54 protein-coding genes (1 of these 54 only partly in view) are annotated in these 57534 nt (G+C 70.0%); 13 read left to right on the plus strand and 41 right to left on the minus strand.

The features are described 5' to 3' along the window. The 4 genes from BHQ18_RS00005 to rimP form a co-directional block, all read right to left on the minus strand. A partial coding sequence (locus BHQ18_RS00005; RefSeq protein ID WP_205866009.1) for a translation initiation factor IF-2 N-terminal domain-containing protein occupies positions 1–332 on the minus strand: 332 nt, incomplete at its 3' end. Between the two features lie 78 nt (positions 333–410). Beyond that, entirely contained in the window at positions 411–797 is a 387-nt protein-coding gene (locus tag BHQ18_RS28890) for a YlxR family protein (RefSeq protein ID WP_084293801.1), read from the minus strand. Positions 798–885: 88 nt separating this feature from the next. Continuing rightward, positions 886–1947, minus strand: a complete 1062-nt coding sequence (nusA, locus tag BHQ18_RS00010) for a transcription termination factor NusA (protein WP_069411526.1) — start codon at positions 1945–1947, stop codon at positions 886–888. 3 nt (positions 1948–1950) lie between these two features. Next, the gene (rimP, locus tag BHQ18_RS00015; protein WP_069411527.1) at positions 1951–2484 is read right to left on the minus strand and encodes a ribosome maturation factor RimP; all 534 of its coding nucleotides are present in this window, start codon (positions 2482–2484) and stop codon (positions 1951–1953) included. A 137-nt stretch (positions 2485–2621) separates the two neighbouring features. On the opposite strand from rimP, the gene BHQ18_RS00020 reads away from it, so the two are divergent. Further along, a complete protein-coding gene (locus BHQ18_RS00020) occupies positions 2622–3131 on the plus strand; it encodes a hypothetical protein (protein ID WP_205866017.1) in 510 nt (169 codons plus the stop codon). Next, a complete protein-coding gene (locus BHQ18_RS00025) occupies positions 3128–3598 on the plus strand; it encodes a ferritin-like domain-containing protein (RefSeq protein WP_069411529.1) in 471 nt (156 codons plus the stop codon). Before BHQ18_RS00020 ends, BHQ18_RS00025 begins: the two co-directional genes overlap by 4 nt. 82 nt (positions 3599–3680) lie before the next feature. Here the strand turns inward: BHQ18_RS00025 and BHQ18_RS00030 are convergent, their stop codons facing one another. The 5 genes from BHQ18_RS00030 to BHQ18_RS00050 form a co-directional block, all read right to left on the minus strand. Then, positions 3681–5426 (minus strand): proline--tRNA ligase, encoded by a 1746-nt coding sequence (locus tag BHQ18_RS00030; protein ID WP_069411530.1) that lies wholly within the window; start codon positions 5424–5426, stop codon positions 3681–3683. A gap of 19 nt (positions 5427–5445) precedes the next feature. Next, positions 5446–6990 (minus strand): MFS transporter, encoded by a 1545-nt coding sequence (locus BHQ18_RS00035; RefSeq protein WP_205866010.1) that lies wholly within the window; start codon positions 6988–6990, stop codon positions 5446–5448. Between the two features lie 69 nt (positions 6991–7059). Beyond that, on the minus strand, positions 7060–8607 hold the full coding sequence (locus BHQ18_RS00040; protein WP_234794048.1) for an MFS transporter: 1548 nt from the start codon (positions 8605–8607) through the stop codon (positions 7060–7062). 65 nt (positions 8608–8672) lie between these two features. Then, positions 8673–9872 (minus strand): uroporphyrinogen-III C-methyltransferase, encoded by a 1200-nt coding sequence (cobA, locus tag BHQ18_RS00045; protein WP_069411962.1) that lies wholly within the window; start codon positions 9870–9872, stop codon positions 8673–8675. A gap of 26 nt (positions 9873–9898) precedes the next feature. Further along, on the minus strand, positions 9899–11251 hold the full coding sequence (locus BHQ18_RS00050) for a cobyrinic acid a,c-diamide synthase CobB (protein WP_069411533.1): 1353 nt from the start codon (positions 11249–11251) through the stop codon (positions 9899–9901). Positions 11252–11544: 293 nt separating this feature from the next. On the opposite strand from BHQ18_RS00050, the gene BHQ18_RS00055 reads away from it, so the two are divergent. Further along, positions 11545–12618, plus strand: coding sequence for an IS110 family RNA-guided transposase (locus BHQ18_RS00055; RefSeq protein WP_234794031.1), 1074 nt, complete (start codon positions 11545–11547; stop codon positions 12616–12618). 37 nt (positions 12619–12655) lie between these two features. Here the strand turns inward: BHQ18_RS00055 and cobO are convergent, their stop codons facing one another. Genes cobO through mqo form a run of 4 tightly spaced genes read right to left on the minus strand, consistent with a single transcriptional unit; the run spans position 12656 to position 17064 of the window. Next, positions 12656–13270: a cob(I)yrinic acid a,c-diamide adenosyltransferase gene (gene cobO, locus BHQ18_RS00060; RefSeq protein ID WP_069411534.1), complete on the minus strand. Its 615-nt coding sequence runs from the start codon at positions 13268–13270 to the stop codon at positions 12656–12658. A gap of 16 nt (positions 13271–13286) precedes the next feature. Then, a complete protein-coding gene (locus BHQ18_RS00065; RefSeq protein ID WP_069411535.1) occupies positions 13287–15116 on the minus strand; it encodes a magnesium chelatase subunit D family protein in 1830 nt (609 codons plus the stop codon). Continuing rightward, positions 15113–15559, minus strand: coding sequence for a GNAT family N-acetyltransferase (locus tag BHQ18_RS00070; RefSeq protein WP_069411536.1), 447 nt, complete (start codon positions 15557–15559; stop codon positions 15113–15115). The genes BHQ18_RS00065 and BHQ18_RS00070 overlap by 4 nt, the downstream gene beginning before the upstream one ends. Next, entirely contained in the window at positions 15556–17064 is a 1509-nt protein-coding gene (mqo, locus tag BHQ18_RS00075) for a malate dehydrogenase (quinone) (RefSeq protein ID WP_084293802.1), read from the minus strand. The genes BHQ18_RS00070 and mqo overlap by 4 nt, the downstream gene beginning before the upstream one ends. Before the next feature lie 221 nt (positions 17065–17285). Between mqo and BHQ18_RS00080 the strand changes: the two genes are divergently transcribed. Together BHQ18_RS00080 and mtr are read left to right on the plus strand one after the other, a co-directional pair. Next, positions 17286–18260, plus strand: coding sequence for an alpha/beta hydrolase (locus BHQ18_RS00080; protein ID WP_069411965.1), 975 nt, complete (start codon positions 17286–17288; stop codon positions 18258–18260). 4 nt (positions 18261–18264) lie between these two features. After that, positions 18265–19680, plus strand: coding sequence for a mycothione reductase (gene mtr / locus BHQ18_RS00085; RefSeq protein WP_069411537.1), 1416 nt, complete (start codon positions 18265–18267; stop codon positions 19678–19680). A gap of 6 nt (positions 19681–19686) precedes the next feature. On the opposite strand, the gene BHQ18_RS00090 is transcribed toward mtr, so the two are convergent. The 7 genes from BHQ18_RS00090 to BHQ18_RS00120 form a co-directional block, all read right to left on the minus strand. Next, positions 19687–20520 (minus strand): class I SAM-dependent methyltransferase, encoded by an 834-nt coding sequence (locus BHQ18_RS00090; RefSeq protein ID WP_109789161.1) that lies wholly within the window; start codon positions 20518–20520, stop codon positions 19687–19689. A 223-nt stretch (positions 20521–20743) separates the two neighbouring features. Continuing rightward, complete coding sequence (locus BHQ18_RS00095; RefSeq protein ID WP_069411538.1) at positions 20744–21073, minus strand: ArsR/SmtB family transcription factor; 330 nt, start codon at positions 21071–21073, stop codon at positions 20744–20746. A 52-nt stretch (positions 21074–21125) separates the two neighbouring features. Then, on the minus strand, positions 21126–21860 hold the full coding sequence (locus tag BHQ18_RS00100; protein WP_069411539.1) for a FadR/GntR family transcriptional regulator: 735 nt from the start codon (positions 21858–21860) through the stop codon (positions 21126–21128). 5 nt (positions 21861–21865) lie between these two features. Further along, positions 21866–22642, minus strand: coding sequence for a 3-oxoacyl-ACP reductase (locus BHQ18_RS00105; RefSeq protein ID WP_205866018.1), 777 nt, complete (start codon positions 22640–22642; stop codon positions 21866–21868). Further along, positions 22639–24003, minus strand: coding sequence for an aldehyde dehydrogenase family protein (locus BHQ18_RS00110; protein ID WP_069411541.1), 1365 nt, complete (start codon positions 24001–24003; stop codon positions 22639–22641). The genes BHQ18_RS00105 and BHQ18_RS00110 overlap by 4 nt, the downstream gene beginning before the upstream one ends. After that, on the minus strand, positions 24000–24791 hold the full coding sequence (locus tag BHQ18_RS00115; protein ID WP_069411542.1) for a gamma-glutamyl-gamma-aminobutyrate hydrolase family protein: 792 nt from the start codon (positions 24789–24791) through the stop codon (positions 24000–24002). The genes BHQ18_RS00110 and BHQ18_RS00115 overlap by 4 nt, the downstream gene beginning before the upstream one ends. A gap of 22 nt (positions 24792–24813) precedes the next feature. Then, on the minus strand, positions 24814–26181 hold the full coding sequence (locus BHQ18_RS00120) for a glutamine synthetase family protein (RefSeq protein ID WP_069411543.1): 1368 nt from the start codon (positions 26179–26181) through the stop codon (positions 24814–24816). A gap of 184 nt (positions 26182–26365) precedes the next feature. Between BHQ18_RS00120 and BHQ18_RS00125 the strand changes: the two genes are divergently transcribed. The 3 genes from BHQ18_RS00125 to ngg all read left to right on the plus strand — a co-directional run bounded on the left by BHQ18_RS00125 (position 26366) and on the right by ngg (position 31600). Further along, positions 26366–27910 carry an amino acid permease gene (locus BHQ18_RS00125; RefSeq protein WP_069411544.1) on the plus strand — a complete coding sequence of 515 codons (1545 nt, stop codon included), beginning with the start codon at positions 26366–26368 and terminating at the stop codon, positions 27908–27910. A 106-nt stretch (positions 27911–28016) separates the two neighbouring features. After that, a complete protein-coding gene (locus BHQ18_RS00130; RefSeq protein ID WP_069411545.1) occupies positions 28017–29822 on the plus strand; it encodes an N-acetylglutaminylglutamine amidotransferase in 1806 nt (601 codons plus the stop codon). Further along, entirely contained in the window at positions 29819–31600 is a 1782-nt protein-coding gene (gene ngg / locus BHQ18_RS00135) for an N-acetylglutaminylglutamine synthetase (RefSeq protein WP_069411967.1), read from the plus strand. The genes BHQ18_RS00130 and ngg overlap by 4 nt, the downstream gene beginning before the upstream one ends. On the opposite strand, the gene BHQ18_RS00140 is transcribed toward ngg, so the two are convergent. The 3 genes from BHQ18_RS00140 to BHQ18_RS00150 form a co-directional block, all read right to left on the minus strand. After that, positions 31601–32164 (minus strand): alpha/beta fold hydrolase, encoded by a 564-nt coding sequence (locus BHQ18_RS00140; protein WP_069411546.1) that lies wholly within the window; start codon positions 32162–32164, stop codon positions 31601–31603. Positions 32165–32226: 62 nt separating this feature from the next. Next, the gene (locus BHQ18_RS00145) at positions 32227–32886 is read right to left on the minus strand and encodes a hypothetical protein (protein ID WP_069411547.1); all 660 of its coding nucleotides are present in this window, start codon (positions 32884–32886) and stop codon (positions 32227–32229) included. Between the two features lie 30 nt (positions 32887–32916). After that, complete coding sequence (locus tag BHQ18_RS00150; protein WP_069411548.1) at positions 32917–33645, minus strand: SDR family oxidoreductase; 729 nt, start codon at positions 33643–33645, stop codon at positions 32917–32919. A gap of 38 nt (positions 33646–33683) precedes the next feature. On the opposite strand from BHQ18_RS00150, the gene BHQ18_RS00155 reads away from it, so the two are divergent. Continuing rightward, positions 33684–34748, plus strand: coding sequence for a zinc-dependent alcohol dehydrogenase (locus BHQ18_RS00155; RefSeq protein WP_069411549.1), 1065 nt, complete (start codon positions 33684–33686; stop codon positions 34746–34748). Here BHQ18_RS00155 and BHQ18_RS00160 read toward each other — a convergent pair. Genes BHQ18_RS00160 through BHQ18_RS00170 form a run of 3 tightly spaced genes read right to left on the minus strand, consistent with a single transcriptional unit; the run spans position 34741 to position 37777 of the window. Further along, the gene (locus tag BHQ18_RS00160) at positions 34741–35688 is read right to left on the minus strand and encodes a 1-phosphofructokinase family hexose kinase (RefSeq protein WP_069411550.1); all 948 of its coding nucleotides are present in this window, start codon (positions 35686–35688) and stop codon (positions 34741–34743) included. The two genes, BHQ18_RS00155 and BHQ18_RS00160, sit on opposite strands and share 8 nt — an antisense overlap. Further along, positions 35685–36455, minus strand: a complete 771-nt coding sequence (locus BHQ18_RS00165; protein WP_069411551.1) for a DeoR/GlpR family DNA-binding transcription regulator — start codon at positions 36453–36455, stop codon at positions 35685–35687. The genes BHQ18_RS00160 and BHQ18_RS00165 overlap by 4 nt, the downstream gene beginning before the upstream one ends. Continuing rightward, the gene (locus BHQ18_RS00170) at positions 36452–37777 is read right to left on the minus strand and encodes an FGGY-family carbohydrate kinase (protein WP_069411552.1); all 1326 of its coding nucleotides are present in this window, start codon (positions 37775–37777) and stop codon (positions 36452–36454) included. Before BHQ18_RS00170 ends, BHQ18_RS00165 begins: the two co-directional genes overlap by 4 nt. 78 nt (positions 37778–37855) lie before the next feature. Here BHQ18_RS00170 and BHQ18_RS00175 point away from each other — a divergent pair, with 78 nt between their 5' ends. Next, positions 37856–38698, plus strand: coding sequence for a class II fructose-bisphosphate aldolase (locus BHQ18_RS00175; protein WP_069411553.1), 843 nt, complete (start codon positions 37856–37858; stop codon positions 38696–38698). On the opposite strand, the gene BHQ18_RS00180 is transcribed toward BHQ18_RS00175, so the two are convergent. From BHQ18_RS00180 to BHQ18_RS00195, 4 genes are read right to left on the minus strand one after another with little or no spacing between them, the layout of a single operon-like run. Beyond that, on the minus strand, positions 38695–39729 hold the full coding sequence (locus BHQ18_RS00180; RefSeq protein WP_069411554.1) for an ABC transporter substrate-binding protein: 1035 nt from the start codon (positions 39727–39729) through the stop codon (positions 38695–38697). The two genes, BHQ18_RS00175 and BHQ18_RS00180, sit on opposite strands and share 4 nt — an antisense overlap. Then, the gene (locus BHQ18_RS00185) at positions 39726–40799 is read right to left on the minus strand and encodes an ABC transporter permease (RefSeq protein WP_069411555.1); all 1074 of its coding nucleotides are present in this window, start codon (positions 40797–40799) and stop codon (positions 39726–39728) included. Before BHQ18_RS00185 ends, BHQ18_RS00180 begins: the two co-directional genes overlap by 4 nt. Continuing rightward, positions 40796–41560, minus strand: a complete 765-nt coding sequence (locus tag BHQ18_RS00190; protein WP_069411556.1) for an ATP-binding cassette domain-containing protein — start codon at positions 41558–41560, stop codon at positions 40796–40798. The genes BHQ18_RS00185 and BHQ18_RS00190 overlap by 4 nt, the downstream gene beginning before the upstream one ends. Further along, entirely contained in the window at positions 41557–42591 is a 1035-nt protein-coding gene (locus tag BHQ18_RS00195) for a class I mannose-6-phosphate isomerase (RefSeq protein ID WP_069411557.1), read from the minus strand. Before BHQ18_RS00195 ends, BHQ18_RS00190 begins: the two co-directional genes overlap by 4 nt. Before the next feature lie 154 nt (positions 42592–42745). On the opposite strand from BHQ18_RS00195, the gene BHQ18_RS00200 reads away from it, so the two are divergent. Further along, positions 42746–43753, plus strand: coding sequence for a LacI family DNA-binding transcriptional regulator (locus BHQ18_RS00200; protein WP_069411558.1), 1008 nt, complete (start codon positions 42746–42748; stop codon positions 43751–43753). Here the strand turns inward: BHQ18_RS00200 and BHQ18_RS00205 are convergent. The 9 genes from BHQ18_RS00205 to dxr all read right to left on the minus strand — a co-directional run bounded on the left by BHQ18_RS00205 (position 43750) and on the right by dxr (position 53869). Continuing rightward, the gene (locus tag BHQ18_RS00205) at positions 43750–45225 is read right to left on the minus strand and encodes a cobyric acid synthase (protein WP_084293803.1); all 1476 of its coding nucleotides are present in this window, start codon (positions 45223–45225) and stop codon (positions 43750–43752) included. The genes BHQ18_RS00200 and BHQ18_RS00205 overlap by 4 nt on opposite strands. Before the next feature lie 79 nt (positions 45226–45304). Continuing rightward, a complete protein-coding gene (gene map / locus BHQ18_RS00210; RefSeq protein WP_069411559.1) occupies positions 45305–46162 on the minus strand; it encodes a type I methionyl aminopeptidase in 858 nt (285 codons plus the stop codon). A gap of 21 nt (positions 46163–46183) precedes the next feature. Beyond that, a complete protein-coding gene (locus BHQ18_RS00215; protein WP_069411560.1) occupies positions 46184–46768 on the minus strand; it encodes a DUF1707 SHOCT-like domain-containing protein in 585 nt (194 codons plus the stop codon). Between the two features lie 18 nt (positions 46769–46786). Further along, the gene (locus BHQ18_RS00220; protein WP_069411561.1) at positions 46787–48592 is read right to left on the minus strand and encodes a penicillin-binding transpeptidase domain-containing protein; all 1806 of its coding nucleotides are present in this window, start codon (positions 48590–48592) and stop codon (positions 46787–46789) included. Between the two features lie 103 nt (positions 48593–48695). Next, on the minus strand, positions 48696–49355 hold the full coding sequence (locus BHQ18_RS00225) for a GNAT family N-acetyltransferase (protein WP_069411562.1): 660 nt from the start codon (positions 49353–49355) through the stop codon (positions 48696–48698). A gap of 35 nt (positions 49356–49390) precedes the next feature. Next, positions 49391–50245 carry a GNAT family N-acetyltransferase gene (locus tag BHQ18_RS00230; protein WP_069411563.1) on the minus strand — a complete coding sequence of 285 codons (855 nt, stop codon included), beginning with the start codon at positions 50243–50245 and terminating at the stop codon, positions 49391–49393. A 45-nt stretch (positions 50246–50290) separates the two neighbouring features. Then, positions 50291–51436 (minus strand): flavodoxin-dependent (E)-4-hydroxy-3-methylbut-2-enyl-diphosphate synthase, encoded by a 1146-nt coding sequence (gene ispG, locus BHQ18_RS00235; protein WP_234794032.1) that lies wholly within the window; start codon positions 51434–51436, stop codon positions 50291–50293. 55 nt (positions 51437–51491) lie between these two features. After that, on the minus strand, positions 51492–52730 hold the full coding sequence (locus BHQ18_RS00240) for a M50 family metallopeptidase (RefSeq protein ID WP_069411565.1): 1239 nt from the start codon (positions 52728–52730) through the stop codon (positions 51492–51494). Then, on the minus strand, positions 52727–53869 hold the full coding sequence (gene dxr, locus BHQ18_RS00245; protein WP_205866019.1) for a 1-deoxy-D-xylulose-5-phosphate reductoisomerase: 1143 nt from the start codon (positions 53867–53869) through the stop codon (positions 52727–52729). Before dxr ends, BHQ18_RS00240 begins: the two co-directional genes overlap by 4 nt. Positions 53870–54050: 181 nt before the next feature. Here dxr and BHQ18_RS00250 point away from each other — a divergent pair, with 181 nt between their 5' ends. Beyond that, positions 54051–54713 (plus strand): fasciclin domain-containing protein, encoded by a 663-nt coding sequence (locus tag BHQ18_RS00250; protein WP_069411567.1) that lies wholly within the window; start codon positions 54051–54053, stop codon positions 54711–54713. Positions 54714–54790: 77 nt separating this feature from the next. Here the strand turns inward: BHQ18_RS00250 and BHQ18_RS00255 are convergent, their stop codons facing one another. After that, entirely contained in the window at positions 54791–55663 is an 873-nt protein-coding gene (locus tag BHQ18_RS00255; RefSeq protein ID WP_069411568.1) for a TIGR03619 family F420-dependent LLM class oxidoreductase, read from the minus strand. A gap of 39 nt (positions 55664–55702) precedes the next feature. On the opposite strand from BHQ18_RS00255, the gene BHQ18_RS00260 reads away from it, so the two are divergent. After that, positions 55703–56995: a cryptochrome/photolyase family protein gene (locus BHQ18_RS00260; protein WP_069411569.1), complete on the plus strand. Its 1293-nt coding sequence runs from the start codon at positions 55703–55705 to the stop codon at positions 56993–56995. Here BHQ18_RS00260 and BHQ18_RS00265 read toward each other — a convergent pair. After that, a protein-coding gene (locus BHQ18_RS00265) for a mycofactocin-coupled SDR family oxidoreductase (protein WP_069411570.1) crosses the window boundary here: on the minus strand, positions 56988–57534 show its 3' portion. The gene runs 287 nt beyond the window's last position; 547 of the gene's 834 nt are visible here — the last part of the coding sequence; its start codon lies beyond the right edge, outside the window; its stop codon occupies positions 56988–56990. The genes BHQ18_RS00260 and BHQ18_RS00265 overlap by 8 nt on opposite strands.

A 57534-nucleotide genomic window follows, 5' to 3' on the forward strand; every position in this document is an offset into this window, starting at 1 on the left:
GCAGGCTCGGGGGCCGGAGCCGCCGGCTTGGGCGCGGGAGCCGGCTCGGGCGCCGCGGGCGCCGCGGGAGCGGCCTTGGCCGCCGCGGTCGCCGGGGACGGTCCCGCCTTGGCGGGGGCCGGGGCCGATGCGCCGTTACCTGCGGACTTGGGCTTCTCGGCGGCCGGTTTACCGCCGCCGAACGATTCGCGCAGCCGACGCGCGACCGGGGCCTCCACCGTGGAGGACGCGGATTTGACGAATTCGCCCTGTTCGCTCAGACGAGCGAGAACTTCCTTACTGGTGACACCGAGTTCCTTGGCCAACTCGTGTACACGGGCCTTACCTGCCACTACATCTCCATCTCTAGAGGCGTCAGCGGTGGTAGGCGCCGCGCCTCGGTTTAGCTATGACGCATGGTCATCGGGACTTCACGGTGTGCTCATGTTCTTCGCTACCTGTTCTGTTGCCGTGGGGTCGGGCATGTCCGCACTGCGTTCAGCGCCGACGTACTCGATCACCGCGGATACGTCCGGTGAACCGGTGATCCGCAACGCTCGACCGAACGCTCGCCGCCGGACTGCTGCGTCGAGGCACTGTGGAGTGGGATGCAACCATGCGCCCCGCCCCGGCAGCTTTCTCGCTGAATCGACGGTGACGGCGCTGGAAGTGTTCCCAGCTCCATTGCCGACGGCGACTACCCGAAGCAATTCGACGGCCAGCTCTCGTTTCCGACAACCCACGCAGGTCCGCACCGGTCCGACAGGTCCGTCGGGGCTGCGTCGTTGCGCTGAAGCCGAAGTCTCGCGCTGGATCATCGCTGAGTCTACCGTCACCGTCGCTGGTATTTGAAATGGCTTCACCGCTCGGCGTGGGAACCGCCGTCGGCTGCCCGCGCGGGCGGCCTTACCGGTCGTGAACGGCGCCGCGCGCGGCGCCGTGCCCGGTCCCGCCGCGCTCGCTACCGCCGTCGGCGCCGTCGGGCGCCGCGTCGCTGCGGATGTCGATGCGCCAGCCGGTCAGCCGGGCGGCCAGCCGCGCGTTCTGGCCCTCCTTGCCGATCGCCAGGGACAGCTGGAAGTCGGGTACCACGACACGCGCGGCGCGGGCGGTCTCGTCGATGACCGCCACCGAGACCACCTTGGCCGGCGACAGCGCGTTGGCAACGAACTTGGCCGGGTCCGGGTCGTAGTCGATGATGTCGATCTTCTCGCCCGACAGTTCGCTCATCACGTTGCGCACCCGCTGGCCCATCGGGCCGATGCAGGCGCCCTTGGCGTTGAGCCCCGGCACGCGTGAGGTGACCGCGATCTTGGACCGGTGCCCGGCTTCGCGGGCGACCGCGACGATGTCGACGGAGCCCTCGGCGATCTCGGGGACCTCCAGCGAGAACAGTTTGCGCACCAGGTTCGGGTGGGTGCGCGACAGCGTGATGACCGGTTCGCGGGCGCCGCGGGTGACCCCGACGACGTAGCAGCGCAGCCGGTCACCGTGTTCGTACCGCTCGCCGGGGACCTGCTCGGCCGCCGGGATGACGCCTTCGGATCCCTTGGTCTCGCTGCCCATCCGGACGATGACGAGCCCGCGGGCGTTGGCCCGCGCGTCACGCTGGATCACGCCGGCGACGATGTCACCTTCGCGGGCCGAGAACTCGCCGAAGGTCTTCTCGTTCTCGGCGTCGCGGAACCTCTGCAGCATCACCTGGCGCGCGGTGGTGGCCGCGACGCGACCGAATCCCTCTGGGGTGTCGTCCCACTCGGTGATCACGTTGCCGTCGGCGTCGACCTCGGCGGCCATCACCTTGACCTCGCCGCTCTTGCGGTCGATCTCGATGCGCGCCTCGGCGGCGTGTCCCTCGGTGTGCCGGTAGGCGGTCAACAGCGCCGACTTGATGGTCTCGACGAGTTCCCCCACCGGGATTCCCCGGTCCACCTCGATGGCGTGCAGTGCTGCCATGTCGATGTTCACGCGTCAATCCCCCTTCCCGGATTGGCCGACCAGCTCCAGCTCTCGCGGATTGGGAGGCGAAAATTCCACTTGTACAACGGCTTTGGCGATACCGTCCAGAGGGATCTCGCGGACGGTGAAGGTCGGCTGGCGTCCTTCGCGGACCACCAAACGCACGGTGCCGCCGTCGGTTTCGCCGAGTCGACCGGTCAGCTGGGTGCCGTCGGACAACGTCAGCTCCACTTTGCGGCCGCGGGCCCGGCGATAGTGCTTTTCGGTGCTCAGCGGGCGGTCCACGCCGGGCGAGGTGACTTCGAGGACGTATGGCGCGGCGCGGTCGTCGACGCTGTCGAGCGCCGCCGACGCCGTGCGGGACAGATCGGCGATGGTGTCGAGGTCCAGACCGTCGTCGCCGTCGGCGACCACGGTGATGCGCGGCGGACGGGCGGCGGCGTCGATGACCACCTCTTCGATGTCGTAACCCGCGCGCGCGAAATCGCCGCTGAGCAGCTCGATTACCTCCGTCTGCGACGGCAACCCCGCAGAACGCTCCGTCACGGCGAGCTCCTCGTCTTGAGTTGTTCGGACACGATTCCCCGTGATCACAACCCGGAACCGACACCCCACGATACGCCAGGACAACGGCCGCAAGAGCCAAACGCGCACCCGACGTGCACATCGGCGGTAATGGCAAGATATCCCCCGTGCCGAGCCCACCGCCGACCTACAGCAGGCGGACCGTACTGGCTTCGGCGGCGGCATTGGCCCTGGTCGCGACCGCGTCGGCGGCCTGCGGCAGCGCTCCCCCGCCGCCGGAGGTCGACGAGCTGGTCGCCCAGCTGGTGCGGGCCCGCGCCGACAGCGCGCTGGCCACCGACGCCGCCGCCGAGCAACGCGGCCCCGTCGCCCAGGCGTTGACCGCCATCGCCGCCGAGCGCGCCGCGCACGCCCAGGCGCTCTCCGACGAGCTGGTCCGCATGCGCGGCGACGAGGCGCCCACCACGACGCCGACGAGCACCACCGCCGAAGCGGCCAAGGCGCCGACCGTCGCCGACGTCGTCAACGCGCTTCGGGCGTCGGCGGACAGCGCCGCCGAGCTGGCCGCCTCGCTGTCGGGGTACCGCGCCGGGCTGCTCGCGTCGATCGCCGCCGCCTGCACCGCCGCCTATCAGGTGGCACTGCCCGCACCGAGGAAACCGCGATGACCTCACCGGAGCCCGCGATGCCGGAGCGGCCGTCGGATCCCGCCGACGGCGCGCTGTTCGACGCGATCGCCACCGAACACGCCACCATCTACGGGTACGGGGTGGTCTCGGCGCGCTCGACCCCCGAGGACAACTGGCTGGTGTCGAAGGCGATGGCCGAGCACCGCGAGCGACGCGAGGCCGCGTTGGCACTGCTGGAGGAACGCTCGGTCGTCGGTCCGCTGCCCGCCGCCGGCTACCAGCTGCCGATCGAGGTCGACGGCCCGACCGACGCGGTCAAGCTGGCTGTGCGCATGGAGGAGGACGCCGCGGTCGCCTGGCGCGCCGTCGTCGAGCAGGCCACGACCGAGCAGGACCGCGCGTTCGGGGTCAAGGCGCTGACGCAGTGTGCGGTGACGGCGGCGCGGTGGACCCAGGTGCTCGGCGCTTCGCCGGTCACCGTGGCGTTCCCCGGCGGCAGCGTATAGTCCGACTCGCTTACCTGCCGAGTGTGGGCTCGTGTCACGCGCTGACCGCGATTGGCGTGCGGGTAACCCACGTTCGGCCGGGCTAGGAGCTGCGCAGCGCGTCGGCGATCGCGGCCGTCGCGCCGTCGACCGCGATCTCCCGCTTGTCGCCGGTGAACCGATTGCGCAGTTCGACGACGCCGTCGGCCCAGCCGCGACCGACCACCACCACCCACGGCACGCCGAGCAGTTCGGCGTCCTTGAACTTCACCCCGGGCGAGGCCTGCCGGTCGTCGAGCAGCACCTCGAACCCGTCGCCGTCGAGCGCCGCGGCCAACTCCTCGGCACCCGCGCGCGCGGCCGCGTCCTTGTTCGCGATCACCACGTGCACGTCGAACGGCGACACCGACGACGGCCACCGCAGCCCGAACTCGTCGTGCTGCTGTTCGGCGATGACCGCGACCAGCCGCGACACCCCGACCCCGTAGGAGCCCATGGTCAACCGCACCGGCTTGCCGTTCTCGCCGAGCACGTCGACGTCGAACGCGTCGGTGTACTTGCGGCCCAGCTGGAAGATGTGGCCGATCTCGATGCCGCGCGCGCTGACCAGCTTCCCGGCGCCGTCCGGCGACGGGTCGCCGTCGCGCACCTCGGCGGCCTCGATGGTGCCGTCGGGCACGAAGTCGCGGCCGGCGACCAGGCCGACGACGTGCCGACCCGGTTCGTCGGCCCCGGTGATCCACGACGTCCCGTCGACCACCCGCGGGTCGACCAGATAACGAACTCCGTTGGCCAGCAACCCTTTCGGGCCGATGTAACCTTTCGCCAGGAACGGGTACTTCGCGAAGTCGGCGTCGTCGAGCAGCGCGTACTCGGCCGGTTCCAGCGCCGCGCCGAGCCGTTTGTCGTCGACCTCGCGGTCACCGGGCACCCCGATGCCCAGCAGTTCCCACTCGCCGCCGGGCAGCCGGGTCTTGAGCATCACGTTCTTGAGCGTGTCGGCCGCGGTCACCGGCCGGTCCAGCACCGAGTTGGCCCAGTCGACCAGAGTCGCGATCGTCGGGGTGCCGGGGGTGTCGTACACCGTCGCCTCGGGTTGCCCCTCGATCGGCAGCGGCTCGGGCACGGCCGTCGTCACCGCCTCGACGTTGGCGGCGTAGCCGGATTCCAGGCAGCGCACGAACGTGTCCTCGCCGATCTCGCTCTCGGCCAGGAACTCCTCGGACGCGCTGCCGCCCATCGCCCCGGACACCGCCGACACGATCACGTAGCGCACGCCCAGCCGGTCGAAGATGCGTTGGTAGGCCTCGCGATGGTCGGCGTAGGCCGCGCGCAGGCCGTCGTCGTCGGTGTCGAACGAGTAGGAGTCCTTCATCACGAACTCGCGCCCGCGCAGGATGCCGGCGCGGGGCCGGGCCTCGTCGCGGTACTTGGTCTGGATCTGGAACAGCCGCAGCGGGAAGTCCTTGTAGCTGCTGTACTCCCCCTTCACCGTCAGGGTGAAGAACTCTTCGTGCGTCGGCCCGAGCATGTAATCGTTGCGGCGGCGGTCCTGCAGCCGGAACACGCTGTCGCCGTACTCGGTCCAGCGGTTGGTGGCCTCATACGGCGCGCGGGGCAGCAGCGCCGGGAACAGGATCTCCTGGCCGCCGATGGCGGTCATCTCCTCACGCACGACCCGCTCGATGCGGCGCAGCACCCGCAGGCCCAGCGGCAGCCAGCTGTAGAGCCCGGGCCCGACCGGCCGGACGTAGCCGGCGCGGACCAGCAGTTTGTGGCTGGGCACTTCGGCGTCGGCCGGGTCGTCGCGCAGGGTACGCAGGAACAGCTCCGACATGCGGGTGATCACAGCCGACCACCTTACTGACCTACAGTTCCCCGGCCTCCACCGCTTCGCGGGTGTGCTGGGCGGTCGCGATCTGGCGCGCCGAGAAGCCGATCCAGAACGCCGCGACACCGACGATCACCGCGACGCCGGCCACCCACAGCAGCGAATAGGTGTACCCGAACCCCAGCGCGTCGAGCTGGGCCGGGGTCATGTCCTTGACCGGGCCGGTGGTGCCGCCCAGGTACAGCGTGCGCGACGTCTGCACCGCCTGGATGACGACGAGCACCAGCGGGCCGCCGAGGTTCTGCACCATCAGCGTGATCGACGAGACCGGTCCGATTTCGCCGGGCCCGACCCCGGCGATCGCGCACAGCGGCAGGATCACCGCGATCGCGCCGATCCCGAAGCCGCCGACCACGATCGGGGCGAACAGGTCCGGAAAGTACGGGATGCCGCGGCTCAGCGTCGAGCCGTACAGCATCGCGCCGAGCACGAACAGCCCGCCGCCCAGGATCAGCCAGCGCGGCGCCACATGCGGTGCCAGCTTGGCGGCGACCGCGCTGCCGACGCCGAACGCCAGCGCGAACGGGATGAAGCAGATACCGGCCCGCAGCGCCGAGTACCCGAGAACGTCCTGCACCAGCAGGCCGATCATCACCGTCAACGTCAGCATCACCCCGCCGGCCATGAACAGCGCGACGAACGTCATCACCCGGTTGCGGTTGTCGAACACCGAGAACGGCACGATCGGGTGCGCGGCGGTGCGCTCGACGAGCAGGAAGCCGATGAAGAAGACGGCCGCGGCCACTGCGGCGCCGATCACCAGCGGGTCGACCCAGCCGCGCGGCGGGCCCTGGGTGAACACCAGCACCGCCGCCGAACAGCCCAGCGTCGCCAGCAGCGCGCCGGCGATGTCGAGTTTGAGTCGCTCGTGGTGGGTTTCGGCGAGGTTGTAGACCGCGACCGCGATGATCGCGATACCGATCGGCACGTTGATCAGGAACGCCAGCCGCCACGAGATCACCGTCAGCGCGCCGCCGAGCACCAGCCCGAGCACCGAGCCGATGCCCTGCATGGCCGCCGAGATCGCCAGCGCCCGGTTACGGGCCTGCCCGACCGCGTACGTCGTCGCGATCAGCGCCAGCCCGGTCGGTGCGGCGACGGCGGCACCGACGCCCTGCACCGCGCGCGCGACGATCAGCGTCATCGGGTCGGTGGCCAGCCCGCACACCAGCGAGGCGATCGTGAACACCCCGACCCCCGACAGGAACGCGCGCTTGTGCCCGATCGCGTCGCCGACGCGGCCGCCGAGCAGCAGCAGCCCGCCGAACGCCAGCACGTAGGCGGTGATCACCCAGCTCTTGCTGGCGTCGGTGAGCCCGAGGTCGGCCTGCATCCGCGGCAGCGCGACGATCACGATGGTGCCGTCGAGCGTCGACATCAGCTGCATGCCGGTGATCGCGATGATCGCCGGGCCGAGGACGGACTTCGCGAGCGGCAGCTGCGAGGCGGACGATCCGGTGGCGGCCGACGAGCGGTCCATCGAGTCCGGGGAGGACTCCGGGGAACCACCTGCCGCAGACATGGATTGCCAGCCTACAGAGTGCGGTTTGGGTGTAGTTGGATGCGCGAGGCGCCACCAACTACGCCGAAATCACAACTCGCCGGAGTCGATCGCGTCCTTGACTTCCTGCGCGTGCGCCACCTGCTGGGCCGAATAACCGATGAACAGCGCCACCACGCCCACGATCACCGCGACCGCGGCCACCCATAGCAGCCCGTAGGTGTAGCCCTGGTCGAGCGCGTGCAGCTGCGCGGCGTTCATGTCGTTGACCGGGCCGGTGGTGCCGCCCAGATACAGCGTGCGCGACGTGATCACAGCCTGCACGATCGCCAGCACGACGGGCCCGCCGAGGTTCTGCAGCATCAGCGCGATCGCCGACACCGGGCCGATCTGGTCGAAGCCCACCCCGGCGATCGCCGAAAGCGTCAGCGGCACCACGATCATGCCGATGCCCAGCCCGCCGATCGTGATGGGCAGCACCAGGTTCGGGAAGTACGGGATGTTCGCGTCCAGCGTCGAGCCGTAGATCATCGCTCCGAGCACCAGCACGCCGCCGGCGATCACCAGCAGCCGCGGCGGGAACATCTGCACCAGCTGCGACGACAATCCGAGTCCGATGCCGAGCGCGATCACGAACGGGATGAACCCGATACCGGCGCGCAGCGGGCTGTACCCCATGATGTCCTGCACGTAGAGCCCGATCAGCACGGTGAGCGTGAACATCACACCGCCGGCCAGGAACACCGCCGCGAACGTCGCGACCCGGTTGCGCTCCTTGAACAGGTCGAACGGCATCACCGGGTTGGCGGCGGTGCGCTCGACGTAGAGGAACGCCAGCAGCGCCAGACCGGCGACCAGCCCGGAGCCCAGCGTGATCGGCGACAGCCAGCCCTGTTCGGGGCCCATCGAGAACCCGAACACCGCGGCGGTACAGCCCAGCGTCGCCAGCAGCGCGCCGGTGGCGTCGAGCTTGAGCGGCTCGCGGTGCGTCTCCCGCAGGGTCCGGCGGGCCAGGTGGATCATCAGCAGCCCGATCGGGATGTTGATCAGGAACGCCCAGCGCCACGACACCTCGGTCAGCGCGCCGCCGACGATCAGACCCATCACCGAGCCGATCCCGGTCATCGCGGCGAAGATCGCGGTCGCGGCGTTTCGGGCCGGCCCCTTGGGGAACGTCGTGGCGATCAGCGCCAGCGCCGTGGGCGACGCGATCGCCGCGCCGACGCCCTGCAGCAGCCGGGCGATCACCAGCGTGGCCTCGTTCCAGGCCAGACCGCACAGCACCGAGGCGATGGTGAACAGCGCGACGCCGACGATGAACGTGCGCTTGCGTCCGATCGTGTCGCCCAGTCGGCCGCCGAGCAGCATCAGCCCGCCGAAGGTGAGCACGTAGGCGGTGATGACCCAGCTGCGGCCGGCGTCCGACAGGCTCAGCTCGTCCTGGATCTTAGGAAGCGCGACGATCGCGACGGTGCTGTCCATGGTCGCGAGCAGCTGCATGCCGCCGATCGCGATGACCGCGGCGATGAATCGGCGCGACGGCAGCCACGTCGGGTACCTGCCCGTTCGCTCGGCCGCAGACTGATGCACGTGCCCCGGCAGCGCCCGGTTTGCCTTGTTTTCGGCGTCACGGCGCATGGCTGCACGCTCTGCGTCATTGAGAGCCGTCATGCGGGTTACCTTACAGTAATCTTAAGAACCCTTTAACTGCCGAACGCCGCCACAGCACCGATCACGATGATCGCCGGCGGCCGGATTCCGTCCTCGCGGATGCGCTGCGCGACGTCGCTCAGCGTCGCCCGCAAAGTTCGTTCCGCGGCCGTCGTCCCGTGCTGCACCACCAGGACCGGAGTATCTGCAGGTCGACCACCGTCCAGCAGGGCGCGGGCGAACAGTTCGATCCGTTCGACGGCCATCAGCAACACGATCGTTCCGGACAGTCTGGCCAGCGCATCCCAATTCACTAACGATTCGGGGTGCCCCGGCGCGACATGGCCGCTGACCACCACGAATTCGTGCGTGACGTGGCGGTGTGTGACCGGGACGCCGGCCAACGCGGGCACCCCTATGGCACTGGTCACACCCGGCACAACCGTCACCTGAACCCCGGCGTCCGCGCACGCGATGATCTCCTCGTAGCCGCGGGCGAACACGAACGGGTCACCGCCTTTGAGGCGCACCACGAACTTGCCGGCCCGGGCGCGGTCGATCAGCAGGCCGTTGATCGCGTCCTGCGCCATCGCGCGGCCGTACGGGATCTTCGAAGCGTCGATCACCTCGACGTGCGGCGGCAGTTCGGCCAGCAGTTCCTGCGGGGCGAGCCGGTCGGCGACGACGACGTCGGCCTGGGCCAGCAGCCGGCGGCCGCGGACGGTGATCAGCTCCGGGTCGCCGGGGCCCCCACCGACCAACGCGACCCCGCCGGCGACGGCGCCGGGGGTCTCGGCGGTGATGACGCCCTGCTGCAGGGCCTCGCGGATGGCCGAGCGGATGGCCGCCGAGCGCCGGTGCTCACCGCCGGCGAGCACCCCGACCGAGAGCCCGTCGTACTCGAACGTCGCCGGGGTCACCGCGGTGCCGTCGCGGGCGATGTCGGCCCGGACGCAGAAGATGCGGGCCCGTTCGGCCTCGGCGACGATCGCGGCGTTGACGGCCGCATCGTCGGTGGCGGCGATCGCGTACCAGGCGCCGTCGAGGTCGCCGTCGCGGAACTCGCGCAGATGCAGGGTGATTCCGGACATCGCCTCGACGACCGGGGTGGCCTCGCGGGCGATCACGTGTACGTCGGCGCCGTTGGCCACCAGCAGCGGCAGCCGGCGCTGGGCGACGCTGCCGCCGCCGACCACCACGACCTTCCTGCCGGTCAGGCGCAGGCCGACGAGATAGGCGTCTTCGGTACTCATCTTCTGCTCGTCGTTGCCCGCGCTCGTCACCCGGCGAGCTTAGAGGTTGCCGCAGAGGCGACGAACCGGGTGATCGCCTCCGGGTGCGCGGCGGGGTGGGTGTGCAGGTATCCGGCGTGCACGCCGCCGGCGATCGCGCCGTCGCGCCGGCCGCCGGTGAACATCCATGCCGGCTCGTAGGTGTCGGCGAATGAGACTGCGGTGCGGTGGAATTCGTGTCCCATCACCCGGTCGCCGACCGCGTGCAGGGGTGATTCGGCGACGACGACGGCCTCGCGGTAGCCCAGGGTGAGCCGTTCGGTGAACCGGGCAGACCCGGCCAGCGCCCCGCACATCGGGTGGCCGTCGAGGTCGTCGAGCAGGTAGGTGAGCCCGGCGCATTCGGCGTGCACGGGGGCGCCGGCGGCCGCGAGTCGCCGGATCTGGGCGCGCACGGGTTCGTTGGCCGACAGTTCGGCGACGAACTCCTCGGGGAAGCCGCCCGGGATGACCAGCGCCGCGGTGTCGGCGGGGAGCTCGTCGGTGAGCGGGTCGAAGTCGACGACGTCGGCGCCTGCGGCGGTGAGCAGTTCGCGGTGCTCCCGGTAGCCGAACGTGAACGCCTTGCCGGCGGCCAGCGCGACGGTGGGGTGACCGTCGACGGACGTGACGGTCTCGGCGGACCACGGTGCGGCGGTGACCCGGCTGTCGGCGAGCGCGGCGATCGCGGTGAGGTCGACGTGGCGCGCGACGAGCGCGGTCATCTCCTCGACGGCTTCGCGGGCGCGTTGGCCGTGTTCGGTCGCGGTGACCAGGCCGAGATGTCTTGCCGGAACGGTCAGTTCGTCCGACCGCGGGATGGCGCCGAGAACCGGGATGCCGGTGTGTTCGCAGGCCTGTCGCAGCACCTCCTCGTGCCGGGCGGAGCCGACGCGGTTGAGGATCACCCCGACGACGCGCACCGATGTGTCGAATGTCGAAAAGCCGTGCAGCAGAGCCGCGATGCTGTGGCTCTGGCCGCGGGCGTCGACGACCATGACGACCGGCGCGCCGAGCAGGCCCGCCACGTGTGCCGTCGACCCGAACGCGGCGCCCGCCGACCCCTCGGCGATCCGCCCGTCGAACATGCCCATCACGCCTTCGATGACGGCGATGTCGGCGTCGCGCCCGCCGTGCCGGTACAGCGGCCCGATCAGGGTCTCCCCCTGCAGCACCGGGTCGAGGTTGCGGCCCGGCCGGTGCGTCGCGAGCGCGTGGTAGCCGGGGTCGATGTAGTCCGGGCCGACCTTGAACGGTGCGACCGACCGGCCGGCCCGTCGCAGCGCACCCATCAGACCCGTTGCCACCGTGGTCTTTCCGCTGCCCGAGGCGGGCGCGGCGATGACCACACCGGGCGTCACCGTAGTCACGTCGGCCCCCCGCCCCGGTAGCGCGAGCGTGCGCAGATGCGGTATTTCGCGCGGCGTGTCGTGTGCAAACCCTCAGTGTCACTGTCGACTGTGCCGCGTTGCGGTGGTTGGGTCTTTCCATCTGGTGTCTGGCTCTTGCAAACACTGCCACCTTTTGGGTTGGTCTTCGTGCGTTGTGCCGGCGCCAGATGGGAAGGACCGACCGGTGTGACTTGATAGGAGCGTGGCACCGCCCCGACTGAGATGTGTCCACCGGCCGGCCCAACCTTCATCACCCACCTCATATGAAGGAGGCAACCACCATGGTTGTTGTTGGCACCGATGTACACAAGCGCACCCACACATTCGTCGCAGTTGACGAGGTCGGGCGCAAGCTGGGCGAGAAAACTGTCCCCGCGACGACCGCCGGTCATCTCAAAGCGTTGACGTGGGCTCGCCTGGAGTTCGGTGAGGACCTGTTGTGGGGTATCGAGGACTGCCGCAATCTGTCGGCTCGCTTGGAGCGTGATCTGCTCTCGGCACGCCAACAGGTCGTGCGGGTAGCACCGAAACTGATGGCCCAGGCGCGGGCGTCGGCGCGCACCCGCGGCAAGTCCGATCCGATCGATGCGTTGGCCGTCGCGCACGCGGTGCTGCGCCACCCCGATCTGCCGGTCGCCGCCCACGACACGGTGTCTCATGAGTTGAAATTGTTGGTCGACCGTCGTGAAGACCTTGTCGGACAACGGACGTCGACGATCAACCGGCTCCGCCAACGTGTCCACCAGCTCGACCCCGCTGTGGAACCCCAGCTGGCCAACCTGCACCGCGAACCCGCCCGCGCTCGGCTGGCCGAATGGCTCGGCACCCAAGACGGGCTCTTGGCCGAACTGGCCGGCGACGAACTGGCCGACATCACCCGCCTCAGCGCAGCCATCGATGACCTCGCCGAGCGCATCGGCGACCGTGTCCGCACCGTGGCGCCGGCACTGCTGGAACTGCCCGGCTGCGGTGAACTCACCGCAGCCAAACTCGTTGCCGAGACCGCCGGAGTCCACCGATTCAGAAGCGAAGCCGCCTTCGCCCGTCACAGCGGCGCCGCCCCGGTCCCGGTCTGGTCGGGCAACACCGCCGGCCGGGTACGACTGACCCGATCGGGAAACCGACAACTCAACGCCGCCTTGCACCGCATCGCCATAACCCAGATCCGACTCACGACCAGCGCCGGACACGCCTACTACCGCAAGCGCCTCGCCAGCGGAAACTCCAAAACCGAAGCCCTGCGCTGCCTCAAACGCCGACTCGCCCGCGTCGTCTACCAACGCCTGCGAACCGACGACCTCACCCAACATCACAGCCACCAAAGCACAGCCGCTTGACATAGGAGCAATGCACGCTCGCCACAACGGGGCGGGGTTACCACTCGATGCCCTTCTGGCCCTTGCGGCCGACGTCCATCGGGTGCTTGACCTTCGTCATCTCGGTCACCAGGTCGGCGGCGTCGAGCAGCGCGGGCGGAGCGTCGCGGCCGGTGATCACCACATGCTGGGTGCCCGGGCGCTCAGCCAGGGTGGCGATCACCTCGTCGACGTCGATCCACCCCCACTTCAGCGGGTAGGTGAACTCGTCGAGCACATAGAAGTCGTGACGCTGCTCGGCGAGGCGCCGGGCGATCTCGGCCCAGCCGTCGGCGGCGGCCGCGGCGTGGTCGACCTCGCTGCCCGATTTGCGGGTCCAGGACCATCCGGAGCCCATCTTGTGCCACTGCACGGGCCCGCCGACGCCGTGCTCGTCGTGCAGCTTGCCGAGTTCGCGGAACGCCGACTCCTCGCCGACCTTCCACTTCGCGCTCTTGACGAACTGGAACACCGCGATGTCGAACCCCTGGTTCCACGCCCGCAGCGCCATCCCGAACGCCGCGGTCGACTTGCCCTTGCCCGCGCCGGTGTGCACGGCCAGCAGCGGCGCGTTGCGGCGCGCGCGGGTGGTCAGCCCGTCGTCGGGGATGGTCAGCGGCTGGCCCTGCGGCATCGGTGGCTCCTCGGGATCAGGCGGCGGTGCGGACGACGTCGGTCAGGCTGTCGGCGCGCAACTGGGCCAGCCGCACCGCCGGCGCCCCCAGTTGCCGGGCCAGCTCTTCGGCCAACCCGAGCCGCACGTAGGAAGTCTCGCAGTCCACGACGACCGCGGCAGCGCCTTCGGCGACCAGGCGGGCCGCGGCCGCGCGGGTCCGGCCCAGCGGGTCCGGCCCGCCGGTGGCCCGCCCGTCGGTGAGCACCACCACCAGCGCGCGCCGCGCCCGGTCGCGGGCCTTCTCCCGCACCACGACGTCACGGGCGGCCAGCAGCCCCTGCGCCAGCGGGGTCTTGCCGCCGGTGGCGAACCGGGCCAGCCGCCGCGACGCGATGTGCACCGACGACGTGGGCGGCAGCAGCAGTTCGGCGTCTTGGCGGCGGAACGTGATCACCGCCACCTTGTCGCGCCGCTGATAGGCGTCGCGCAGCAGTGACAACGTGGCGCCGCTGACGGCCGACATGCGGTCGCGCGCGGCCATCGAACCCGAGGCGTCGACCACGAAGATCACCAGGTTGCCCTCGCGGCCCTCGCGGATCGCGCGGCGCACGTCGCCCGGTTGCGGCCGCGGGATCCCCGGCCCGCGCTGACGTTCGACCGCGGCGAGCAGGGTGCCGAACACGTGCACTCCGTAGCCGTCGTCGGACGCGGCGGAGATGGTCTTGCCGGTGCGGTTACGGGCCCGCGACCGGCGCCCAGGCGCGCCTTCGCCCACTCCGGGTACCACCAGCGACCGGGTGCGGAAGGTGGCCGACGGCGGGGCGCTGGTCCGTGATCCTGAACCCGAATCACTCTGCGGCGCAGCGTCTTCCGCGTCCCCGTCCGTCGACGACGAGGGGCCACCGCCGGGCGGGTCGGGGTCCGGTTCGGGCTCGGGGTCCTCATCGGCGGCCTCACCGGCCTCGTTCATCGCGTCGTCCAGCTGGCCGGGGTCGAGGCCCGGGTCGTCGAACGGGTCACGTCGACGGCGGTGCGGCAGGGCGAGTTCGGCGGCGATGCGCACATCCTCTTCGCCCACCGTGTCGGCGCCGCGCCAGGCCGCGTGCGCGACGGCCGTTCTGGCGACGACGAGGTCGGCGCGCATACCGTCGACGTCGAACGCCGCGCACAGCGCCGCGATCCGGCGTAATTCCTTGTCCGGCAGCACCACCGAGTCCACAGAGGCGCGCGCGTCGGCGATCCGGCGGGCCAGCTCGGCGTCGGCGTCGGCGTAGCGGCCCGCGAACGCGTCGGGGTCGGCCTCGAAGGCCATGCGCTGACGGATCACCTCGACGCGCACGTCGACGTCGCGGGACGCGCGCACGTCGACGGTCAACCCGAAGCGGTCGAGCAGCTGCGGACGCAGTTCGCCCTCTTCGGGATTCATCGTGCCGATCAGCACGAAGCGGGCGTCGTGGCTGTGTGACACCCCGTCGCGCTCGACGTGCACCCGGCCCATCGCGGCGGCATCGAGCAGCACATCGACGAGATGGTCGTGCAGCAGGTTGACCTCGTCGACGTAGAGCACCCCGTTGTGCGCCCGCGCCAGCAGCCCCGGCGAGAACGCGTGCTCGCCGTCGCGCAGCACCTTCTGCAGGTCCAGCGAGCCGACCACCCGGTCCTCGGTCGCGCCGATCGGCAACTCGACGAGCCGGCCGTCGCCGATGGCCTCCAGGACGCTGGCCAGCCCACGCACGGCCGTCGACTTCGCGGTGCCCTTCTCCCCGCGGATCAGCACACCGCCGATGTCGGGCCGGATCGCGCACAGCACCAGCGCCAGCCGCAGTTGATCGTGTCCGACGAGAGCGCTGAACGGGTAAGTCACGGCTTCAGCATAGGGACGTGCGGAATGCCGTCCTGGAGGAACTCCTCACCGTCGCGCACGAAGCCCAGGCGGGCGTACATGTCGGCCAGGTAGATCTGCGAGTCGATCCGGCACGGGTAGTCGCCGACTTCGGCGAGCGCGGCCTGCAGCAGCCGGGTGCCGTGCCCGTGGCCGCGGGCCTCCCGTTTGGTGCAGACCCGCCCGATCCGGAACTCCTTCTGCCCGCCGGGATGCTCCTCCATCAGCCGCAGCGTGCAGATGACCTCGCCGACAGGCGTTTCCAGCCAGAAGTGGCGGGTTTCGGCCAGCAGGTCGCGACCGTCGAGTTCCGGGTACGGGGTGGCCTGTTCGACGACGAACACCTCGACGCGCAGCTTGAGCAGTTCGTAGAGCATCGCGGCGTCGAGGTCCTTGGCCCAGCTGCGCCGCAGCATGATCGTCATCCCACGGCCACCGTCGAATGCTCCTCGAGTTTGAGCACCCGCGACCCCCATTCCCACACCTCGTCGAACAGGGCGGGCTCGCTGGACAGTTCGACGTTCAGCGAAGGCACCATCTGCTTGAGCTTGGGCAGCCACGCCTTGTACTGCTGACCGAAACAGCGGCGCATCACGTCGAGCATCGCCGGGACCGCCGTCGACGCGCCCGGCGACGCACCGAGCAGGCCCGCGATCGTGCCGTCGGCGGAGGTCAGCACGGTGGTGCCGAAGTCGAGCACGCCCTTGCCCTTCGCTCCGCAGATGACCTGGACGCGCTGGCCGGCGACGTTGATCTCCCAGTCGGATTCCCTTGCGCTCGGGGCGAATTCCTGAAGCGCGTCGATACGCTCGGCATCGGAGAGCATCAGCTGGCCCAGCAGGTACTTGAGCAAACCGAACTGGGTCAGCGCGACGTTGGCCATCTTCGCGATGTTGGTCAGCGTGATCGACTCGGGCAGGTCGAGGACGTCGCCCTGCTTGAGGAACTTCGGCGACCACCCGGCGAACGGACCGAACAGCAGCCAGGACCGGCCGTTGATGACCCGAGCGTCCAAGTGCGGCACCGACATCGGCGGTGCCCCGACCGGCGGCTGACCGTAGACCTTGGCGCGGTGCGCTTCGGTCAGCCGCGGGACGTCGGTGCGCAGGAACTTGCCGCTGACCGGGAAGCCGCCGAATCCCTTGGCCTCCTTCATGCCCGCCTTCTGCAGCAGGTTCAGCGCGCCGCCGCCGGCGCCGACGAAGACGAACTTGCTGCGCAGCCTGCTGGTCTGCCCGGTCCGCAGGTTGGTCAGCTTGAGCATCCAGGTGCCGTCGGATTCCTGGCGCAGGTCGCGGATCTCGTGGCCGAACCGGGTGGTCATTCCGCGCTGGGCGACATAGCCGATGAGTTGGCGCGACAACGACCCGAAGTCGACGTCGGTGCCGTGTTGAGTCCAGTTCAGCGCGACGGGTTCGGAGAAGTCGCGCTGCTCGGCCATCAGCGGCAGCCGGCGGGCGAACTCGGTCTCGTCGTCGATGTACTCCATCCCGCCGAACAGCGGGTTCGGCGACAGCGCGTCGTAGCGGCGCCGCAGGTACTTCACGTTGTCGGCGCCGTGGACGAAGCTGACGTGCGGGATCGGGTGCAGGAAGCTGCGCGGGTCGGCGATCACGCCGTTCTCCACCGCATAGGCCCAGAACTGGCGGGTCACCTGGAACTGCTCGTTGACCCGCACCGCCTTGGAGATGTCGATGGAACCGTCGGGCTGCTGCGGGGTGTAGTTCAGTTCGCACAGCGCCGAGTGCCCGGTGCCCGCGTTGTTCCACGCGTCGCTGCTCTCGGCGGCCGCCCCGTCCAGGCGCTCGATGAGGGTGATCGACCAGTCCGGTTCCAGCAGCCGCAGCAAGGTGCCCAGCGTGCCGCTCATGATGCCGGCGCCGATCAGCACCACGTCCGTCGTCGCCGTCTTCTCCGACGCTCGTTTCACCGACGTTGCGTTTTCCGACGACGTTGCGTTTTCCGACGACGTTGCGGTTTCCGACACTGACAATCACATCCTCGGACGGGGGCGATGACGAACCTCAGGTTAGCCCGCACGGGCCGGTTCCAATCCCCTCGCTTGACCCGGCACCACGGGGTGCGACGACTACTGTTGCGAAGGTGCCGGAGTGGAAGGCTGACGTGCTGCCGGGATACCGCCAGCACACCATGGCGCTCGGGGCCGACCCCGACGGGGAGGGCGATCTGGTCGCCACGTTGGTGCGCCGCGGCGACCCCGACGCGTCGGCCGCGCACGCGGTCCTGCTGGTGCACGGTTTTACCGACTACTTCTTCAACACCGAGCTCGCCGACCACTTCGCCGCGCGCGGGTTCGCGTTCTACGCCATCGACCTGCACAAATGCGGGCGCTCCCGGCAGGAGGGCCAGACCCCGCACTTCACCACCGACCTGGCGCGCTACGACGTCGAGCTCAACCGCGCCCTCGGCGTGATCACCGCGGAGTCGCCGGCGGCCGAGGTGCTGGTGTACGGGCATTCGGCCGGCGGTCTGATCGTGTCGCTGTGGCTGGACCGGTTGCGCAGCCGGGGGCTGACCAGCCGTCGCCGCGTCAGCGGTCTGGTGCTCAACAGCCCGTGGCTGGATCTGCAGGGCCCCGCCCTGCTGCGCGCGGCACCGACGACGGCCGCGCTCGGAGCGGCCTCCCGGCTGCGTAACCGCCTGGTGGTTCGCTCACCAAACCAGGGCGGCTACGGCACCACCCTGCACCGCGACTACCACGGCGACTTCGACTACGACCTGCGGTGGAAGCCGATCGGCGGCTTCCCGGTCACCGTCGGCTGGATCCGCGCCATCCGGCGTGGGCACGCGAAGCTGCAGCGCGGCCTCGATGTCGGCGTGCCGAACCTCATCCTGCGTTCCGACCGCAGCGTGCGCGAGGTCAGCAACCCCGACGCGATCCAACGCGGCGATGCGGTGCTCGACGTCAAGCAGATCGCGCGCTGGGCGGGGTGCATCGGCAACCGCACCACGATCGTGCCGATCGTCGACGCCAAACACGACGTGTTCCTGTCGCTGCCCGGGCCCCGCCGGGCGGCCTACCGAGAACTGGACGGCTGGTTGGACTGGTATCTGCGCAGACCCGCCCGCCAGATGCCCGACGCCGCCCACTGCCAAGGAGGCTGACCCTGTGGCCCATTTCGACATCGCGATCATCGGAACCGGTTCGGGCAACTCAATTCTCGATGAGCGTTACACCGACAAGAAGGTCGCGATCTGCGAACAGAACGTGTTCGGCGGCACGTGCCTGAACGTCGGCTGCATCCCGACGAAGATGTTCGTCTACGCGGCCGACATCGCCCACGACGTGCAGGACGCGGCGCGCTACGGCATCGACGCGCGCATCGACGCGGTGCGCTGGCCCGACATCGTCTCGCGGGTGTTCGGTCGCATCGATCCGCTGGCCGTCGGCGGCGAGAACTACCGGCGTGCCTCACCGAACGTGGAGGTGTTCTCCAGTCACACCCGGTTCCGGCCCTCCACGGCCGACGGCCGCTACGCGTTGCGCACCGACGACGGCGACGAGTTCACCGCCGACCAGGTGGTCATCGCGGCCGGATCCCGGGTCACGGTTCCCGAGGCCGTGACCGCATGCGGTGTGCCGTACCACACCAGCGACACGATCATGCGGATCCCGGAGGTGCCCGAGCATCTCATCATCGTCGGCGGTGGATTCGTCGCCTGCGAGTTCGCCCATGTCTTCTCGGCGCTGGGCAGCCGGGTGACGTTGTTGATCCGCGGCGCGACGCTGCTGCGCGGACACGACGACGACATCGCTTCGCGCTTCACTGATCTGGCCGCCAAGAAGTGGGAGGTCCGCAACCACCACGAACTCGCCGACGCGCGCAAGGTCGGTGACGGCGTCGAGATCACCTGCCAGGACGGGTCGAAACTGCGCGGCGACATGTTGTTGGTGGCGACCGGCCGGGTGCCCAACGGCGACCAGCTCGACGCCCACCACGCCGGGGTGAAGGTCAGCGGCAGCGGACAGGTGGTCGTCGACCAGTACCAACGCACCACTGCGCGCGGCATTTTCGCGCTCGGCGATGTCTCCTCGGACTATCAGCTCAAGCACGTCGCCAATCATGAGGCGCGGGTGGTCAAGCACAACCTGCTGCAGGACTGGGACGACACCGAGGCGATGATGCCGTCCAACCACCGCTACGTGCCGTCGGCCGTCTTCACCGATCCGCAGATCGCCATGGTCGGGCTGACCGAGAACGAGGCGCGCGCCAAGGGTTTGCGGATCAAGGTGAAGATCCAGGACTACAGCGACGTGGCGTACGGGTGGGCGATGGAGGACACCGTCGGGATCGCCAAGCTCATCGTCGACGACGACACCGGGTTGCTGCTCGGCGCGCACATCATGGGCCACCAGGCGTCGAGCCTGATCCAGCCCGTCGTGCAGGCGATGGCGTTCGACCTGCCGGCCCAGGAGATGGCGCGCGGCCAGTACTGGATCCATCCGGCGCTGCCGGAGGTCATCGAGAACGCGCTGTTGGCGCTCTGCGGTGAGCCCCCGTGGCCGCCGTCGCGACGGCACTGAGGCGCGTCACCTCTTGGTGGCGGTCACCAGCAGGTATTCGGCGTCCCAGTACGACGCGCCGGCCTCGCCGCGGTCCCAGTGCTGCAGGAAGGCCAGGAAGTCGGCGTCCAGCGCGGCGACCCGGTCGGCGTCGTCGGCGTTGAAGTTGTACGCCGCGATGGTGGGGCCGTAGTTGCGTTTCCAGTACTCGCGGAACTCGGCCGGGGTGGGGCTGTGGTCGAGTCGCACGGTCTGCCTGCGCATGGTGAGGTCGGCCACCCGGTCGCCGAACAGCGCGCGGACGTGGTTCTCGTCGCCCCACAGCGGTGCCGGGCCGGCGCCGGGCGGCGGCGGGGGCGCATACGGTTTCATGGTCGCGAACAGGTTGCCGATGAACCCCTGCGGCGTCCAGTTGATCATTCCGATCGTGCCGCCGGTGCGGGCCACCCGCACCAGTTCGTCGGCCGCCGCCTGGTGGTGCGGGGCGAACATCGCCCCGACACACGACATCACCACGTCGAAGCTGTTGTCGGCGAACGGAAGTGCTTCGGCGTCGGCTTCGGCCCATTCGAGTTGGACTCCCCGCTCGGCGGCGATCCGCCGGCCGGCGTCGAAGAGTTCCGGCGTGAGGTCACTTGCCGTGACGACGGCGCCGAGCTCGGCGGCGGGGATCGCGGCGTTGCCCGAACCGGCGGCGACGTCGAGGACGAGCTGCCCGGCCCTGACCCCGCAGGCCTGCACGAGTTCGGGTCCGAGCGCCGGGATCAGCTCGGCCGCGACAGCCGGATAGTCACCGGAGGCCCACAGCGCGCGGTGCTTGGTTTTGAGCGCGCGGTCGGCGTCGACGTTCGGTGCGGTCATGATGACCCCCTTCATCTGTGATGTGGTGGTCTCAGCGTGCGCGCCGGAGCTTCGGATGTCGTTCGAATTGGACGAAATTGCCGGGTCGGTCGGGCGGGTCAGCTGTACCGCAGCAGGCTCGGGCGGGCCCGCGTCAGCGGCTGCGCACCCGCGAGCGCAGCCCCGGTGAAACGACGGCCGGCGGGCGGCGAAATCCGCAGATCAGGGGGTTTTCGGACGGGTTCTACCCGTGGCGGGCGCCGATCCAGTGCAGCAGGTCGTGCACGATCTCGTCCTCGAGCCGATAGCTGACCGCCCGGCCCACCCGCGTCGAGCTCACCCAACCCTGCTGGCGTAGCACCCGAAGCGCTTGAGAAACAGCGTTTTCCGACCGCCCGAGCGCGGCGGCCAGATCACCGACGCGGATTCCCGGCGCGCGGTGCAGGCACAGCAGGATCTCGAGCCTGTTGGGGTCGGAGAGCAGGTCGAAGCGCAGCGTCCACACGGCGCTGTCGACTTCTGCGAGCGCCGACGACGCGCGCTTGACCAGCGCTTGGTTGTCGGACTGTTCCACGCCCTCGAATCTAGACCAGTGCGGGTCAGCCGGTCGGTATCCCCCGCGCGCGTCAGTCGAGGAAGCCGTGCAGCAGCGCCGCCGAACCCTCGACATGCGCGCGCATGGCTTCGGCGGCGGCGTCGGCGTCGCCGGCCAGGATCGCCAGCACGATCGCTTCGTGCTGTTCGTCGGAGTGGGCGATGTTGCGGGGCAGCAACGGGATCTGGTCCAGCAGGGCGTTGAGCCGCATCCGGTTCTCGGCCAGCAGCGGCACCAGCGACGGCGAACCCGCCGCCTCGGCGATGGCCAGATGCAGCCGCGAGTCCAGCCGCCGGTAGTCGTCGTCGGGATCGGCTTCGCGCGCGTCGGCCAGCCGCGCCCACAGCCGTTCGCGTTCGGCCGCGGTCAGCGTGCGCCGCGCCGCCATGTACGCGGCGCCGACCTCCAGGATCTCGCGCAGCCGCAGGGCGTCGTCGATCTCCTCGCGGCTGACGCCGGCCGTATCGCCGGTGTGTCTGGGCAGTTCGTCGGCCAGGAACGTGCCGCCGTAGCGTCCGCGCCGCGACACCAGATAGCCGGCATCCGAGAGCGACTTGATCGCTTCGCGGACGGTGTCGCGGCTGACGCCGAGGCGGGCGGCGAGTTCCCGTTCGGGGGGCAGGCTTTCGCCCGGCTGCAGCACGCCGAGCCGGATCGTCTGCAGCAGCCGACCGACCGTGTCCTCGAACGCGTTACCCGGCCGCACCGGACGCAGCAGCGCCTCGGCGGCGGCTTCGCCCTGCCCGACGTCGGGATCCGCGGTCATGGCCGTTACAGCGGGGTCACGTAGTGGCCGCCGATGCCGCCGTCGACCAGGAAGCTCGACGCGGTGATGAACGACGCGTCGTCGCTGGCCAGAAACGCGACCGCGGCGGCGAGTTCCTCGGGTTCGGCGAACCGGCCCACCGGTACGTGCACCAGCCGCCGGGCCGCGCGCTCGGGATCCTTGGCGAACAGTTCCTGCAGCAGCGGGGTGTTCACGGGTCCCGGGCACAGCGCGTTGACGCGAATCCCCTGCCGCGCGTACTGCACGCCGAGTTCACGCGACATGGTCAGCACCCCGCCCTTGGATGCGGTGTAGGAGATCTGCGACGTCGCCGAACCGACCACCGCGACGAACGACGCGGTGTTGATGATCGACCCCTTCTGTTGCGGAACCATGTGCCGCAGCGCGGCTTTGCAGCAGAAGAACACCGATTTGAGGTTGACGTCCTGCACCCGCTGCCAGGCGTCGACGCCGGTGTCCTCGATGAGGCCGTCCTCGGGCGGGCTGATACCGGCGTTGTTGAACGCGATGTCGACCGAACCGTAGGTCTCCGCGGCGGTGTCGAACAGCGCGTCGACCTCCACCTGATCGGCGACGTCGACGCGGACGAAGGTGCCGTTGACGTCGTCGGCGACGGTCTTGCCTGCCGTCGGGTCGACGTCGCCGATCACGATGCTGGCGCCTTCGGCGTGCATCCGCTTGGCGCTGGCCAGGCCGATGCCGCTGGCGCCGCCGGTGATGACGGCGACCTTGCCGGCGAGTCGTTGCGTCAGATCCATCAGGCCTCCTGCACGGCAAAGAAGACGTTCTTGGTTTCGGTGAAGGACAGCGGCGCGTCGGGCCCGAGTTCGCGGCCCAGCCCCGACTGTTTGAACCCGCCGAACGGCGTGTTGTAGCGCACCGAGGAATGCGAATTGACCGACAGGTTGCCGGCTTCCACTGCCCGCGACACCCGCACCGCGCGCGAGAGGTTCTCGGTCCAGATCGACCCGGACAGACCGTACGGGGTGTCGTTGGCGACCGCGATCGCGTCTGCTTCGTCGTCGAAGGGCAGCACGGTGACCACCGGACCGAAGATCTCCTCGCGCACCGTGCGGTCGGTGCGCGACGGGGTCAGCACGGTGGGTGCGAACCAGAACCCCGGCCCCGACGGCGCCGAACCGCGGAACGCGACCGGCGCGTCGTCGGGCACGAACGACGCGACCGAATCCCGGTGCGCCCGCGACACCAGCGGGCCCATCTCGGTGTCCTTGTTGCGCGGGTCGCCGACGACGACGCCCTTGACCGCCGGCTCGAGCAGCTCCATGAACCGGTCATAGACGTTGCGCTGCACCAGAATCCGACTGCGAGCGCAGCAGTCCTGCCCGGCGTTGTCGAACACCCCGTACGGGGCGGTCGCGGCCGCCTGCTCCAGGTCGCAGTCGTCGAACACGATGTTGGCGCTCTTGCCGCCCAACTCGAGCGTGACGCGCTTGACCTGGGCGGCCGCGTTGGCCATCACCCGGGTGCCGACCTCGGTGGACCCGGTGAACACGATCTTGCGCACGTCGGGGTGGCTGACGAAGCGCTCCCCGACCACCGATCCGCGGCCGGGCAGCACCTGGAACAGGTCGGCGGGCAGTCCGGACTCGACGGCCAGCTCGCCGAGGCGGATCGCGGTCAGCGGCGTCCACTCGGCGGGTTTGAGCACCACCGCGTTGCCCGCGGCCAGCGCCGGCGCGAAACCCCACGACGCGATCGTCATGGGGAAGTTCCACGGGGTGATCACCCCGACGACCCCGAGCGGCTCGTTGAACGTGACGTCGAGGCCACCGGTGACGGGAATCTGCTTACCCGACAGGCGTTCCGGCGCCGCCGAATAGAACTGCAGCACATCGCGGACGTGGCCGGCCTCCCACTCGGCGTTGCCGATCGGGTGCCCCGAGTTGGCGACCTCCAGGGCCGCCAACTCGTCGATGTGCGTGTCGACGGCGGCGGCGAAGTCGCGCAGCGCGCCCGCGCGCGCCGCCGGCGCCAGCCGCGCCCACTGCCGTTGCGCGACCTTGGCTCTGGCGACGGCGTCGTCGACGCCGGCCTCGTCGGTGTGCTCGACGGTGCGCAGCACCTCCTCGGTCGCCGGGTTGATGACCTGCGACGCGCTCACGCGTTCACCCTTCCTTTCGCATAGGTACCTGCGGCTTCGACGACGGCGGCGAACAGCCGCAGATCGTCGAGCCGTTCCTCGGGATGCCACTGCACCGCGAGGACGAAATCGTCACCGGGCATCTCGATGCCCTCGATCACGCCGTCGTCGTCGCGGGCGCTCACGATCAGACCGGACCCGAGGCGGTCGACGGCCTGATGGTGGTAGCACTGCGCGTCGGACGTCTCGCCGACCAGCGCCGCCAGCCGGGTCCCGGGCACGGTCCGCACGGTCGAGGTGGTGAACACCGCGTCGCCCTGCTGATGGCGGTTGTGGCCGATCACATCGGGCAGGTGCTGGTGCAGCGTGCCGCCCAGCGCGACGTTGAGAACCTGTGCGCCGCGGCAGATTCCGAGGAACGGCAAGCGGCGGCGCAGCGCACCGCGCACCAACGCGAGCTCGAACTCGTCGCGGCTGCGGATGTCGGCGTTGGCCGCGTTGGTGGCCGGATGCGGATCCTGGCCGTAACGCTCGGGCAGCACATCCGGGCCGCCGGTGACGATCAGCCCGTCGAGGCCGTCGAGCAGCCGGTCGGCGATGTCGTCGTCGACCGGTTGCGGCGGCAGCAGCGTCGCGATACCGCCGGCCAGCTCGACGCCCTCGAAGTAGATGGCGGGCAGGAAACTGGCCCGCACGTCCCACACACCGGTCCGGGCCTGCTGCAGATAGGTGGTCAACCCGAGCACCGGCCGCACTTTTTCCTCGCGACCAGACGCAAATTGCCTGGAAAACCCGCCATTTCGAGGCATTTTGCGTCTGCTCGCCGGAGAATCAGAGCCGTTCAAAACCGCGGATCCTCTCCCAGTCGGTCACCGCGGCGTTGAACGCGTCGAGCTCCACCCGCGCATTGTTGAGGTAGTGCTCGACCACCTCGTCGCCGAACGCCGCGCGCGCCACCTCGGACTGCTCGAACAACGCGGCCGCCTCGGCCAGCGTGGTCGGCAACCGCTCGGCGCCGCTGGTGTAGGCGTTGCCCTGCACCGGCTCCTCCAGCTCGAGTTCACGCTCGATACCGTAGAGGCCGCCGGCGATCAGCGCCGACACGGCGAGATACTGGTTCACGTCGCCGCCGGGCGCCCGGTTCTCCATCCGCATACCGTGACCGTGCCCGACCACCCGCAGCGCGCACGTGCGGTTGTCCAGCCCCCACGCGATCGCCGTCGGCGCGAAGCTGGCATCGACAAAACGCTTGTAGGAGTTGATGTTCGGCGCGTACAGCAACGTCAGTTCGCGCAGCGTGGCCAGCTGGCCTGCCACGAAACTGCGGAACATCGCCGACATGCCCAGCGGATCGTCGTCGTCGGCGAACACCGCCGAACCGTCGGCACCCCGCAGCGAGATGTGGATGTGGCAGCTGTTGCCTTCGCGCTCATCGAATTTCGCCATGAACGTCAGGCTCTTGCCGTGCTGGTCGGCGATCTCCTTGGCGCCGTTCTTGTAGATGGTGTGGTTGTCGCAGGTGACCCGCGCGTGGTCGTATCGGAACGCGATCTCCTGCTGCCCGAGGTTGCACTCCCCCTTGACGCCTTCGCAGTACATGCCCGCCCCGGTCATGCCGAGCCGGATGTCGCGCAGCAGCGGCTCCATGCGCGTGGACGCCATCATCGCGTAGTCGACGTTGTAGTCCGAGGCGGCGGTCAGCCCGCGGTATCCCTTGGCCCAGGCCTCGCGATAACCGTCGTCGAACACCATGAACTCCAGTTCGGTGCCCGCGTAGGGCACCAGGTCCCGCTCGGCGAGCCGGTCGATCTGGCGGTTGAGGATGCTGCGCGGCGCGACGTCGACGGGCCGGCCGTCGGTGAACGTCAGATCGGCCATCACCATCGCGGTGGCCGGCAGCCACGGCAGCAGCCGCAACGTCGAGAAGTCCGGCGTCATCACCATGTCGCCGTAGCCGGTGTCCCAGCTCGACATCGCGTAGCCCTCGACGGTGTTCATGTCGACGTCGACCGCCAGCAGGTAGTTGCAGCATTCGGCGCCGTGCGCGGCGACCTCCTCGACGAACAGTCGCGCCGACACCCGCTTGCCGGTCAACCTGCCCTGCATGTCGCAGAAGCCGAGGATCACGGTGTCGACCTCGCCGGCAGCCACCAGCCGTTCGAGGTCGGCCTGGGCCAGCATGCCTGATGGAACGCTCATCGGCTGGTGGGTCCTCTCCCTCGGCGAACGAACGACGGGAATGCCGAGTAGTCAACCATTGGCCGTCGCCCGTCCGGATGGTGGTGCCCGTGTTTTACACGATTGTCACCCCCAAAGGTAGGACAACAGACCATTGCCGAGTTTATTCTCCGTATGCCCTCACGACTGCGAGAAGGAGCGACCCATGGCTCAGGACAGTGCGCAGGACAAGAGAAAGAGTTCGGGCGGCGTCACCTACAGCCAGGCGGGTGAGGGCTACTTCGAGAAACGTCAGCTCAAGCGCACCGCGGGCTTCTGGGGGCTGTGGGGCATCGGCGTCGCGGCCGTCATCTCCGGCGACTTCTCCGGCTGGAACTTCGGCATCGGCGCGGCCGGCTGGGGCGGGCTGGCGATCGCCTCCGTCGTCATCGTGATCATGTACTTCGGCATGCTCTTCTCGATCGGCGAGATGTCGGCGGCCATGCCGCACACCGGCGGCGCCTACTCGTTCGCCCGCGCCGCGATGGGACCGTGGGGCGGTTTCGTCACCGGATTCGCCGAGACCATCGAATACGTGTTCACCACCGCGGTGATCGTGTTCTTCTCCGCGTCCTACGCCAACGCCGTCACGACCGACCTGTTCAACCTCTCCCTGCCGATGTGGGTGTGGTGGATCATCCTGTACGCGATCTTCGTCGGGCTGAACTCGTGGGGCGCGGAGATCTCGTTCAAGTTCGCGCTCGTGGTGGCGATCATCTCGATCGGCATCCTGGTGCTGTTCGGCATCCTCGCCGTCGCCAACGGCGCGGTGGACTTCAGCAGGCTGTTCGACATCGCGCCGGACCCGGCCGCCGCGGGGTCCTCGGAGTTCCTGCCGTTCGGCTGGATCGCGATCCTCTACGCGATGCCGTTCGCGATGTGGTTCTTCCTCGGTATCGAGGAGCTGCCGCTGGCCGCCGAGGAAGCGCACGAACCGGCCCGCGACATCCCGCGCGCCGGCATCTGGGGGCTGATCACGCTGATCGGCTGCGGCGCGATCGTGTTCTTCCTCAACCCGGCGGTGACCGGGTCCGAGGCGTTGGGCAGCTCCGACGAACCGCTGCTCGACGGTTTCCGCGCGTTCCTGCCCGGCAACCTCGCCGCGGTGCTGTCGGCGTTCGCGCTGATCGGCCTGCTGGCCAGCCTGCAGGGCATCATGTACGCCTACGGCCGCAACATGTACTCGTTGAGCCGCGCCGGCTACTACCCGAAGACGTTGTCGCTGACCGGATCCCGGCAGACGCCGTACGTCGCGTTGCTGGTGGGCGCGGTCATCGGCTTCGTCGCGCTGCTCATCGTCAACTACAACGAGGGCGCCGGCGCGGTGGTGCTGAACATCGCGGTGTGGGGCGCGGTGCTGGCGTACGGGCTGCAGATGATCTCGTTCCTGCTGCTGCGCCGCAGGTTCCCCAACGCGCGGCGACCGTGGGTCAGCCCGACCGGCAACTGGGGCGCGGTCGTCGCGCTGGTGATCGCCGCGGTGACGTTCGTCGGCGTCCTCGTCAACCCCGACTACCGGCCCGCGGTCATCGCGATCGTCATCTTCTACATCCTGGGTCTGCTGGTGTTCGGCGTCTACGGACGCCACCGCCTGGTGCTCTCGCCCGAGGAGGAATACGCGGTCACCGGCGGCCTGCACGGCTACGACCCGGACGCCGAGGGCCTCGGCGGCACCATCGAGGACGAGATCCTCAAGGGCCACACCGACTGAGCCTGGGCGCGCGGCGAGGTCAAACCCGCCCGTGAGCAGCGCAAAGTAGAGCCAGGTCACACCCGCACCAGGTTTCATCAGCTTCCACAGGGGTACTGTCGAAGGCGTGTGTGGAGCCACCGGCGAGGTGCGTCTCGACGGCCTGACGCCTGACATTGCAGCGGTCTCGGCGATGGCCGAGGCGATGACCCCCAGAGGTCCGGACTCGGCGGGCGCCTGGTCGCAAGGCAGGGTCGCCCTCGGACACCGTCGCCTGAAGATCATCGACCTGACAGAAGCCGGCGGTCAGCCCATGCTCGACTCCGAGCTGGGGTTGGCGGTGGCGTGGAACGGCTGCATCTACAACTACAAGCAGCTGCGCCGCGAGCTCAGCGAGCAGGGCTACCGGTTCTTCTCGCACAGCGACACCGAGGTGCTGCTCAAGGCCTACCACCACTGGGGTGACCGGTTCGTCGACCGGCTCTACGGCATGTTCGCGTTCGCGATCGTCGAACGCGACAGCGGCCGGGTGCTGCTCGGCCGCGACCGGCTCGGCATCAAGCCGCTGTACCTGACCCAGACCCCGAAGCGGATCCGGTTCGCCTCGTCGCTGCCTGCGCTGCTCGCCGGCGGGGACGTCGACACCCGGATCGACTCGGTGGCGCTGCACCACTACATGACGTTCCACTCGGTGGTGCCCGCGCCGCGCACGATTCTGCGCGGGGTCACCAAGGTGCCGCCGGCGTCGCTGGTGGCCATCGAGCCCGATGGCCGCACCATCACCACGACGTACTGGGAGCCCGACTTCAGCCGCCGCGCCGACCGCGCCGACTGGTCCGAACGCGACTGGGAGGACGCCGTTCTCGAGTCGCTGCGGGTCGCCGTGGACCGCAGGCTCGTCGCCGACGTACCGGTCGGCTGCCTGCTGTCGGGCGGGGTCGACTCCAGTCTGATCGTCGGGCTGCTCGCCGAGGCCGGCCAGCACGGGCTGGCGACCTTCTCGATCGGCTTCGAGTCGGTCGGCGGTGTGGCCGGCGACGAGTTCAAGTACTCCGACATCATCGCCGAGCGGTTCGGCACCGACCACCACCAGATCCGCATCGGCACCGAACGGATGCTGCCCGCCCTCGACGGCGCGATCGGGGCGATGAGCGAACCGATGGTCAGCCACGACTGCGTGGCGTTCTATCTGCTCAGCCAGGAAGTCGCCAAGCACGTGAAGGTCGTGCAGTCCGGGCAGGGCGCCGACGAGGTGTTCGCCGGCTACCACTGGTACCCGCCGCTCGGCGAACCCGACGCGACGACCGTCGACGGCGCGGTGGCCCGCTACCGCAAGGCGTTCTTCGACCGCGACCGCGGCGGCTACGACGCGCTGATCTCGCCGTCGTACGCCGTCGACGGTGACCCGAGCCTGGACTTCGTCACCGAGCATTTCGCGCGCGCGGGCGCCGAGACCGGCGTCGACCGCGGGTTGCGCCTCGACACGACGGTGATGCTCGTCGACGACCCGGTCAAGCGGGTGGACAACATGACGATGGCGTGGGGCCTGGAGGGCCGGGTGCCGTTCCTCGACCACGAGCTCGTCGAGCTGGCCGCCACCTGCCCGCCCGAGCTCAAGGTCGCCCACGAAGGCAAGGGTGTACTGAAACAGGCTGCCCGACAGGTCATTCCGTCCGAGGTCATCGATCGGCCGAAAGGTTACTTCCCGGTGCCTGCGCTGACTCATCTCGAAGGGCCCTACCTGGACATGGTGCGCGACGCGCTGTACGCGCCGGCCGCCAAGGAGCGCGGCCTGTTCCGGCCGGAGGCGGTCGACCGGTTGCTCGCCGACCCGAACGGCCGGCTCACCCCGCTGCGCGGTAACGAACTGTGGCAGATCGCCCTGCTGGAGCTGTGGTTGCAGCGGCACGGGGTGTCGGGGCCCGCGGCATGACGACCATCGACCCGGACCAAACGGGGGCCATCGACCAGACGGAGGCCATCACCCTCGGACTGCACGACGCCTCACCGCAACATCTGGTCGACAAGATGGCCGACGACGTCGTCGTCGAGATGGGTTGGGGACGGCTCATTTTCGGGCAGACATTCGCCGATCCGGCAACCCTGGCCGAGGTGCTGCGCCAGGAGAGCCTGGGCCGACGCGACATCTGCATGTACGCCCGCGAACCGCACGTGCTGGTGTCGATGGCGCCCGCCGAACTGTTCATCGACCCCAGCCACACCTACCGGCTGCGGTTCACCGACGACGACCCGAAGGCCTCCGAGCCGACCGGCTTCTCGGTGCGCGCGCTGCAGAGCGCCGACGACGCCGACGAGATGAACCGCGTGTACGTGCGCTGCGGGATGGTGCCGGCACCGGTCGAACGGCTCTGGCAGAACCATCTCGAACAAGATGCTGTCGACTACCTCGTCGCGGTGCGCGACGACGACGGCAGCGTGCTGGGCACCGTCACCGGCGTCGACCACAAACGGCTGTTCTCCGACCCGGAGAACGGGTCGAGCCTGTGGACGCTGGCCGTCGACCCCACCACCAGCCTGCCCGGTGTCGGCGCCGCGCTGACCCGCGCGCTGGCCGCCATCTACCGCGACCGCGGCCGCGCCTACATGGACCTGTCGGTCAGCCACGACAACTCCGCGGCGATCTCGCTCTACGAGAAGCTCGGCTTCGAGCGGGTGCCCGTGATGGCGGTCAAACGCAAGAACGCCATCAACGAACCGCTGTTCACCCATCCCCCCGAGACCGTCGAGGATCTCAATCCGTACGCCCGGATCATCGCCGACGAGGCCATGCGCCGCGGGATCTGGGTGGAGGTGCTCGACGCCGAGGCCGGGGAGATGCGGCTGTCGCACGGCGGGCGCACCGTCATCACCCGGGAATCGTTGTCGGAGTTCACCTCCGCGGTCGCGATGGCCCGCTGCGACGACAAGCGGCTGACCCGCCGGCTGGTGGCCGAGGCCGGGATCGCGGTGCCCAAGGGCCGGTTGGCCACGTTCGACGAGCAGGACCACGCGTTCCTCGAGGAGGTCGGCGACGTGGTGGTCAAACCGACCCGCGGCGAGCAGGGCAAGGGCATCACCGTCGGCGTCAACAGCGCCGCGGAACTGGACGCCGCGCTGGCCCGGGCACGCGAGGAGCATCCGCACGTGCTGATCGAACAGCGCGCGCCCGGCGACGATCTGCGGCTCGTCGTCATCGACGGCAAGGTGGTGGCCGCCGCGCTGCGCAAGCCCGCCGAGGTCGTCGGCACCGGGCACCACACCATCCGCGAGCTGATCGAGGCGCAGAGCCGACGGCGGGCCGCGGCCACCGGCGGCGAGTCCCGCATCCCGATCGACGCGGTCACCGAATCGACAGTCGCCGAGGCGGGTTGGTCGTTCGACGACGTGCTGCCCGAGGGACAGCGCCTGCGGGTGCGTCGCACCGCGAACCTGCATCAGGGCGGCACGATCCACGACGTCACCGCGAAGGTGAACCCGCACCTGTGCGAGGTCGCGGTCAAATCGGCCGAGGCCATCGGCATCCCGGTCACCGGGATCGACCTGCTGGTGCCCGACGTGACCGATCAGGAGTACGTCTTCATCGAGGCCAACGAGCGGCCCGGGCTGGCCAACCACGAGCCGCAGCCGACGGCAAAAGCGTTCGTGGACTTCCTGTTTCCGGGCAGCCCCGCGCTGCCGCAGGCGTGGACACCGGAAGAGGCGCCGGTCTAGTCACCAGGTGCTGGTGCGCATCACGATCTCGGCGGCCAGTTGCGCGGTGGATTCCTGCGCGTTCCGTCGGCCGAGTAGCTCGACCACCCGGTAGTCGCCGTACACGAAGCGCTGGCTGGCCCTGGCGACCGCGCGGGCGGCCGGGCCGCTGACCAGCGCGGTGGTGTTCATCTCGACCGGCGGGCAGTGCTCGTCGCGGATGACGCCGGCGCCGTCGGCCACCCGCGGATGCCCGCGGTCGATCACCACCAGCCCGATGAACCGGTCGAGGCGGGTGGCGGCCAGTTCCCAGGCCAGCTCACCGCCGATCCGGTCGCCGACGAGCAGCGCCCATTTGATGTCGAGGGCGTCGAGGATCGCGACCACCGACTTGGCGGTCAGCCGCGGGTCGGGCGGGACCACGACCGTGCGCAGCGAGGCGGTGTGCAGGCGTTGGCAGACGGCGTCGTAGGCCACCGGCGACTGGTGGGCCGCACCGAGCAGCACGACCACCGAACCCGTGTCGGGGCCGGTGACGCTGACGGGCACGGTGATTCCCTCGACCGTGACCGTGGTGGATGGCATTGGGCCACGCTACAGCGGCCGATCGGGTGCCGGAGCCGTTTCGCGGTCAGTGAACGCCGGGGTCAGGCCGCGGCGATGCGGTCGGCCTGGCGGGCGGCGATGTCCAGAAAGGTCTGCGGCAGCGAGCCTTTGACCGTGACCGACGGGTTGGGGGTCGGGAACGCGATGCCGTAGACCGCCATGGCCCCGACGTTTTCGAACGAGAAGTACACGCTGTTGTCGGCGCCGGCGAGCCGCATCGTCTGCTGGTAGACCAGCGCGTCGGCGCGCGGTGACGGCATCCGGTTGGTGGTCATCGGGATGCCGGGCGACGACGGGTCGAAGTAGGTCTCGAACGTCGCGCACCGCTCGGCCGCGGCGGCCAGCCGGTCGAGGTCCAGCGGCCAGGTCAGCACGGTGAAGACCATCCGGGCGCCGTCGTAGGCGACGACGTACTCGGCCGCACTGCCCGCGCCGCGTTCGGCGGACTCAGCGATCACCCGGGTCAACGCGTCCGAGCAGCCGGCGGGTTTGGACAGCATCGCCGGTGGTCCGCCTGCACCGTCGGCTTGGCCGGGTTCGCGGGTGATGCGGTCGTACTGGACACCGGGCGGGAAGTCCCCGGCGGTGAGCACGGCGCGCTCGAGTCGGGCGCCGGGCCAGGTGGCGGCGCCCGTCACGGTGTGGCCGCATCCGCTGACGACGAGCAGCAGAACGGCCGCGGCCGCAAACCGCCTGACCATGGCGCCCACACTACCTACCGCCGACTCTCGTCAGCGGCAGGTGTAGCCGCCGTCGATCGGCAGGCAGACGCCGGTGATCATCGCCGCGTCGTCGCTGAGCAGAAACACGATCGGCCCGGCGATCTCGTCCTCGGTGGCCCACCGGCCGAGCGGCATCTGCGCCAGGAACGGCGGGCCGACCTCGGGGTGACCCCAGTGCGACGCCGACATCTCGGTCATCACGACCGTCGGGTTGACGCTGTTGACCCGGATGTTGTGCGGACCGAGTTCCAGCGCGCTGACCCGGGTGATGTTGTCCACCGCGGCCTTCGACGACCCGTAGGAGATGTGTCCCGGCAACGCCACCAGGCTGGCCTGACTCGACACATTGACGATCGCGCCGCCGCGCCCGCGTTGGATCATCCCCGGCGCGACGTGTTTGATGACCAGCAGGCTGCCACGCGCGTTGATGCTGATGACCTTGTCGAACACCGCGATATCGGTGTCCTGCGGCGTGGCGATCTCCCCGCCGAAGCCCCCGCAGTTGACCACGCCGTCGACCGGCAGACCCGACACCGCGTCGCGGACGTCGTCCTCGGAGGTGAGGTCGAACGGCACCGGGTGCGCACCGGTCTCGTCGGCCAGCGCCGCCAACCCGTCGACGTTGCGGCCGCCGGCGTACACGGTCGCGCCGTCGGCGACCAGTCGGCGCACGGTCGCCGCGCCGATACCGCCGGTCGCCCCCGTGACCAGAACTGCCCGTCCGGTGAAATCAGCCACGCCTCATCATCACACGGCCTGCGGGTAGCGTCGAAAGCATGAACGTTCCCGAGCGGATGCGCCGCGTCGTCGTCTCGTCGGGATCCATCGATGTCGTCGACTCCCCCACCCCGACACCCGCATCCGGTGAAGTGCTGGTGCGCTCGGTGGTCTCCGGGGTCTGCGGTTCCGACACGCACGCCGCCCACGGCCGCCACCCGTTCATCGCGCTGCCGTACCACCCCGGCCACGAGGTCGTCGGCGTCGTCGCGGCGCGCGGAGCCGACGTCGGTGGACTCGAGGCCGGCGGTGTCGAGGTCGGCGCCCGGGTGACCGTCGAACCCGACCTGCCCTGCTGGCGGTGCAAACAGTGCCGCGGCGGCAACGAGAACCTCTGCGAGAACCTGCAATTCTTCGGCTGCGGTTACGAGCAGGGCGGGATGGCCGACTTCTTCACCATCGCCGCCGACCGGGTCCACGTCGTTCCCGACGAGCTCGACTACCGCGCGGCGGCGCTGATCGAACCGCTGTCGACGCCGGTGCACGCGGTGCGCATCGCCGGCGACGTGCGCGACAAGGCCGTCGTGATCCTCGGCGCGGGCACCATCGGGCTGCTGGTGCTGGCGGTGGTGCGGGCCTACGGTGCGCGACGCGTCGTGGTCACCGACCCGCTGGCTGCCAAACGCGACCGCGCTGTGCGCCTGGGCGCCGATGCGGCGCTCGACGCGGCCGCCGCCGACGTCGTGACTCAGGCCCGGGATGCGCTCGGCGAGAGCGCCGACGTTGTATTCGACTGTGTGGCAGTCGAATCGACGGTCCGTTCAGCTGTCGCGATAGCCAGCAAGGGCGGCACGGTCGTCGTGGTGGGGGTGCCGACGGGCGACGTGTCGATCCCGCTGGCGACCATCCAAGACCACCAGATCCGCATCCAGGGCAGCGCGACCTACCTGCCGCGCGACTACGCCGAGTCGATCCGCCTGCTCGCCGAGGGCGCGGTGGACGTCGACGAGATCGTCACCGCCCAGGTGCCGCTGGCGCGGGTCGCCGACGCGTACGCGCTGTCGTCGGGCGGTGAGCACGTCAAGGTGCTCGTCGGCATCCACGAGGACTTCCAGATCAGCTGAGCGGCGTCTCGGGCCGCGCCGGCGCGATCGACACGCGGCGGCGCGGATCGGGCACACCGAGCAGCGTGCCCCCGTGCTCGACGGCGGCGGCACCGAAGCGCAGCGCGCCGGCAAACGCCTCCACGCTTGACGCCCCCGCGTGCGCGGCGGCCAGCCACCCCGCCAGGAACGCGTCACCCGCGCCCGCGGTGTTGACCACCCGCCGCGCCGGTGCGCTGCCGTGCACCGGTTCGGGCAGGTCCGGGCCGTGCAGCAGCGCGCCGTCGGCGCCGAGGCTGACCAGCACGGTGTGCACCCCGCGCGCCCGCAGCAGCCCCGCCGCCTCGATCACGTCGCCCAGCGTGCGCAGCGACCGGTTCGTCACCTCGGCGAGTTCGTCGGCGTTGGGCTTGACCAGGTCGGGCACCGTGGCGGCCTCGAGCACCGCGGCCAGCGGCGCGCCCGAGCAGTCGACCGCGACGCGGCGCCCCGCTTCCCGCGCCTCGGTGACCGCGGCGGCCAACCGGTGCGGGCGGAAGCCGTCGGGCAGGCTCCCCGACCACACCACCCAGTCACCGGCCTCCCCCGCCGACAGCGCCGCCGCGCACAGCGCCTCGACTTCGCTGTCCGACAACCGCGGACCCGGTTCGTTGATCTTGCTGGTGCGGCCGTCGGCCTCGACCAGCGTGACGTTCGAGCGCAGCGCCCCGCCGATCGGCACACCGACATGCTCGAGGCCGAAATCATCGAGCAGCGTGACGATCTCGTCGCCGGTACCACCGCCTACCGGCAGCACCGCGCGCACCGGGACGCCGACGCCGTGCAGCGCCAGTGCAACGTTGACACCCTTCCCGCTGGGCTCGACGAGGGTCGACGTGGCGCGGTTGACCTCGCCGGCGACGAACCGCGGCAGTCGCAGCGTGCGGTCCAGGCTCGGGTTGGCGGTGACGGTGGTGATCATCGCGCGATCTCCACGGTCACGTCGAGTGCGGCCAGCCGGTCGCGGTGCTCGCTTGCGTCGGTGACCAGCACGTCGACCTCGTCGAGGTCGGCGTGTCTGGCCAGACTCTCACGACCGAATTTGCTTGCGTCGACCAGGAATACGCGTTGGCGGGCGGCGGCCAGCATCGCCCGCTTGACGTGTGCCTCGTCGGCGTCCGGGGTGGTGAGCCCGCGCTCGAAGGACAGCGCGTTGGTGCCGAGGAACGCCACGTCGAGGTTGAGGCCGCTGAGCGCCGCGACGGTCAGCGGGCCGACCGCGGCGCCGGTTTCGGGCCGCACCCGCCCGCCCAGCGTGACGACGGCGACGCCGCGCTGCAGCAGCACCGTCGCCAACGGTAGCGCGTTGGTGTAGACGACGAGACCGCGGTCGGCGGGCAGCAGTTCGGCGAGCCGCAGCGTGGTCGACCCGGCGTCGAGCAGAAGCGAACCGCCGTCGGGCACCAGTTCCAGTGCGCGCCGGGCGATCGCGGTCTTCTGCGCGGACCGCTCGGTGCGGGTGCCGACGGCCGGTTCGTCGCTTCGCCGCTGCGGGGCCACCGCGCCGCCGTGCACGCGGCGGAGCAGCCCGCGCGCCTCCAGCTGAGCCAGGTCTTTGCGGATACTCTCCGCGCTGACCCCGAAATATCGTGCGAGTTCCGCACTTTCGACCCGGCGTGCGGTGTCGAGCATCCGCAGCACCTCGACGTGCCGCTCGTCGGCAAACCACGTCCGCCTCGACGCGGTCACGGCGGGCCCAGATGGTCGTCGGGTCCGAGCGCCCCTGCGGCCCTGGCCGCGAGCGTCGCGGCGCCCAGGGTTCCGGCCTCGTCGAGGGGCGACACCCGCAGCCCGGGTAAGCGGATTCGTTTGGCGCGCATGACCTCCGCGCTGTGCCGCCAGCCGCCGGTGACGATGACGCCGGAGGCGGGTCCGACGACGTCGTCCATGGCGCGGTGCAGCGCGAGCGCCTCGTCGGCGGCCGCGGCCACGACCGCCTTCCACACCTCGCCCGGCCCGACGCCGCCCGCGATGCCACCGAGAGTCAGCGTCTCGGTGCCCAGCCCGCCGACGACGACCCGCCCGTGCGGGGCGTGCTCGGCCGCGGCGTCGAGGGCAGCCAAACCGCCACCGGACACCCCGAGCATCTCGAGTGCCCGGTTCTGCGCCAGCCCGCCCTCGGTGCCGCCGAGCAGCGTCCAGCGCTCGGGTTCGACGCTCGGGTCGGTGGTGATGCCGGCGGCAGCCAGCCGGACCGCCTCGGCACGGCTCGGCACGCGAGACACGGTGCGCACCAGCGCTTCTGCAGTGCCCGACGAGTCGAGCTCGTAGCCGGGGGCGGTCGCGCGGGCACCGAGCGCCGACGCCTGGTGGTCATGTCCGGCGAGGGTCAGCAGCGCGCCGCGCAGCAGCGGGTGCGCCTCGTCGGTGGTGATGCGGCCGACCGGTTGGCCCGCGGCAACCAGCGGCGGCATGAGCCCGCGCGCCGCCCCGGACCAGGCCAGCGCGTCGTCCCACCAGTCGTGTGCCGCGATGTCGAGCCAGCCGGTGCGGCCGGCCAGCGACAGTTCGATGACCGGTGCGCCGCCGAGGCGGCGCACCACCCAGCCGCCGACGTCGTAGCGCATGACCGCCGACCGCGCCGCCGGCTCGTGGGTCAGCAGCCAGCGGTGTTTGGTCAGCGAGAACTGGCCGCGCGCAGGCTTTCCCGCGATCCCGCCGAACGCCTCGGTCCCGAGTTCGGCGACGAGGTCGGCCACTTCGTCGTGGTCGCGGTCGTCGTGCCAGGCGATCACCGGGGCCAGTGGTCGCTCGTGGGCGTCGGTGAGCACCCCGGACTCCCCCATGCTGGTGATGCCGACCGCGGTCACCGGCACCCCCGCGTCGGCCGCCGCGTCGCACAGCGCGGTCAACGCGCTGCGCCACAGGGTCTCGGCGTCGGTCTGCGTGCCCTGCGGGCCGGCGTCCCACCGCATGGCGGTCCGGCCGGCGCCCAGCGTGGCGCCGTCCTCGGCGTACACCACGGCCTTGCTCGACGTGGTGCCGACGTCGAGGCCGGCGAAGGCGGGCATTCGCGCTCCTCAAACCGTTGCGGAGTTGGGTTTACATGGATATGGTTGCGTCTGATTGGAAACGCGTCAAGGAGGGACATGCCGCTGGCCTCCACCGCCGCCCTCCTCGACGGCGCGCGGTCGCGCGACGTGGGGGTTGCGGCGTTCAACGTGATCACGCTCGAGCACGCCGAAGGCATCATCGCCGGCGCCGAACGCGTCGAACACCCGGTGATCCTGCAGGTCAGCGAGAACACCGTGCGGTTCCACGCCCGGCTGACCCCGCTGGCCGCCGCGCTGAGCGTGCTGGCCGCCGACGCGGCGGTCCCGGTCAGCCTGCACCTCGACCACGTCGAGACCGACGCGCTGTGGGAGGCCGCCGGTCAGGCCGGCTTCTCATCGGTGATGGTCGACGCCGGCGCCCAGCCCTACGACCGCAACGTCGACATCACCGCCGCCGCCGCCCGCCGCCTGCAGAACCAGGGCCTGTCGGTGGAGGCCGAGTTGGGGTACGTCGGCGGCAAGAGCAGCCAGGCCAGCAGCGCGCACACCCCCGGCGTGCGCACCGACCCGCAGCAGGCCGCCGAGTTCGTCGCCGCGACGGGGGTCGACGCGCTCGCGGTCGCGGTCGGCAGCTCGCACGCGATGACTACTCAGACCGCGTCGCTGGACCTCGACCTGATCGCGGCGTTACGCGATGCCGTGCCCGTTCCTCTTGTGCTGCACGGCTCTTCGGGTGTCCCCGACGACACGCTGCGCGCGGCGGTGCGGGCCGGAATCGTCAAGGTCAACGTCGGCACCGCACTCAACGTCGCCTACACCGGCGTCCTGCGGGCGACGCTGAGCGAGGACACCGTGGATCCTCGGGTGCCGTTGACCGCCGCCCGCGACGCCGTCGCCGACGCCGTGTCACACCTGCTCGGCGTCGTCACCGCGGCTTAGCAATCCGACTTGTATGCCGCCGCGCCGCCTTCACCGTCGAGGTTCTCCTGGGTGATGATCGTGAAGCCGGTCTGTACCTTCTTGGTGTTCTCGCCGCCTTCGAGCGCGGTGACCGCCTCATCGACACCGAACTTGCCGATCAGCCCCGGATCCTGCGCGACGAGCGCCTGCACGGTGCCCTCGCGCAGCGCCTGGATCTGATTGGGCCCGGCGTCGAAGCCGACGACCTGCACCTGACCGGCCTTGCCGGCCTGCCGCACGCCGGTCGCCGAGCCCTCGGCCGAGAACAGGTTGGTGGCGAAGACGCCGACGAGGTCGGGATCCTTCTGCAACTGCGCGCCGATCAGCTGCGCCGCGGTCGCGGGATCGTTGTGGCTGTACTGCACGCCGACGTACTCGAATTTGTCGTCGCTCTTGACCGCATCCTCGAATCCCTTGGCGCGGGCGTCGGTGGTCGACACCCCGGGGTCGATGTTCATCACCATCACCTTGCCGCCCTCGGGCCGCAGCTTCTTGATGGCCTCGAACGCGGCCCGGCCGCCGCCCTCGTTGTCGCTGGCGATCTGGGACACGGCGTACGACGGGTCGTTGGTGGTGGTGTCGACGAGCACCACCTTGATGCCGGCCGCGGCCGCCTGCTCGAGCGGCTGCTGCATGGCCTGCACGTCGGTCGGCGCGACCAGCAGCGCATCGGGGCGGCCGGCGACGATCGAATCGAGGATCGGTTTCTGCAACGTCGGGTCGAACTTCTGCGGGCCCTGCGTGGAGACCTTCACGCCCAGCTTCGCGGCCTCCTCCTGCGCACCGCACTGCATGGTGATGTAGAACTGGTCACCCGAGACGCCCTGCAGGAACTGAAGGTTGTACTCGCGGCTGGCTTTCGCGGGTGCGGTGACGGTGGTGGCGGCATCCTCCTGCGCACCGCCTGACGTCTCACCGGAACTCTCGGGTTTCGACGATGTGCAGGACGACAGCCCGAGGACGACGACACCCAACGTCCCCGCGACCACCATGGCGCGCTTTCGGTTCACTGGCGTTCCTTTCGTTGCGTTCTTCGTTTGACGAAACCCCGGGGCCGGGCGCCGCGCAGCGCGGCCGCGCGGCGGGACTGGTCGACGTACACGGCGGCGATGAGCACCGTGCCGACCGCGACGCCCTGCCAGAACGGTTGGACGCCGATGATCACGAACCCGGACTGCAGAACGGCGGGGATGAACAGGCCGACGACGGTGCCGAAGATGGTGCCCTCGCCGCCGAAGATCGACGTCCCGCCGATCACCACCGCCGCGATCACGTTGAGGTTGGTCAGCGACTGCCCGGCGATGGTCGTGGTGCCGAACTGTGCCAGCGTAAGGATCGCGCCGACGCCGGCCAGCGTGCCGGCCAGCGCGTAGACCGCGACGAGGTGGCGGGTCACCTTGATGCCGGTGCGGCGCGCCGCCTCCGCGTTCGAGCCGATCGCGTAGGTGTAGCGGCCGAACCTGGTCTTGTGCAGCAGAATTGCGCCGAGCACGACGATCACCAGCGCCACGAACGGCAGGCCGGGGATGCCGAGGATCTTGGTGTAGGCGCTGAAGTCGGTCAGTTCGGTCGGCACCGAGCGGATGTCGATGCCGCCGGTGATCACCTGCGCCAACCCGAGCGCGACCGACAGCGTGCCCAGCGTGACGATCAGCGCGGGCACCTTCGCGACCGCGACCAGGATTCCGTTGACGACGCCCCACGCCATTCCGCCCACGACCGCGACGACCAGTCCGACGGCCGCCACGCCGGGGCCCGCACCGCCCATCGCCTCCATCACCTTCGCCGACACCACCGAGGCGAACACCAGCACCGAACCGACCGACAGGTCGATGCCCGAGGTGATGATCACGAACGTCATACCGACCCCGAGCACCGCCCACACCGCGACGTTCTGCGAGATCAGCGAGAAGTTGCCCGCCGACAGGAAGCGGTCACCGGCCAGCACGGCGAAGACCAGGCAGATGACGATCAGCACGCCGAGGATCCAGAACGCCTGTAACCCGGCCACCCGCTTGAGGAACGACTGCGCCGGGTCCATGTCCTCGGCGCTCGTCACCGACTTCTCGATGGTGCTCACGCCGCGCCCTCCCGCTTGTCCAGCGCACCGGTCATCGCGCCGACGAGTTCTTCGACCGTGGTCTGCGCGCCGGTGTAGGTCGCCACCCGCCGACCCAGTCGCAGCACCTGGATGCGGTCACACACCTCGAGCACGTGCGGCATCGAGTGGCTGATGAACACCACGGCGATCCCCTTGTCGCGCACCCGTTTCATCGACTCGAGCACGTTGGCGGTCTGCACGACGCCCAGCGCGGCGGTCGGCTCGTCGAGGATCAGCACCTTGTTCGCCCACGCCATCGCCCTGGCGATCGCGATGCCCTGACGCTGGCCGCCCGACATCGACCCGACCGCCGAGTTCAGCGAGCGCACGGTCGCACCGAGGTCGGCGAACGACTCGGCAGCGCGTCGGCGCATCTCCTTCTCGTCCATGAAGCCGAGGCGCCCGAGGATGCCCTTGCGAGCAATCTCCCTGCCCAGGAACACGTTCTGCACCGGGTTCAGATGCGGTGCGAGCGCCAGGTCCTGGTAGACCACTTCGATGCCGAGGTCCTCGGCCTGTCGCGGCCCGGACATCCGCACCCGTCTGCCCTCGAAGTAGATCTCGCCGTCGTCGAGGTCGAGGTTGCCCGAGAGCGCCTTGATCAGCGTCGACTTGCCCGCGCCGTTGTCGCCGATGAGGCCGACGATCTCGCCGGCGTCGACGTCGAAGTCGGCGCCGTCGAGCGCGCGGACGTGGCCGAAACTGCGGGACAGGCCGCGGGCCTCCAGCAGGGCCGTCATGCCGGGCCTCCCCGGGAGTCCGGTAGCGGCGGCGGCCAGGAGTCACCGGGCCGGCAGACGAGTAGTCGCGCGTCGCCTTCGGTGTGCCAGACGCCCGACGACGCGGGCACCACCAGCGTGTTGCCCGCCGTCACCGCGACGGCTTCTCCGCCGGACGGGACCACCGATCCCGTCCCCGAAAGCACCACTGCCACCGCGAATCCGGCGTCGACGTCGGTGCGCGGACCGAGGAGGTCCATGTGGAAGAACGGTGTGGCCTCGACCGGCAGCACCGGGGTCATACCGATCGCGTCGGCCTCGACGTGCCGCATCAGGTCGCCGGTGTCGTCGATCGGTTCGGCGTCGACGGCCGACAACGCGACGTCGCGGTCGAGGCCGAGGAACACCTCGTCGTCGGAGGCGGTGGTGTTGACGCGCTCCAGCAGGATCGACTGGTCGGTGGGTTCCTGCGCCTCGACCAGCAGCACGCCGCGACCGATCGCGTGCGGGGTGCCGCCGGGCACCAGCACCCCGTCGCCGGGCCGCACCGGGATCCGGTGCATCAGCGCGAGCAGGCCGTCGACGTCCTGTGCGGCGACCATATCCGACAGCCGTTGCGGCTCAACGGTTTCCCGCCAGCCCACCCACACCGCGGCGTCGCCGTCGGCGCGCAAAATGTACCACGCCTCGGTCTTACCGTAGGGGCAGCCGAGGTGGCGGCACGCGAAGTCTCGCGTCGGGTGCACGTGCACGGGAAGCCGTTGGCCGGCGTCGAGGAGTTTCACCAGGACACCGGTGTCCCCCGGCGCGCCGTCGTCGCGCCCGAGCCAGGGCAGGGGGTCGCGTTCGACCGCGTCGCGCAGCAGCGTTCCGTCGGCCAGCGTCGAGGGACCCAGCGTCGGTTCACCGAAGCGCGCGACGGTGGCGCCGATCCACTCCTCCGGTGAGCGGTCCCCGACCGGCGGCAGCCCGCGCCAGTCCGCCAGCACCGGGCCACCCGCGTACCAGTGCGGAATGACATTCGGCGGCAGCAGTTGTGGATGCGTACTCACTCGTGCGGCGCCTCCTGTCCTGTTACCTGCGTCACGTCGGTCTGACCGGACAGTACGCCACATCGCGGCGTATGTCACCGGTGTCACACGATTCGGTGCGCGCGCTATGTCATCGGTGACATACTGGCCTCTGACGGAGCGAGGAGGAGCGTCGATGACCACGATGCGCGACGTCGCCGACCGTGCGGGGGTCAGCGCAAAGACGGTCTCGCGGGTGATCAACAACGACCGCTACGTCTCGGCCGACGTCCGGATGCGCGTCGAGCGCGCGATCGTCGAACTGCAGTACGTCCCGAACATGCTGGCTGTCACGTTCCGCGCCGGACGCGACGCGGCGATCGGGGTCGCCGTGCCCGGCGTCGCGGACCCGTTCTTCGCCGGGATCATCGATGCGGTGGAACAGGAAGCCAGCAAGCGGAACGTCGCGGTCATCGTCACCAGCGTCGGGTGGGAGCCGTCGCACGAACAACGCTCCCTGGAGGCGGTTCTCAAGCGTCAGGTCGCCGGCATGATCATCTGCCCGGTCGGTCGCGACATGTCCTATCTGCGACCGTGGCTAAAACGCACACCGCTGGTGTTCGTCGACCGCGAGCCCGGACGGTTGACCGCCGACGCGGTGGTCCAGGACGACGTCGGCGGCGGCCACGACGGCACCCGTCACCTCATCGCGCACGGGCACCGTCACATCGCGTTCATGGGCGACGACACCGTGACCGGTCTGCTGCGGCTCGAGGGTTGGCAGCAGGCACTCGACGAGGCGGGGCTGCCCGCCGGACCGGTGCACATCGGCGCGGTCGACGTCGACACGATCACCGCCGCGCTCCGCCGCGCGCTCGACGCGCCGCAACCGCCGACCGCGGTGTTCTCGTCCAACGCCCGCTGCACGATCGCACTCGTCACCGCACTACAGACGTTGCGGCGCAAAGACATTGCGTTGATCGGCTTCGGCGACTTCCCCACTGCCGCGGCACTGCAACCCGCGATCACCGTGGTCCACCAGGACGGCGACGCGATGGGCCGCTTCGCCGCCGACCGGCTGTTCACCCGACTCGACGCGCCGACCCGGCGGCTGCGGCGCCGCACGGTGCTGCCGGTGTCGCTGGTGACGCGCGCGTCGTGCGCCATGCCCGGCGAGAAGGTCCGCGTCGGGCACCGAATCTAGATCGAGCTGACGATCGTCGGACGCCGCGATGGGCCGCCATCGAGCAGCGCCAACAGCACGTCGATGTCGAGGTGGCCGGCGAGCAGATCGGCCATCGTGTCGAGTTGCGCGTCGCGGCGGGCACCGACGTCGACGTCGGCGGCGACGGTGAAACCGGGCGGCGCCACCTCGGTGAGCCACGCCCGTCGGACGTCGTCGTTGTCGAGCAGGCCGTGCCAGTGGGTGCCGTACACGGCGCCGCGACGCAACCCGACACCCAGCCAGTCGTCTGCGGCGCTGCGCGTGACCCGGCCGTGGTGGATCTCGTAGCCGGACAACCCGTTCTCGTGCCGGCGCAACGTCTTCTCGGCGGCGAACGCGATGTCGGCGTCGAGCAACCCGATGCCGGTGACCCGCCCCGCCTTCGACTCGACGGGGTCGTCGATGCTGCGGCACAGCATCTGGAACCCGCCGCAGATCCCGAGCACCGCCTTGCCGGCCGCGGCGTGTGCGGCGACCCCGTCGGCCAGTCCCCGTTCCCGCAGCCAGTCCAGGTCGGCGACGGTCGCCTTGCTGCCGGGCAGCACCACCGCGTCGGCGTCGGCGAGGTCGGCGGGGTCGGTGACCCAGCGGACCAGCACACCGGGTTCGCACGCGAGCGCTTCGACGTCGGTGGAGTTGGAGATGCGCGGGAGCCGGATCGCGGCGATGCGCAGCCACTGCCGACCCCGTGGCGGCTGCGGGTCGCCGACGACGCGGTGCGCCAGCACCGAGACGGAATCCTCGGTGTCGAGCCACAATCCGTCGGCGTAGGGCACGACGCCGTAGGTCGGCCGGCCGGTGAGCGCCTGCAGTTGCTCCAGTCCGGGGGCCAGCAGCGCCGGGTCCCCGCGGAACTTGTTGACGATGAACCCGCTGATCAGCCGTTGGTCGTCCGGTTCGAGCACGGCCACCGTGCCGAACAGGTGCGCCAGCAGCCCGCCGCGGTCGATGTCACCGACGACGACGACCGGCAGGTCGGCTGCGCGTGCCAGGCCCATGTTCGCGAGATCGGTTGCGCGCAGGTTGATCTCGGCGGGTGAGCCCGCGCCCTCGCAGAGGACGGCGTCGAATTCGTTTCGCAGCTCGGCTAATTCGCTGTGCACGATTTCGGCGAGGTGTGCGCGGTGGGTGAAGTAGTCTCCCGCCCGCACGGTGCCCGCGACGTGACCGCGCACGACCAGCTGCGAGGTGCGGTCGCTGCCGGGTTTGAGCAGCACCGGGTTGAACCGGGTGTGCGGGGCCAGTCCGGCCGCCCGCGCCTGCATAGCCTGCGCGCGGCCGATCTCGCCGCCGTCGACGGTGACCGCCGAGTTGTTCGACATGTTCTGCGCCTTGAACGGCGCGACGCGAACGCCCTTGCGCGCCAACAGTCGGCACAGGCCGGCGACGATCATCGACTTGCCGGCGTCCGACGTGGTGCCCGCGACCAGCAGCGCCCCGCCGCTGGTCACTTTTTTCGGCCGAGCAGACGCAAAGTGACCTCATTTCCGCGCTTTCCGGGACACTTTGCGTCTGCTCGCGGGGGAAGGTTCACAGCTGGGTGAGGATCTCGGCGCCGTCGTCGGTGACCACCAGCGTGTGCTCGAACTGCGCGGTCCACTTCTTGTCGGTGGTCGCGACGGTCCAGCCGTCGTCCCAGATCTCGTAGTCCAGGCCGCCGAGGTTGATCATCGGCTCGATGGTGAACGTCATCCCCGGTTCGAGCACGGTGTCGACCGCGGGCTGGTCGTAGTGCAGCACCACCAGGCCGTTGTGGAACGTGGTGCCGATGCCGTGGCCGGTGAAGTCGCGAACGACGTTGTAGCCGAACCGGTTCGCGTACGACTCGATGACCCGCCCGACCACCGACAACTGCCGCCCGGGTTTGACGGCTTTGATCGCGCGCATGGTCGCCTCGTGCGTGCGCTCGACGAGCAGCCGGTGCTCCTCGGACACGTCGCCGGCCAAAAAGGTCGCATTGGTGTCGCCGTGCACCCCGTCGATGTAGGCGGTCACGTCGATGTTGACGATGTCGCCGTCCTCGACCACCGTCGAGTCCGGGATGCCGTGGCAGATGATCTCGTTGAGCGAGGTGCAGCAGGACTTGGGAAAGCCCTTGTAGCCCAACGTCGACGGATACGCACCGTGGTCGACCATGTACTCGTGGGCGATGCGGTCGAGTTCGTCGGTGGTGACACCGGGCGCGACGGCCTTACCGGCCTCGGCGAGCGCGCCGGCGGCGATGCGGCCCGCGACCCGCATCTTCTCGATCACCTCGGGCGTCTGCACCCACGGCTCGGTGCCCTCTTTCACGGTCGGCTTCCACGCGTACTCCGGGCGCGGGATCGAGTTGGGCACCGGCAGCGTCGGGGACACCGTGCCAGGGCGAAGAGCGCTACGAACAGGCATAACCCCAGCGTAGCCGGAGGATCAGCGGCGATCGAACGGGCTGAGCCGCCAGCCCCGCCGCGGGCCGCGGATGTCGACCGAACCGCAGACCACCTTGCCGGTCAGGATCACGTGCGGGTTTCCGTCGGCCGGGGCGTCGCGGCGATGGTCGTGGGCGCTGCCGACGACGACTTCCACGTCGTCGATCGAGGCGCTGGCCCCCTCGGGCAGCCGCAGCTCCAGCCCGCCGAACTTCAGGTCCAGTTCGACCACCACCATCGGCCCGGCGAACCGCGCCCTGGTCAGGTCCAGGTCCACCGACCCCATCCGGCGGTGCAGCGCCAGCCGGCTCGGCACCGTCCACTCGCCGTGCCGTTTGAGCGAGCCCAGCACTCCGCGCAGTTCCACCCGGTCGGCGGCCGAGGTGACGATCGCGCCGGGTCCGGGAAGGTCACCGACCAGCGCGTCGAGGTCGGAGTGCAGCCGGGCCCGCGCCACCGCCGCCGAGCGCTCTTCGAACTCGTCGATGTCGATCAGCCCCAGCGCGACGGCATTGTGCAGCCGCCGCAGCGTGCCGTTGCGGTCGGCGTCGGAGACGCGCATCGCGTCGTGGTTGGTGTCGGTCATGGCCGACTACCAGGCTACTCAAGCCAGGTAGTCCGGTGGCAGCCCGTCGAGCATGCCCTTGAGCATCCGCACCGCGTACTCCGAGGAGCCGCCGCCGACGATCAGCGCGGCGAACGCCATGTCGCCGCGGTAGCCGGCGAACCAGGAATGCGACCCGCCGGCGAACTCCGCCTCGCCGGTCTTGCCGCGCACGTCGCCCGCGCCCTGCAGGTCCTCGGCGGTGCCGTTGGTGACCACCAGCCGCATCATCGGCCGCAGCCCTTCGAGGATCTTGGGGTCGATCGTCGGCTGCTCACCGTTGATCTGGGTGGGCCTGCCCTCGATCAGTTGCGGCACAGGGGTTTTCCCGGCCGCCACGGTCGCTGCGGCCAGCGCCATCCCGAACGGGCTGGCCAGCACCTTGCCCTGGCCGAACCCGTCCTCGGTGCGTTCGGCCAGATCCACCGTCGGCGGCACGGAACCGGTCACGGTCCGCAGCCCCTCGATCTCGTAGTCGGTGCCGATGCCGTACTGCGCGGCGGCGTTGGTCAGCCCGCGCGGCGGCATCCGGCTGGCGAGTTCGGCGAACGTGGTGTTGCAGGAACTGGCGAACGCCCGCGACATCGGCACCGTGCCGAGGTCGAAGCCGCCGTAGTTGGGCACCGTGCGGTGTCCGATGTCCATCCGGCCCGGGCACGGCAGCAGCGTGTTCGGCGTGGCCATGTCGCGCTCGATGGCGGCGCCGGCGGTGACCATCTTGAACGTCGACCCCGGCGGGTACAGGCCGGTCGTGGCGATCAGGCCCTCGGCGTCGGCGGAGGCGTTCTGCGCCACGGCCAGGATCTCGCCGGTCGACGGCTTGATCACGACGATCATCGCCTTCTTGCCGGTGAAGTTGACCGCGTTCTGCGCGGCGCTCTGCACCGACCGGTCGAGGCTGATCCGCACCGCCGGCGCCGGCACGCCGGGCACCTCGTTGAGCACGTCGACGTCGACGCCGTTCTGGTTGACGGTGACCACCCGCCACCCGGGCTCGCCGTCGAGTTCACCGGCGACGCTCTTCTTGACCTCGTTGACGATCGCCGGCGCGAACCGGTCGTCGGTGGGCAGCAGTTCGGCGATCGGCGTGACCACCACCCCGGGCAGCGACCCGATCGCCGGTTTCACCTGGTCGTGGTCGGCTTTGCGCAGCGTGATCAGCGGCAGCGACTGTTTCGACGAGCTGGCCTGCTCGGCCATCCGCTGCGGGTCCCAGGTGTTGTCGAAGGGCCGCAGCACGTCGGCGACGGTGCGCGCGGTCTGCATCAGCGCGCCGCCGGCCTCGCGGGCGTCGAGCGAGTAGCGGTACAGGTACCCGGGCGCGAGCACCGGGGTGCCGCTGCGCTCGATCACCGAGGCCCGCGGTGGCGCGTCGGCGCGCAGCGCGAACGTCTGGTTCTCGCCGAGGCGCGGGTGCAGGTTCGACGCGCTCCACCGCACCTCCCAGCGGCCCTCGTCGCGGACCATGTTCATCTGGCCGTCGTAGGTCCAGGTCCGCCCCTTGGGCAGATGCCAGGTGTAGCGGTAGGTGATGCTGCCGGTGTCCAGCGCGTACTTCGAGCCCACGATCTGGGTGTCCAGGCGGGTGGCCTGCAACCCGGCCCACGCGCCGTTGAGGTCTTCGCGTGCCTCGGCGGGCCGGTCGCTGAGCTCGGCCGCGCTGCTGGTGTCGCCGGTGGCCAGCGCGGCGAAGAACTTCTCGGCGGCCGTTTCGGGGCCCGCCGGTTTCGGGGTGCACGCGTTCAGGGACAGCGCCAGCGCGCCGACCGCCAACAGGCTCGCAATTCGTGATGCTGAAGTTGCCATTGGGGCAGATGTTACGAAGTCGAGACCTGCAAACCCGGTAGGCGCACCGGGCGGGGCCGCTTAAGCGGTTGATCGCACGCAAATAACCCGTGCAATCAACCCGTCAAGCGCCGGCGGCCGGGGCGCGCACCACCAGCGGCACGCCCGGGAAGTAGGCCGCCATCTCCGTGCGGGACTTGCGCAGCGCCGCGGTGCCGTACCCCTGCTTGCGGTAGGCGGGGTGGATCCAGATGCGCACGTTCACCTCCCCGGAGGTCAGGTCGCCGAACACCATGCCGACCTTCTCGGCGCCCTGCACCGCGACCAGCCAGGCGGCCTCCTCGGCATCCACCCGCGCCAGGCCCGCGCGGATCTCGTCGTCGAGGTCACCGGCGGGGGCGCCGGACCCGTCGCCGGCCTGCGGGACGTCCTCGGTGCGCGCGGCGAAGATGTCGCGGTCCTCGCCGACGCTGAACGGGCGCAACACCATCGCGTCGGCCGACCTCGCCGGCTCGCCCATCGTGAAGCTCAGCTGGTTGTTGAGATCCTCGAGTTCGGCGGCGATGCGACGGCGGGCCACCTTGGTCAGCCGGTCGAACGACAGCCGCAGCACCGCCTCGGCGGCCTGGTGCGACGAGCCCAGCATCCCGGCGATCGCCTCTATCGCGGCGTCGTAGTCCTCGGCGTCGACGATCACATCGAGCAGTTCGTGCCGTCGCTCCAGAGCGCGGACCATCGTGTCGGCGATTTCCCTGCGGGCGATTGTGCGTTCGTCGTCGGCCATGACGCGAGCGTAGGACAGGCCGCCGGGCTGGTCCGTCAGTCCAGCAGAACGGTCGCGAACGTTCCCACCTTTTGGAAGCCGACGCGGGCGTAGGTGGCCCGCGCGACGGTATTGAAGTCGTTGACGTAGAGGCTGGCGGTGCGACCGGACCGCACCACCGCGGCCGCCAGCGTCGCCGTGCCCGACGTGCCCAGCCCGCGGCCGCGCCAGTCGGGGTGCACCCACACGCCCTGGATCTGCCCGACGGTCGGCGACTGCGAACCGACCTCGGCCTTGAACACCACCTCGCCGCGCTCGAAGCGGGCCCAGGCGCGCCCGGCGGCGATCAACCCGGCGACGCGACGACGGTAGCCGCGGCCGCCGTCGCCGAGGCGCGGGTCGATGCCGACTTCGCCGATGAACATGTCGATCGAGGCGACCAGGTAGGCGTCGAGTTCGTCGGCGCGCACCGGGCGCACGGCCGGATCGACCGGGCAGGCGGGTGCGGTGTTGAGCGCCATCAACGGCTGCTGCTCGCGGACGTCGCGGGCGGTGCCCCAGGCGTGCTCGAGGCGCTGCCACATCGGCAGCACCAGCTCGGCGCGACCGACCAGCGACGAGCAGCGCCGCGCGGTGCTCATCGCCTTGTCGGCGAACGCGTGCAGATCGACGGCCTCACCGCGCAGCGGGATCAGGTTCGCCCCTGCGTAACACAGCGATTCGGTGGGCCGGCGCCGCGTCCACAGTTCGCCGCCGATGGCCGACGGTTCGATGCCGTGCTCGGCGACCCGGCAGGCGACCATGCAGGAGCCGACGGGATCCTCGTCGAGGACCCGCATCACGGCGCCGACATCGCGCACGACGGACACCCGTCGTTCGTCGGCATGACGGAACAGCGGCGGAGCCGACATGGAAACTCTTTCTGACCGGCGCTCACCCAGTGGCTGGGATCACACTCAGCTTACGGTGACAACCGGTGTGCCGCTGGCATCTGTTCCGGAGCTTTCGAGGTCCATTTCCGATGCGAGCCGCATCGCCTCCTCGATCAGGGTCTCGACGATCTGCGCCTCGGGCACGGTCTTGATCACCTCACCCTTGACGAAGATCTGGCCCTTGCCGTTGCCGGACGCGACGCCGAGGTCGGCTTCGCGCGCCTCACCGGGACCGTTGACGACGCAGCCCATCACCGCGACCCGCAGCGGCACCTCCATGCCCTCCAGGCCGGCGGTCACCTCGTTGGCCAGCGTGTAGACGTCGACCTGCGCGCGCCCGCAGGACGGGCACGACACGATCTCCAGGCCGCGGGGCCGCAGGTTCAGCGACTCGAGGATCTGGTTGCCGACCTTGACCTCCTCGGCGGGCGGGGCGGACAGCGAAACGCGGATCGTGTCACCGATTCCGCGTGACAGCAGCGCACCGAACGCGACCGCGGACTTGATCGTGCCCTGGAACGCCGGGCCCGCCTCGGTGACGCCGAGGTGCAGCGGGTAGTCGCACTGTTCGGCGAGCTGCTGGTAGGCGGCGACCATGATCACCGGGTCGTTGTGCTTGACGCTGATCTTGATGTCGCCGAACCCGTGCTCCTCGAACAGCGACGCCTCCCACAGCGCCGACTCGACGAGCGCCTCCGGGGTGGCCTTGCCGTACTTCTCCATGAACCGCTTGTCCAGCGAGCCGGCGTTCACGCCGATACGGATCGGGATACCGGCGGCGCCTGCGGCCTTGGCGACTTCGGCGACCCGGCCGTCGAACTCCTTGATGTTTCCGGGATTCACCCGTACCGCCGCACATCCGGCGTCGATCGCGGCGAAGATGTACTTGGGCTGGAAATGGATGTCGGCGATCACCGGGATCTTCGACTTCTTCGCGATCGCCGGCAGCGCTTCGGCGTCCTCCTGCCGCGGGCAGGCCACGCGCACGATGTCGCAGCCCGACGCGGTCAGCTCGGCGATCTGCTGCAGCGTCGCGTTGATGTCGTGGGTTTTGGTGGTGCACATCGACTGCACCGCGATCGGGTGGTCGCTGCCGACGCCGACGCCGCCGACCATCAACTGGCGGGTCTTGCGTCGCGGCGCGAGCACCGGCGGCGGGGCTGCCGGCATGCCCAAACCGATTCCCAGGCTTCCCGTTGTTTCTGGCGGGGCCATCGTTCAACTCCTACTGGAAAGGTCTGATCGGATTGATGAAGTCGGCGGTCACGGTCACGGCCATGTAGCCGACCACGACGACGAGGATCACGTACGTCGCGGGCATCAGCTTGAGGTAGTTGACCGGACCCGCGGCCACCATGCCGCGCGCCGACCGGAACATGTTGCGGATCTTCTCGTAGAACGCGATCGCGATGTGGCCGCCGTCGAACGGCAGCAGCGGCACCAGGTTGACCGCGCCCAGCACGAAGTTCAACTGCGCCAGGAAGAACCAGAACGCCACCCACAGTCCGTGGTCGACCGCGTCGCCGCCGATGATGCTGGCGCCGACGACGCTGATCGGGGTTTCGGGATCGCGTTCCTCGCCGCCGATGGAACGCACCAGCGCGCCCATCTTGGTCGGGATCTTGGCCAGCGCCTTGCCCAGTTCGGCGGCCAGGTCGCCGGTGAACGCGACGGTTCCCGGTATCGCCGAGAGCATGTTGTACTGCGTCGGCCCGAACTGGGCGGCGGTGATGCCGACGGTGCCGACCGGAACCGGTTGGGCGGCTTGCTCATTGGTGCTGTCGCCGGTGGCGACGTAGCGCTGGGCCGGGACGACGCCGACGACGGTGGTGAACTCGCGGCCGTCGCGCTCGACGGTGAACGGGGTGGGCCCGTCGAGTTCGCGTACCGCCTCGACCATCTCGTCGAAGTTGGCCACCGGGGTGTCGCCGACCTTGACGACGGTGTCGCCGGCCTCGATGCCCGCGGCCGCGGCCGGTGACGGCGCCAGGCAGTCACCGAGCTTGCCCTGGGTCACCTCCGACTTCACGCACGACGTCTCGCCGACGATCGCGGTGGTCGGCGGGTGCAGATTCGGCAGACCCCACACCACCGCGATGCCGTAGATCAGCACCAGCCCGATGACGAAGTTCATCCCTGGCCCGGCGGCCAGCACCGCGGCGCGCTTCCACGTCTTCTGCTTGTACATCGCGCGTTCCCGCTCGTCGGGGGCGAGTTCCTCGACCGCGGTCATGCCCGCGATGTCGCAGAACCCGCCGAGCGGGATCGCCTTGACGCCGTACTCGGTGCGGTCGCCGTGTTTGTTCGCGCGCCACGTCGACCACAGCGTCGGCCCGAAGCCGACGAAATAGCGGCGCACCTTCATCCCGGTGGCCCGCGCCACCCACATGTGACCGCACTCGTGCAACGCCACTGACACCAGGATGGCCAGTGCGAACAGCACGACACCGATGACCCACATCATTTCGTGGTGACTACCTCCCGCTCGACCGCACGCGATGCGCGGTCACGCGCCCACTGCTGGGCCTCAAGTACCTCATCCACGGTAGCTGGTTCGGCGGCCCACTGGTCGGCAGCGCGCAGCACCTCGTCGATCGCGCGCACGATCGACGGGAACCTGATCCGCCCGGCCAGGAACGCCGCGGCGGCCTCCTCGTTGGCGGCGTTGTAGACCGCGGTCAGACAGCCGCCGCCCTGCCCGGCCCGGCGGGCCAGCGAGACCGCGGGGAACACGGCGTCGTCGACGGGTTCGAACGTCCAGGTGGACGCGGTGGCGAAGTCGCAGGCCGGGGCCGCCGCGGGGACCCGCTGCGGCCACCCGAGCGCCAGCGCGATCGGCAGCTTCATGTCCGGCGGGCTGGCCTGCGCCAGCGTCGAACCGTCGGTGAACGTGACCATCGAGTGCACGATCGACTGCGGGTGCACCACCACGTCGATGCGGTCGTACGGGACGCCGAACAGCAGGTGGGTCTCGATCAGCTCCAGGCCTTTGTTCACCAGCGACGCCGAGTTGAGCGTGTTCATCGGCCCCATCGACCAGGTCGGATGCGCGCCGGCCTGCTCGGGCGTCACGTCCTCGAGCCGCTCGGCGCTCCAGCCGCGGAACGGGCCGCCCGAGGCGGTCAGCACGATGCGCGCGACCTCGTCGGGGGTGCCGCCGCGCAGGCACTGCGCCATCGCCGAGTGCTCCGAGTCGACCGGCACGATCTGGCCGGGCGCGGCGGCCTTGAGCACCAGCGGACCACCGGCGACCAGCGACTCCTTGTTCGCCAGCGCCAACCGGGCGCCGGTGGCCAGCGCGGCCAGCGTCGGCTCCAGGCCGAGCGCGCCGACGAGCGCGTTGAGCACAACGTCGGCCTCGGTGTTCTGAACCAGCCGGGTGACGGCGTCCGGGCCGGCGAACGTCACGTCGCCGACGCGGGCGGCGGCCGCTTCGTCGGCGACGGCGATATTGCTCACACCGGTCGCGGCGCATTGGCGCGCCAGCAGTTCGGGGTTACCGCCGCCGGCAGCCAGGCCGACGACCTCGAAGCGGTCGGGGTTGGCGGCGATGACGTCGAGCGCCTGCGTTCCGATCGAGCCCGTGCTGCCGAGGATCAGCACGCGCCGCCGACCCGAACTGGAAACACTCACCGAACCATTGTGCCGCCTGCCGGCGCCGATTCCTCAATCGCGGCAACTGTGACGCAAATCTGACGCAATCCATCCGGGTCCCCGGCGGAACCGAATCACCGGTGTCACACAGCACAGGACGGACACTCCGTCCGCGACAAGGGAGCAGCGCATGAATATCGAGTTCCGCAAGGCAGTTTCGGCCGCGGGCCTGGCGGCCGCAGCAGTGCTGACCATCTCGGCCTGTTCGAACGACGCCAGCCCGACCGCGGCGGCGCAGACCAGCTCGTCGACGGCGACCAGCGCGGCACCCGCGCCGATGGAGCAGCCGATGCAGCCCGCCGGCCCGGTCGGCCCCGCCTGCGCCGACTACGCGGCCCAGAACCCGACGGGCCCGGCATCGGTGGAGGGCATGGCGATGGATCCGGTGGCCGTCGCGGCGTCGAACAACCCGCTGCTCACCACGCTGACCTCGGCGCTGTCCGGCCAGCTCAACCCGAACGTCAACCTCGTCGACACGCTCAACGGCGGCGAGTTCACGGTGTTCGCGCCGACCGACGACGCCTTCGCCAAGATCGATCCGGCGACCATCGAGACCCTCAAGACCGATTCCGATCTGCTGACCAGCATCCTGACCTACCACGTGGTGCCCGGTCAGGCGGATCCGGCGCAGGTCATCGGCACACACAAGACCGTGCAGGGCGCCGATGTCACGGTCACCGGCGGCGGTGAGGCCATCAAGGCCAACGACGCGAACGTGGTCTGCGGCGGCGTGAAGACCGCCAACGCGACGGTGTACCTGATCGACACCGTGCTGATGCCGCCGGCGAACTGAGTTCCCCTGCCGAGCAGACGCGAAATGCCCACTTTCGCGGCGTTTTCAGGGCATTTCGCGTCTGCTCGCGGGGATTCTCAGCCCCGCACCTTCGCGATGATGCTCTCGGCGAACCGCTCGATCGGCTCGCGGTAGGCCTCGACATCGCCGGAGCTCAGATCGGCACCCGCCCACGGGCTGCACATCACGCCGGTGATCCCGGCGTCGCGCGCCCGCAGGAACAAATCGGGTGACGGCGGCTCCAGCAGCGCCAGGATGATCTCGAAAGGCGCACTCTCGCGGCCGTATTCGCGCCGCAACTCCCCCAGCCTGCGGACGTACCCGATCGCGTCGTCCCACTTGTACGCGTAGCCGACCCAGCCGTCGCACAGCCGCGCCGCCCGGCGCAGCGCGGCGTCGGACTCGCCGCCGCACAGGATCGGCACCGGCGCTTCGGGGTGGGGTTCGATCATCAACTCCGGCACCCGGTAGTGCCGGCCCTGCCACGACACCCAGCCGCCGCGCCACAGTTCGCGCAGCGCGGGGATCATCTCGTTGAGCCGGGCGCCGCGGGTGCCGAAGTCCTGGCCCATCAACTCGTATTCCTCGCGCATCCAGCCGACCCCGACCGCCAGCGACACCCGGCCTCCCGACAGCACCGACGCGGTGGCCACCTGCTTGGCGACCTCCAGCAGCGGCCGCGCCGGTGCGACGTAGACGGCGTTGGAGAACCGCAGCCGGTTCGTCGCGGCGGCCATCGCGCCGATCAGCACCCACGAGTCCGGCCACGCGGTGTCCGGCGTCCACATCGGCTTGCCGGTCGGCGAGTCCGGATACGGCGACGTCAGTTCCCGCGGATAGATCATGTGGTCCGAGGCGACGATCCCGTCGAAACCGGCCTCGTCGAGCATCCGCGCCACCGGCAGGATGTCTGACGTTTTCATGAACGCGGTGCCCGACCAGAACTGCATGCTGTTTCCCTATCGCCGATTGCGGGCAGCATCAATGCCATGCCCACGGTGCTGTGGTTTCGGCGCGATCTGCGCCTGCGTGATCTGCCGGCCCTGCTCGACGCGGCGTCCGCCGACGGCGAGGTGCTGGCGTGTTTCGTGCTCGACCCCCGGCTGGAGGCCTCCTCGGGGGCGCGCCGGCTGCAATACCTCTACGACGCGTTGCGCGCGCTGCGCGACAGCCTCGACGGGCAGCTGCTGGTCACCCGAGGCCGGCCCGAACAGCGCATCCCGGCGCTGGTGAAGAAGTGCGGCGCGTCGGCGGTGCACGTGTCGGGCGACTACACCCCGTTCGGGCGCCGCCGCGACGAGGCCGTGCGCGCCGCGCTCGGCGACGTGCCGCTGGAGGCGTCGGGTTCGCCGTACCTGGTGTCCCCCGGCCGGATCGCCAAGCCCGACGGCTCCCCGTACAAGGTTTTCAGCCCGTTCTTCGCGGCGTGGCGCCGGCACGGCTGGCCGAAACCGGCGGCGTCGGACGCCGGGTCGGCACGCTGGATCGACCCCGCCGACGTCGCCAAGGGAGTCGAGATCCCCGACGTCGCCACCCGAATCGACCTCCCGGCCGGCGAGGCGGCCGCGCTGGAGCAGTGGAAAGCGTTCGCCGCCAACGATCTCGGCGGCTACGCCGAGGATCGCAACCGGCCCGACCTCGACCTCACCAGCCGGATGTCGGCGCACCTGAAGTTCGGCGCCATCCACCCGCGCACCATGGCCGTCGACCTCGGCCGCGGCAAGGGTGCGCAGGCGTACCTGCGCGAGTTGGCGTTCCGCGACTTCTACGCGTCGGTGCTGAGCGAGTGGCCGCGCAGCGTGTGGTGGAACTGGAACAGCTCGTTCGACGACATGCCGACCGACGACGACGCCGAGGCCCGGAAACGGTTCGAGGCCTGGAAGGCCGGGCGCACCGGGTTTCCCATCGTCGACGCCGGAATGCGGCAACTCGCCGAGACCGGCTGGATGCACAACCGGGTCCGGATGATCGTCGCCTCGTTCCTGGTCAAGGATCTGCACCTGCCGTGGCAGTGGGGTGCGCGCTGGTTCCTCGACCAACTCGTCGACGGCGACATGGCCAACAATCAGCACGGCTGGCAGTGGGTGGCGGGCACCGGCACCGACGCGGCGCCGTTCTTCCGGGTGTTCAACCCGAACACCCAGGCCCAGAAGTTCGATCCCGACCGCACCTACGTGCGGCGCTGGGTGCCCGAGGTCGACGACGACAGCTACCCCGATCCGATCGTCGACCACGCGGCCGAACGCAAAGAGGCGCTGCGCCGGTACTCGGCGATCACTTGATGATCTGGCCGCCGTCGACCGGCAGCGCCACCCCGGTGACATACCGGCCGGAGTCACCGCACAGGTACACCATCGCATCGCTGATCGCCTCGGGTTCGACGGGCGGAATGCCCAGCAGCGGTTGTTGCGAGACGCTGAACGACGGGTTCTCACCGGCCCACTCGGCCAGCGCCTCGTTGTAGATCATCGGTGTGGCCACCCCGCCGGGGTGCACGGTGTTGACGCGAATGTTCTTCTCCGCCAACCCTCGTGCGAAGTGGCGCATCATTCCGATCACGCCGTGCTTGGCGACGGTGTAACCGGCCGCGCCGTGGTTCATCGTGCCGTAGTCGACGGTGACGGGTTTGAACCCGGCGGCCGAGCTGGTGATCACGATCGCGCCGCCGTCGCCGTGCGCGAGCAGCGCGGGCAGCGCCGCGGTGATCGTGTAGTAGACCCCGTTGAGCATCACGTTGACCGCGTCGGTGAACGCGGCCAGGTCGCGGCCCTGGCTGCCCGCCGCGGGCAGGATGCCGGCGTTGGCCAGGACGAAGTCGATG

This window comes from Mycolicibacterium flavescens (assembly GCF_001722335.1).
In the GTDB taxonomy this organism is placed as follows: domain Bacteria; phylum Actinomycetota; class Actinomycetes; order Mycobacteriales; family Mycobacteriaceae; genus Mycobacterium; species Mycobacterium flavescens.

Bases quoted from the DNA above. Each gene is read 5' to 3' on its own strand.
- BHQ18_RS28890 (WP_084293801.1), bottom strand. From the start codon at position 797: ATGATCCAGCGCGAGACTTCGGCTTCAGCGCAACGACGCAGCCCCGAC.
- BHQ18_RS00025 (WP_069411529.1), top strand. From the start codon at position 3,128: ATGACCTCACCGGAGCCCGCGATGCCGGAGCGGCCGTCGGATCCCGCC.
- BHQ18_RS00035 (WP_205866010.1), bottom strand. From the start codon at position 6,990: ATGTCTGCGGCAGGTGGTTCCCCGGAGTCCTCCCCGGACTCGATGGAC.
- BHQ18_RS00040 (WP_234794048.1), bottom strand. From the start codon at position 8,607: ATGCGCCGTGACGCCGAAAACAAGGCAAACCGGGCGCTGCCGGGGCAC.
- cobA (WP_069411962.1), bottom strand. From the start codon at position 9,872: ATGAGTACCGAAGACGCCTATCTCGTCGGCCTGCGCCTGACCGGCAGG.
- BHQ18_RS00055 (WP_234794031.1), top strand. From the start codon at position 11,545: ATGAAGGAGGCAACCACCATGGTTGTTGTTGGCACCGATGTACACAAG.
- cobO (WP_069411534.1), bottom strand. From the start codon at position 13,270: ATGCCGCAGGGCCAGCCGCTGACCATCCCCGACGACGGGCTGACCACC.
- BHQ18_RS00070 (WP_069411536.1), bottom strand. From the start codon at position 15,559: ATGACGATCATGCTGCGGCGCAGCTGGGCCAAGGACCTCGACGCCGCG.
- BHQ18_RS00080 (WP_069411965.1), top strand. From the start codon at position 17,286: ATGGCGCTCGGGGCCGACCCCGACGGGGAGGGCGATCTGGTCGCCACG.
- BHQ18_RS00090 (WP_109789161.1), bottom strand. From the start codon at position 20,520: ATGACCGCACCGAACGTCGACGCCGACCGCGCGCTCAAAACCAAGCAC.
- BHQ18_RS00100 (WP_069411539.1), bottom strand. From the start codon at position 21,860: ATGACCGCGGATCCCGACGTCGGGCAGGGCGAAGCCGCCGCCGAGGCG.
- BHQ18_RS00115 (WP_069411542.1), bottom strand. From the start codon at position 24,791: ATGCCTCGAAATGGCGGGTTTTCCAGGCAATTTGCGTCTGGTCGCGAG.
- BHQ18_RS00120 (WP_069411543.1), bottom strand. From the start codon at position 26,181: ATGAGCGTTCCATCAGGCATGCTGGCCCAGGCCGACCTCGAACGGCTG.
- BHQ18_RS00125 (WP_069411544.1), top strand. From the start codon at position 26,366: ATGGCTCAGGACAGTGCGCAGGACAAGAGAAAGAGTTCGGGCGGCGTC.
- ngg (WP_069411967.1), top strand. From the start codon at position 29,819: ATGACGACCATCGACCCGGACCAAACGGGGGCCATCGACCAGACGGAG.
- BHQ18_RS00140 (WP_069411546.1), bottom strand. From the start codon at position 32,164: ATGCCATCCACCACGGTCACGGTCGAGGGAATCACCGTGCCCGTCAGC.
- BHQ18_RS00145 (WP_069411547.1), bottom strand. From the start codon at position 32,886: ATGGTCAGGCGGTTTGCGGCCGCGGCCGTTCTGCTGCTCGTCGTCAGC.
- BHQ18_RS00155 (WP_069411549.1), top strand. From the start codon at position 33,684: ATGAACGTTCCCGAGCGGATGCGCCGCGTCGTCGTCTCGTCGGGATCC.
- BHQ18_RS00160 (WP_069411550.1), bottom strand. From the start codon at position 35,688: ATGATCACCACCGTCACCGCCAACCCGAGCCTGGACCGCACGCTGCGA.
- BHQ18_RS00170 (WP_069411552.1), bottom strand. From the start codon at position 37,777: ATGCCCGCCTTCGCCGGCCTCGACGTCGGCACCACGTCGAGCAAGGCC.
- BHQ18_RS00175 (WP_069411553.1), top strand. From the start codon at position 37,856: ATGCCGCTGGCCTCCACCGCCGCCCTCCTCGACGGCGCGCGGTCGCGC.
- BHQ18_RS00190 (WP_069411556.1), bottom strand. From the start codon at position 41,560: ATGACGGCCCTGCTGGAGGCCCGCGGCCTGTCCCGCAGTTTCGGCCAC.
- BHQ18_RS00200 (WP_069411558.1), top strand. From the start codon at position 42,746: ATGACCACGATGCGCGACGTCGCCGACCGTGCGGGGGTCAGCGCAAAG.
- map (WP_069411559.1), bottom strand. From the start codon at position 46,162: ATGCCTGTTCGTAGCGCTCTTCGCCCTGGCACGGTGTCCCCGACGCTG.
- BHQ18_RS00215 (WP_069411560.1), bottom strand. From the start codon at position 46,768: ATGACCGACACCAACCACGACGCGATGCGCGTCTCCGACGCCGACCGC.
- BHQ18_RS00220 (WP_069411561.1), bottom strand. From the start codon at position 48,592: ATGGCAACTTCAGCATCACGAATTGCGAGCCTGTTGGCGGTCGGCGCG.
- BHQ18_RS00225 (WP_069411562.1), bottom strand. From the start codon at position 49,355: ATGGCCGACGACGAACGCACAATCGCCCGCAGGGAAATCGCCGACACG.
- BHQ18_RS00230 (WP_069411563.1), bottom strand. From the start codon at position 50,245: ATGTCGGCTCCGCCGCTGTTCCGTCATGCCGACGAACGACGGGTGTCC.
- ispG (WP_234794032.1), bottom strand. From the start codon at position 51,436: ATGCCGGCAGCCCCGCCGCCGGTGCTCGCGCCGCGACGCAAGACCCGC.
- BHQ18_RS00240 (WP_069411565.1), bottom strand. From the start codon at position 52,730: ATGATGTGGGTCATCGGTGTCGTGCTGTTCGCACTGGCCATCCTGGTG.
- BHQ18_RS00250 (WP_069411567.1), top strand. From the start codon at position 54,051: ATGAATATCGAGTTCCGCAAGGCAGTTTCGGCCGCGGGCCTGGCGGCC.
- BHQ18_RS00255 (WP_069411568.1), bottom strand. From the start codon at position 55,663: ATGCAGTTCTGGTCGGGCACCGCGTTCATGAAAACGTCAGACATCCTG.
- BHQ18_RS00260 (WP_069411569.1), top strand. From the start codon at position 55,703: ATGCCCACGGTGCTGTGGTTTCGGCGCGATCTGCGCCTGCGTGATCTG.